The organism is Facklamia sp. P12955 (assembly GCF_050409565.1).
GTDB lineage: Bacteria > Bacillota > Bacilli > Lactobacillales > Aerococcaceae > Facklamia.
Window position 1 is genome coordinate 1 of record NZ_JBNUPF010000007.1, and the last position, 57,671, is coordinate 57,671.

Below are 57,671 nucleotides of genomic sequence, written 5' to 3' on the forward strand. Positions count from 1 at the left end.
TGCTTAAACGCCATGCTTATGGCTATAAAAACGACTCCCATTTCAAAAATAGAATTCTTTTGGCTCTTTGTCAAATAGGGTTGATGGAAGAAAAACTCTTCCTTCAATCCTATTTATTATAGAACCTAAATAGCACAAAAGAGAAGACGACTTGTCTCCTCTCGTGCTTAATTATAAGTCAACCCAATACAACTGACAAAGAACCAGTTACAATCAAACGCTATTCAAAGATTTTTTTAGATTGCCTAATTTCACACCCCGCATATTCCAAATGACTGAAATTAAAGTGATCAGTAGGATAAGTAAAGTGATAAGTCGTATCACTTGAGGTGTAAACATCACACTCAAACCTGAAAAATAGGGTATTCGCCGCAGATAAAAATTATAAATGAGTCTATCTAAACCGTAAGCTAACCCTAGACAGGTAAGAAAGACGATAAGATTTTCACATAAAATCAGCCAAGCAAGTTGACCTCTGCTATACCCTAGGCTATACAAAACAGCAAGTTCTCGATTTCTTTTTCTAAAATAACCTTTGTTCAAAAAAGTTATTACCAAGCCTAAAGTGAGTGAGATAATACATGCAATGCTCAGCATTTTTCTACTCTCATACTGATAAATCTTAGCATACTCACCTGTTTTCCAACTTAACTGACTGGTCAGTCGATATTTCGGAAAGAGTTGTTCTAAATTTTGAGAAATCGTCTCAACATCTTTTGGCGATTGCGCTTTAACAAGCAGGGTCGTGTAGCCCAACCCAACAGCTGTTTTATAGCTATCAAGCGTTTCAAATATATTTGAGAGATAGACTTCATTTTCATTTGATGAACCAATATAGGCGCTTTTATCCTCTTCATACATTTGCGCAAAATCTGTCTCTTCATCCAAAATACCCTGGCCATCCCAGCCCAAATAAATAGCGTAAGATGGTTGAAGCGTATCTTGATAGTTACTCCGATAAATACCCGACACTTGGTAACTTCTTTCAACTAAATTCGTAGCTTCTCCATATTTAAATGTAGATAAATTGACCGAACGCCCTATAAATTGGTCAAAATCCTCACTTCCAAAGTAAATCTGCGCAAAAATATCAGGTAAAATGACTTCTAAGCTTTGATCTTGAGGAAATTCTCCTGTAAGTAAAGTAATATTTTGGGTATTGTAATCTTTGGCAAAAGCTTTCGGACTACTCAAACCTAAAAATTTAAAGGTTAGCTTAGTATCTTGACTTAAAAAGCCAATATCCTTTTTTAAAATGTCTGGTAACTCTTCCACTTCATAAGTCAAATCAATTTCATAGCCGTCTTTATCCGACAGTGCCATTTGACGACCTAAGGTTAAAGCGACAGCTTCAACACCTTTAATTTGGCGCACATGTTCATAATCTGCCTGCGAAAAATATATCCGCTGACCATCTAAACTCGAAGAAATATTTTTCTCACGATTTTTGACCGTTACATCATTTTTTAGTTCTTGCGTATCAATCATGATGAGCGTATCAGAGACACCTGAAAACATGCGATTATAAGTGCCAACTACTATACTGTAATAAAAAGAAAAACCTAAAATAAACAAAGAAAAATAAGCATTATCGGAACAGCAAGCAATAACAATTCAAACTTATTAGCTCGCATGGATGATAAAATATAACGCCCCAACTTTTTCTTTTTTATCTCAGTAGGCTGGCGGAAAAGGGTCATTTCCGTCTCAGTTTTCCCACCTCACGACACATCTTTTATAGCTGCATCATCAAAATCGCCTGCATTTTTTAAATTATCAAGAACGCTCGAACCCTCCGTGAGTTTATAATCTTGAAAAACCAGCTGTAAATCCCTATTTCTTATGGTTTGCCAGTCTTTTTGCTTTAATTCTCGGACATTTCGTTCAAATAAATAATAGTCGCCCTCATAATCAAAATCTAAGCCAAAAATAATATTTAAAAGCGTTGTCTTGCCTGAACCACTCGCACCAATGACCGTATAAATCAATCCAGATTGTTCTATGGTAAAGTCTAATTGATGAAAAATTTCTCTCTTACCATACTTTTTATTGATATTACTAAGTTTTATCATAGCATCCCCCTTAAAGACCACTATAACTATAAAACAGACTAAGTTTTCTATTTAGACAAGCTAATAAATCATATTAATGTTTTAGCTATTAAACCAAGGGTCATGGACTGGACTAGAATTGATAACTTCTCCATATCTATCCAATGCTGGTTGTCCCCAACATACGTGAACATCACTCTTATTTTTTCCTATGCGAACCGTCTTGGTACCAATAATATCACCATTTGCCCCCATTACTCTTAGAGTAAAGGTCGTTACACTTGAACGGTTTACAGAACCTGTTTCGGAAACACCATTTGCATCCCACTGAATAACCGATTTCCAATGACCAGAGGCTGCAAGTACTGGAACTGCTGTTCCAATAATGCAAGAAAAAACAGCGACACTCATAAGGGCAGTTATAATTCTTTTCTTCATAATCATTTTCTCCTAAAAAATGATGAGATAGTTAAGAAAACTTAGTCCGTCCTCATCTATATCGTAGTATTTTCCCTCAGTCAAGCGTTTACATTTTTTAAACTATCGCCGAACAAAACCAAATTACAAAATTTATTATCAATTCAATGAATTTTCTTTGTTTTTTTGGACATTATAGTCTGGGGAATTTATTAATCTAGTAAGATTCTCTAAATCTCGTACTTGGTACTCATACTCATTAATAAATTTATTTAATCGTTTCTGAGTAACTTCAATATTTTTCTGCACCTGCTTCAGCTTAACACTTGCTATCAAATTCATCTTCGCATAATCATATCTTGCCAATCGTCTGCTCTCAGGGTATGAGTTATTGAGATTGAATAGGACTCAGTAACCTTGCTGAGATGAGCGACCTTATCCTGCAAATCCATGATGATCAAATCTAGTTGAGCGATACCCTTGATTAACTCGTCTTTAACTTCCTGATAAGACTGGTTAAAGTTAAATCTCCTTGTAATTCCACCATTATTCTTCTTAGAGCGGTACCAGCTTGAGAGGATTTAATACCCGCATTAGCCATCAAGCCAATCGCCAAAGCCGTATCATCTATGGTATCAGTTACAATATCTGAAGTCAGTGCTAAATCTTCGCCAGATGCAGTAGCTAAGTTCATGATCCCGTCAATACCACTAATCATGTCTTTAGTTTCCCATTAAAACACTCTCTAAATAATAGTTAGGCTGTTTTCCTTTCTAATGTTTTTGTTATTAAGTTTTTCATAGTCATTACATTCACTCATAACGATTTCAAAAAGGGTAACTACATATTTCTTCAATTTTATCGAAAAGAAAGCGATAGTTCACATCATAAAACTTTATCTATAACTTACTAAACTAAGTCTAAAAAATCATAGACATGATCTGGCAATAAGATTGCACCCTCTCTTTTATTATATAGATCTTGCAATTCTTGATTTACATTCTCTTTGTTAAAGTCTTGTCCAATACTTGGATTCCATTCGCATAACCTTTTAAATTCTTTGCTATCGGGTGTTTTTGATAACTCACGAAGATTCTCTAGTCCTCCAACACCACCACAATCTTCGGGAATATTCTCACCTTTAGAAGCAACCACCTGAGGAAAAATGCCCCCATTAGCTACATCTTCTTTCATCAAAGTAATCTTAAATTCCCAATTATCTCCAAAATCATAGGTATAATTGATTGAACTATATTCGTATAAATATGGGAGAACAAGTGTTTTTTCAGCGTCTTTTTTTATAAGGTTAGCTATTGCATCACTAAAATCATAATCACGGCTAATCTCTAAATCAATCTCTAATTGAGTACCATATTTTTGGAAACTAAATAAATGTCTATCTTCTAAACCAAAAGCACATTGAATAAAGCAATGTAACTCAAAAAAGGTCGTCCTATCTGGCACAATCATATTTCTCCAAATAGCAGGATTCTTAATCCCTACCAACTGTACTTTTAACTGAATCATCATCATCTCTCCCTTTCTTTTACTAAGTCTTTTTAAACTGTAGTTAAAATCCTGCAATTACATAGTTACTTATTTCATAGTGCATTATTATAAGATTAACTACCTTTACTAAAGAAAACGTTCTAGTGAGTCTGCTAATCTATGAAGTATCGACACAAATTTAAAAAGAAAGACTCATTTTTATGGATGTAACAAAGCGGTTCTTATAATCCAGATGTTTAATCTGCTTTCAAACCAATTATACTACAAATTCAGTCCTTTGAATATGCTCGACCTATTAAAACGGCTTTAAACACCTTTATCCGCTATAAAACTATGTCGCTAATGCTATTGAACTACCTTACTCCAACGCCAAACTGGAAGCAACTAACAAACTCATCAAAGATATTAAGCGAAATGCCTTTGGCTATAAAAACGACTCCCATTTCAAAAATAGAATTCTTTTAATATCAAGATTATATGTGTCAGGAAGAAATCGAGTAGGAGGCTAGCCATTAGTTGACTAGCCAACCTCTCACACCCCCGTACCTACGGTTCCGTATACGGCGGTTCCCTAGTTTACACACTCTTTAGTATAATAGCCGAGCATTGACAGGTAGCCTGGCTTGGCTATTTCTTCTTTGGTTAGCACTGAGTTTAGCATTAGTGCAGCTCGCCACGTGGCTTTTCTGCAATTCGCCATTTCATGCACTTTCCAAAGCGGTATCCCAAATTTCTTTATCCTCTTGTATCTTGTTCTGACTTTCTTCCACTGTTTCCAGTATATTTGCCTTACTCTTCTCCTAAGCCATTCATCCATACGTTCCAGCATGGATTTCATATCCGCCATTGAGAAATAATTTATCCATCCTGCGATAAACTTGTTCAGTTTGGATTTCCTTACTGCATTTGACCCTCCATTACTTCTAGATGTTAGCCTTTTCAGTTCACTTTTCATCTTATTTATTGACTTCTGATGAACTCTAACCCTATATTTCCCTTTTGTAATATAGGAGTTATAGCCTAGATACTTAACTTTCGTTATATGTGCTACCTTGCTTTTATTTCGATTCGCTTTTACCTTCAGCTTTCCCTCTATAAATGACAAGATATTTCTTAAGGTTCTTTCTGCACTTCGTTTACTCTTGCAAAATATCATCCAATCCTCTGCGTATCTTACAAATCTATGTCCTCTGTGTTCCAGTTCCTTGTCCAGTTCATTAAGCATGCTATTACTTAGTAGTGGACTTAGATTTCCACCTTGTGGCATTCCTACCTTCGTTTCTTCATATTTTCCCTCGTTTATTACGCCTGCGTTCAAGCATTTATGGATTAGCGCTATTACTCTACCATCTTTTATAGTTCTTGATAGTATTTCTATTAGCTTGCTTTGGCACACCGTATCAAAGAACTTTTCCAAGTCCATATATACCACCTACTTATAGCCTTCATCTACATTCTTCTTGCATGCTTTCAGGGCGTCGTGGGTACTCCTTCTTGGTCGAAAACCATAACTATTTTCGAAAAATTGTTTTTCATAGATTGGGCTTAATACTTGGGGGATCCCTTGTTGTATCAGTCTATCTATTACCGTCGGTATTCCAAACTTTCGGTATTCCCCTTTTGTTTCTTTGGGAATTTCTACCCTTAATACGGGTCGTGGCTTGTATTTGCCCGTTCTTAACTTCTCGATCAGGCTGTCTTTGTTATCTTTGAGATACGGCATAAGTATAAATCTAGCTCTAATTCTAATTGCTCAAACGAATTGTTATGCTCTAGTTGTCCTGTGCTAGAGATAGCATAAGGGTTAGTGTGCTTATTATTTGTCATTTTTAAAGCCCTCCTTTTATTGCTAGGGCTTTTTTTTGCCTCTTGGTAGTCCTCAATCGTCATGTCTTGCGTCTGTTTATTAAAGTTATCTTTAATGCTTTCTTTTATCTTATCAAAGGTTTGATTAAAGCCCTCTAAGTTGTCTATGTCTAGTAATTTCTTTTTACTTGTTCGATAGATGCTGTTAAATTTCTTTCGGTCTGTGCGTTTAATTTTATCTAGGTTAGTAAATTTAGAGATAGCGATATATATTTCTTTTTCGTTTTCTTTCGCTTCGCTCCAATCTTTTTTAGGGTTCCTCGTTGTTATATATCTAGCTAAAACCTCTGACTGCATAGCTAAGTAAGTGTAAGGTCTGCTGTCTAAAGGTGTTTCTTTGGATTTGTTGAGTATAGCTTTGCTATCTATGGCCTTACCTATCATCTCTAGTAAGTCTTGCCATGCACACAAAGTAACTAGCGACTTTATAATAAACTCATAAGATTGACCGATTGCTTCTAAATCTTCTTGCCCTGTATTTTTTAATAAATAAAAATCGTCAAACGGTTTTTCACTTGCTTTTTGCCGTTCTTCGTTTAATAGGATATTGACGAAATTATAAGCCATACGCCATGAATTAGCGTCTAAGTTTTCCCTTAATAGTTTTATAGAGTCTTGCAAATTATCTAGGCTCCCTGCGTGTTTTGAAGTCTGACGTATAATTTCATAGTCTTTGTGCAACACCTCGCTATATGCATTCATTAAAATTTCATATGTGTTTTTATGTTCTAAAAAAATGCTAGGTGTATAATTTACCGTTGTTAAACACTTTTCTATCTCATCTATGTCTAAGCCTGTTAACTCGTCTTTAAATATTAGCAAAGTATTGTATAATCTAATTTTTTCTATAAATTTTAAAATATCAATAAAGGAAAAATAAGGATAAACTAGCTGTTCTGCTTCTCTTACTAAAGAACTTTCTATCATGTGTTGCTTAGAGATAGTGATTAAAGTATTTACTCTAGTATCTGCGGGTATATCTGCATCAAAAGCTATTTCTCCTACTTCCTTAAATTTTATAATATCATCTTCAGTTATCATAGGTTAGCCTCATTTCTAAATGGTGGTATAGGTTGTTTCTCAACTTCCGCTAATACTAATTTTCAGAAGTTACTTTTTATAAATAGAATTCTTTTAATTTTTTATATTCTATAATATCTATATAAAAAATTATTTCGTCTATATTTTCATTTGAGGAACTGCAATACAGCATTTTAAATTTTGTCCCATATTTTCCAAACATATTTAATAACATTAATGATAATATATTAAAATTATCTTTAATCGTTATCATTTTAATGTCATTTCTTTCTTCAAAAGAAATAGAGTGTTGATTAATTTGCATAGATTTTAGAGTATCTCTAAAGCCTTTTATAAAGGTATCTTTTTCCATTTTTATGTTCCTTTCTTAAAAAATTTGTCATATTTTATAATGTCCTCTTGGTGTTTCAGCGTAAATTCTCTGCCTAAATCGTTCATAATATCGTTTATGCTCGTTTGTTGAATATAGGCTATCTTGCGTAAGTCCTCAAAGATAGATGGGTAAAGCAATAAGTTAGTGCGCTTGCTTTTTGTTTCTTCGGTGCTCTTAGGCCTACCTATCTTGCTTGCTGGGGCTTGCTTGTTCCGATTGCCTCTTATAAGTGCCTCTGCTGGGTTGTTTGCTGTAAAATCTTTCATTCTATCCGCTCCTTATATAAATATTTCGATTTCTCTAGTTGTCTGCCCGTTCTCATTCTCACTTATTTCTCTTTTTATAAAGCCGTTAGCCTCTAAGGCGTTTAGTGCTCGGTTGAGGGTACTATAATCAAAATTAAAGGCTTTTATAAACTCATTGTTAGTGATTCTTACCTTTTCGTTGCCCTCTGCCTTTATTTTGATATATAGCATAACTAGCTTTTGTGTGCTGTTAAGTTCTTTCGTGTTAAAAATACTGTATAGCTCGCTTGTTGGTGTCATTTGCATATATATAAGACCCCTTTTTATTGGTGTGCCTATTTTATGCCTAATTCGTCAATAAAGGCTAAATAGTCCGCTGTAACATTTGCTTTTGGTGCATAGGTTAATAAGTCATCTCTCATTGCCTGCGCTTCTTTAACGGCTATTGCTTCCCGTATTCTCGCATCAAAGACTTTTGAATTAATCATACTTGCAGTATTTTCTAGCATCTCTGTTAATTGCTGGGTTAATATGGTGCGCTTATCGTATCTAGTTATCAAAATGCCTGTTACTTCTAGCGCATCATTGGTGTATTTGCGTACCGTTTCGATCGTCTGACTAAGCTGGGCTAAGCCCTGTATGCTGTAAATATCTGCTTGTGTCGGTATGATAACCTTGTTTGCGCTCGTTAATGCGTTTATTGATAGTGTGGATAGGCTAGGGGGTGTATCTATAATAATATAGTCATACCTTGCGCTTAATGTGTCTAATGCTTCTTTTAGTCGGTACTCTTTGCCTAATTCATTTTGTAGCTCATGTTCTATCAAAGTAAGGTTAGGCGTTGACGCTAAAATATCCCCTTGTTTTGCGGTTGTGACTGCATCAAGCGCTCGTTTTCGCTTGGTTAACACCTCATATATGCCTGCATCTGGCGCATCAATACCTACGCCATAGGTTAGATTGCCTTGTGGGTCTAAATCAATAAATAAAACACTGTGCCCTTTATGTCTAATTGCGTTCCCTAATATCTGGGCTGTGGTGCTTTTAGCCACTCCGCCTTTTTGATTGATTACTGCATATATCTCTGCCATAAAATACCCCTTTATCTAAATAGTGTTATTTCTCGTATTTTCTAGTTATTTAAAGATTGCTTTACCAATTCTCGCCTCGCTGTTATTCTTTTCTCGCTCTAAATGGTGTAGGTATATCATTGTTATCCCTATGTTTTGATGCCTTAATAATTGCTGTGTTTCTTCCAATGTACCCCCGTTTAGTAAGTTTAACGTACCAGCGGTGTGTCTTAGGCTGTGTGCTGTCAATCTATCGCTATTAAAGCCTGCGTCAACTAAGGCCGTTTTTACTATTCCGCTTATGCTTCGAGTTGTCATGCGTTTGCCTGCGTTGTTGTTGCTGGTTGATGCGAACAAGGGCGCTTTAGCGTCTGCTTGCCCTCTGGCGCTTAAATAAGCCCGTATAGCTTCCTCTACCTCTGGAATAACCTTTATATACTCTGTTCTATCGTCCTTGCCTTTAGCTTGTATATATAAGGCGGTACTATCTCCCACCGCGCGCATATCTTCAATATTAGCCCTGCTAACCTCTATTGTTCTTAGTCCGCCTGTTAGCATTAAAGCTACGATAGCATAATCTCTAAGTCCTTTTAAATCGTCTGTATTGATGCGACTTAATACGCTCCCTACTTGCTTGCTGGTTAGATAGTCCTTTTTGTGGCTCTTAGATATTTTAGCCCCTTTAACACCTTTAGCTATGTTAGGGTATAAGCCTTTTGCTTCGGTAAAATTAAAAAGTTGGCGTATGGCTATGATGTAGTTTTGTATGGTTGATGCCTTTTTGCCGTCTTCTAGCAAGGTTTGCCTATACCTTAAAATATCTTCTCGTTTCGGCTGTGTTACGCCGTTATCATACATAAATTTAATGAATTGCTTGATTGCTCGTGTGTACGTTTTGATGGTGTTTTCTGATGCGTCTATATAATTAATAAACATATTGTAAAACTCGCCAAAATCGACATTATTTGCCGTTGTGATAGGGTTGTTGTTTGTGTGTATAGTTTGTATATCATGCATATTATTACCCCCTGTTTAGTATAGCTTAATTTGCTCTAACTTCCGATAACTTTTTTATTTTTTTATAAAAACGGGGCATAATACCCCGCCTAATCAATGTTATATGCTTCTTTTATTTTATTTTTTAACGTTTGATGCGTGGCTGTATCGTTTAAAATAACACCTATAAGGTCAATCGCATCAACTAAAGCCTGTTCTATTGGTTTATCTTTGTTAATGCTCTTTATAAGTTTAGAGGTTAGCAAATTACTGCGGTTATACCTCTTTAACTGGCGTTTGTATGCTTCCCTTATAAATAGCGCCTGCTTCTTGGCGTCTGTTGTCATTTTAGGCTCTTTCAAAAGGCTCTCGAAAGGGTCTGGAGGGGCTGGTGTGGTATCCCCCCAAATTTTATTAGCTTGTCATAATCAATTTTATCTGTCATTTTATGCCCTCTAATATAATTTAAGCTGTTTTCTTATTTCTTCGGTATCTGCGTGTATATCATAAGCAGCCATGAAATAATCTCTAAAATCGTCTAAGTCTTTAGCGTTTTGAGCTTCTTCCATTAATATAATTTGTTCAGCTTCATAACAGGCTATTAAAAAGTGCAGCTCTTCGATTGAGTAGTTTTTTTCTTTTAACTGCTTTATTCGTCGGCTTCGATATTTGTTTACTCTTTCTAAAAAAGTCCCTTTATTATTTTTAATTAATTTAAACATTTCAAATTTCATTTTTAATTCTCCTTTTTATCTATCCGTTTTGAGTAATATACTTTTACCTTATAATTAGTTATACTGCTGTATGGTTCTTTAAAACTTTCTAGTATCTCAAGGTTAGGTCATCTTTAATAATATTTATCAAACAGTCATTTAATCTCTGGGCTATTCGCTTAGTGGTTTTTCTTTATTTATATCTGTGTCACTCTGTGTCTGTCCTTTTTTAAAGCATTAAGATAATTCTGGTTGTTCTTCTTTTATCTGGTCTGATAAATCAAACAAAATACACGCCACCTCGTCTAAGTCTTTTAAGATGCGCTGGTTGTGGTGAAACTGCGTATCTTGAAATCTTTTCATAATGTATACTACATACTGGTAGTCCTTCTCTTTAATCATTGATAAAGCATCTATTTGCTGTTGATATAGTTCGATAACTCTCATATGGTCGCATACGTTTTGTGCCCATTGCGAAGCTTGTTCGTGTGTTAGTTTTTGTTCTTTTTCCATTGGTTTGTTTCTCCCCTTATATGTGTTATAATTGGGGTATCTAAATAGTGGTATTTAACGTACCCCTTAACCTGTGAGTAGTGCCTCTACTTGCGGGCTTTTTTATTGCGCTTTTAGCGCTTCGATTGCTTCTAATACCCTTGCTTTGCGTTCTGGTTTTAATGGTGTTCTTAGCCACAAAACAAGCGTACCTGCTGTTATCCCAATTTGCTGTGCTACCTGCCAATGCTTTAAGCCAGCGTCTTTTATCTTTTTCCTAATCGTTTTATTGGCTTTATCCATAAGTTGCTCCTTTCTTTGTAAGTTTAGTACACAAGTTATTATTCAATTACTATGTGTATAATAATAACACTGATGCTTATTTAAATCTATATAAATAGGCGAGTTTTATCTAATTATTATGTGTATAGTAAAATGTTGCATGTTAACAGCCTTATAATTACCTAACGCTGGTATATATGTAGGGTACGGGTGCTAATTACGCTTTAATAATGTTTCGTAACCTTTGTAAAATCTTGGAATGTATATTTGCATACCCCTATGTTTAAGGCTTTATTTTTTTATGCTTAAAATTTTTAAACGGCTTTATATCAACGATAGTTTGGTGTGAGAAAATATGTACAGTACGGCGTGAAGTTCGGCCGACAGACGGGAGGGTGAGGTATGCCCCGTCTTTTATATAACCGTACCTCGATGGCGGCTCTTTTATCGATCGCATCTCCTATGCTTGTTGAGATATGTTGAAACTCTTATTGTTGGAATATGTCGAACAAAACACTAAATTTCGCAACGTTTCGAACTTTTAAAAGATGCGCTTATACTCTGCCCGCCTGCCCTGTGATGCGCCTTTGTTTTTATGGAGTTATCAGGTTTTAAATATTTGCCCCCCTCTCACGCGCGCGCGTATATTTTTTCGGAGTCTTCCCCCCTCCCCGTTGTCTGGTTCCCCGTGGTAGGGGCATTTGATTTCATGGGGGGTATTGTCCACTTTATTAGCTTGGGTAGTACCGCATCATTAATTAATCATTATCGTTTTATAACTAAAATGTGCGACGTCGGTTTTTTAAAAATATATGGACATCATTTATTGGCTTATATTTGCGTTCTGTGACGTTTTAATATTTTATGTATAGAGAGTTTTTACATGTTCTTAGTTAAAGCTTCTGTAACGTTAATTATTTAACCGCACGAGTGCATCAAGGTACTTACTATTATCTATAAATATTATTGCCTTTACTTTGAGTCAATCTACCCTCATGCCTCGCTTGTTATTTATTAGTCCTATATCTCGCTTTATAGCCGTTTTAATTGCTTGGTTATATTAAAACACTAGGGCATAATAAAAAGCCCTAAAATAGGGCTTCAGACTGAAGACAAACCCTTTGTGAGTTAATCTCAAATAAAGGGGTTGTCTTCAGTCTGAACACTGTTTTATCAGTGTTTATTTTATCTGTTGCTCGTTCGTCATAAGGCGCTAATATCTGTAAGAAGTCAATAATCACTAATGGCGGTTCTTTTTCCCACTTAATATGCTGTGCTACTGCTTGCCTTATTTGTTTTGCTCCTATATCCCCTTGCCTCTCGTGTATAAAGATATGCTTAGCAAAGTTCTCGTATTCTTTAATACCCTCTGCAATGATTTCCTTTTCTTCGCTTGTGTAGTTCTTCCAAAATCTACCTACCGTTATACCCCTAACGCTCTTAGCATTTTTAATTGATGCGCCTTTAGCTATCACTTGCTCATAAGTTAAGCGTGATATTGTCTTGGCCATGATTTCGTGCCTGCTCATCTCTAAACTAAAAATAAGTACGTCTTTGCCTTGTTTAGCTACTGCATCTGCAATCTGTAAAGATAGGATAGTTTTTCCTAACGAACTGATAGCACCGATAACATAAAGCCCCTCATAAAAGCCACCATCTAAATATTTGTCTAAGTGTTTAAAGCCTGTTGATATGCCTTTCTTGTTATCCTTGATAATTCCATCAATAAAACTAGGTAAATGATGCGCTGGTGACGTTCTGGCGTATAACTCGGTTATTTGTAAGTCTCTATCCGCCTCTGTTAGTGCATCTAATATTTTTGTAGGTACATTGTTAATATCGTACTTTTCAAGGTCTATTTCGCCTGCATCGATCGCCTTTATAATGGCCTCGTTCTGGTTTCGTGGCGCTTGTTGGGCTGGTGATGTTCTATCCATAAAATCAAGTTGCCCCTTATCATTGTTATGTTTTTTATACTCTGCCTGTACTTTCGCATCATTCCTGCAAAGTTCTATCATAGCTTTTTGACTTGGTAAATCTTTGATAGCTGTATCTGTTATGCCTGCATCTAACTCTCCAAACTTATGTATCCTTACTAAATCAAAGGCGTTATTATTTCCATGTGCGGGGTCTGTGTCATGTTCAGAGTATAAATAACTAGCTTCGCCAAAATCATGATATACTCTTGCGCCGTCTGTACTGCTTCCGCCCGTCCACGAATAGCGCTCTGTCCTTGTGTTGTAAGTATATGCTTCGGGTATAAACTTGCTTATAGCATCATGGATATTATAGGTGCGGTTAAATGCGCCAATATAGCCGTATTTCTTGTGAGGGTCGGTTATATCTCCACTGGGTCTAGTTCCTGTTACGTCTACCTTTGCTTGTTCTTTAGGGTGTAGGTTCCATTCCTGCGCATAATCGGTAGTAGAGTATTGGCTTAATACTGCTTGTGTATCTATTGGCTTACCGTCTGCCCATTCGCATATATACTCGCCATTTTTAGGGGTTGTAGGGTAAAACATGGCTCTGGCTGTCTCAAACGTTGAACTGTCTAAGGCTTCCATATCCTGCGGGTTAATACCTGCTATATATCTTGCTATCGCCTCATATTCTTTAGGGCTTACCTCTTTGTCTAAAGGCATTAATAGTCTAAATGCTGGGGTGTCTGCTAAATGCGAGTGAGTAGTATATAAAATAAAAGCATAATCAGAAGCATTTAAACGGTCTGTTATATCGTTAAAATGTTCTGGTGTTCCGTTGTCAAAGTCAAAGGCTAATAACGTTCTTAGTAGTATATTTTTATTATCTCTGTTTAACCCTGCTCTTGGTTCATTGACTGATAGCCACCCCCTACAAAAGCGCCTCTTTTATTCTTATGACTTAGTTTGTATTCTCTTTGCTCTGCGTATTTTTTGCTATTTTTGTCATATTTCGCGTGATAGCTTTCTACGGTGTCTGTGGTAGCATATTTATCTTTAAAATCTTTTATAAAGTCGTTCCAATCGACTAATTTATTTTCATAACTATTAGCTATTCTTACGCTTGGGGTTGTTGCTATTTTAATTTGCATTGTTTTGCCTCTTTTGTAAATAGTTTTTTTAATACCTCTGTTTACTCTGGGTACTTTTTTGTAGGTCATTTTTGTCACTATCCATTTTTTAGGGGTGCCATTTCTGCCTATTTTATCTTTTTAGGGTGTGCGTTTTGTGGTCTTTTCCCTTTTTAGGGACTCCAATTCTTCATTTTTGTTTATGTGTGTTAGCTATCACTCCTTTTGCGCTGGCACTGGTTTTATACTTACCTTTTCATATCTCCCCTTTTACACTTTGTTTACACTCTTTACTCTTGCGCCTTTAGATTACCTTTGTTTTCGCATCAATTTGCTACACTTATTTTTAATTCGTGAACGCTGGGGCGGTGTATAGGTTATCTAGATTAATTGATGCGCCTACCTTTTTGCCCCCGCTGTCGCTGGGGCTTTTTTTCTTGCCTTTATATTAAGGCCTGCTCGCCTGCCCTAGCAAGGGCGGGCTAGGCCGTCTAAGTATACTTACATGTACTTACGTATACTTATGGTCGGTTTTTTTAAACACTGTAAATCGTTGGTGCTCTAAGGATAAGGCGTGTTTTTTAACTCGTTTAACTTGTGCTAAATGCCGTAGGTACTTGTGCTAAATGACGGGGGTGTTAAATTGCATACGCTTATTTTATTACAATGTATACAAAACCACTAAATTACTGTATGTATAATAAACAGGCCAAAAATTAGCCCGCTAAAATCAAGCGGGCTAATTTAAGGCTTTGTTAAAAGGTGTATATTGAATTATAAACCCTTCAATGGCTCTGCTACCGTCTAATTTGTAAATATCGTAGCCTTTAATAAATTTCATTTTTTTCCATTCGGTCAATATGTTTTCGGCATTATCTTTAAGAGTCCGTCTTTGGTTATAGGTAGGGTTTGTTTTGCCAACTTCTTTGCAAAGTGTATCTAGTTTTATCTTATTGCCTTTAACTTTGTTGCGGTTGTTGCGCATAGCTAATATGCGGGTAGCTAAGGCGTTCCTTAGTAAAGCATCATCAAAGCCTTTGCCATTCTCTAATAACTCGCTAGGTATAAGACTGATTAAGCCGTTATTAGGGTTTAAATGTCTAGCATACATTAATAGAGGGGGCTCGCTTTGTATTTGATAGGTATCTGTTGCTTTACCGCCGTTAAATCTAGCGTATACCCGCTTTAAAACGATCAAATTTTCATCAATAATAAAACTTTGTAAATCGCGAGGTATAGGCCGTTTGAATATTCCTGCCCATTCCGCTGTTGCGTCTATAACTATTTTCGGAAAATTGTTTTTCATAGATTGGGCTTAATACTTAGGGGATCCCTTGTTGTATCAGTCTATCTATTACCGTCGGTATTCCTAACTTTCGGTATTCCCCTTTTGTTTCTTTGGGAATTTCTACCCTTAATACGGGTCGTGGCTTGTATTTGCCCGTTCTTAACTTCTCGAGCAGGCTGTCTTTGTTATCTTTGAGATACGGCATAAGTTCATATACACTCATCTCATCGATTCCGCTAGCTCCCTTATTGGATACTACTCGCTGATAGGCTTTATTCAGATTTTGTCTATCCAGTATCTTCTCAAGTAGCCCAGCATCACTAAAGTTTGTGTCGATATGTTTTGTTTCAGTAATCCTCTGATAGGCGAATGCTCTTAGCTCCTCTTTCTGTTCCGCAGATCCCCTCCCCAAGTAGCCCTCTGTTTCTTTCTAAGGTTTTCTATTCTTGTATCTATCATTAGTTACATTCATTTTCTTCATATCTCCTAAAGTTCACTCCTTCCCCATTCGGCTTAAGCCGTCGGCTACTATGACTTCTGCTGACTTCTTACAGTTCGTTGTTACTATAGATTTCTTACTCTGTTTCCACCTACCTGTAAGACCTCCCCAGGTAAGAGCACACTCTTTCACTCCATATATCTGCCACATTTACTGTATTTATTCCCGAGTAGTTATTGGACTTTAACTTGTCTAGCAGACTTATCCATAAGTACAGCCTGATGTGATTTCTGTTCGTCAGACCGGAGTTTTGCCTACACCTTCCTTCAGATTCCACCTCACGATGGACACCCTTGGTGTTCGGCTATGTCTTTCCCACTACTAGGGCAGACTAGGGACTTTCACCCATTAGATTGTGCCCATGCTGGGCACACAAGAAAAAGCCCCCTTGACTGCTAGCTCAATGGGGCTTTACGAGATACTCCAATTTAAATCATCTTAAAATGTTTTAAAGCCTCCTTAATTGCCTCTTCTTTTTCAGGTGGACAATTAGGTGCTATAGGATTTTCCTTCTTTGAAACATTATAATTTTTACCAACTTCAAGTCCATATTTCTTCTTTACTTACGATATATAACGATTAGATACTTTCATGCCGTGTTTTTTCATAACATATTCTTTAATTTCTTCATAAGTAGCCTTACTTTCAGATGCTGTTACATCTAACTCGTCCATATCTAATTTCACCTTAATACATTGGTCGACATCTAGTTTGGACAATAACGCTACCGTCTCCACATGTGTCGTGAGTAAGCTATGTATGTAATTTATAATGTCGATTGCAAACGTTGTTTGTAAAATTAGCTAAGCTTTCCTGAATAAAATTCATCTTTTTCTATAACAAGTTTATAAAAATCTTTACTCTCATCAAACTTGTGGAAATAGAATAGTTCATTTTCTTGAGCTAATTCCAAATCACTTTCCTCCTGATAATATCTTTTCGAAACTTTTTCGATATATTCCGAATATGTCTTATCAAACTGGTCTATTATTTCAGAATCAAATATCAGACTTTGATCACTCATAATTAGAACAATTTGATCAGCGTCCTCTTTATCTAGACCATCTCCTGTAATTTGTTTATTTTCATAACCTACATAATTACTACCATAATTATCAATTCGTTTTCTTTGGTCCTGTCTATAAACTAGGATTATTTTATAGAGAGTATTCTTCTTTTTTTCAAAGTGTTCTAACAAACTAATCTCTTTATCCAAATCGATTTGTTTTTCAGACGTTTTTTTGTTAATTTATAATTCATAACTCCAGAAATTATAGTACTTAATAATGTGATTACTGATACAAAAGCAGCCACATAATTTAAAATATTATCCATTTTTAACACCTCACAATTAATCTACTCAACCTTGATAGTAAAATAAACGTTAATTTGCATCTTGATCTTATGTCTTATTTAATTTAGTAAAAAACTCATTGAACTTCTTCAATATCTTTAGCTGGATATTAGCTGTATGGTGGCAATGACTGAAAGAATTCAGAAAAATTAATTCAGTTGACAATTAATAATTTCTAACAATTGTTCATCAAATAGACTTTTTCTTACTTCAATCATAGTTTCAATATTACACCCTCCTTTATGAGCAGCAGAATTTCTTGTATTTCTAACTAATATTATGTCGTCCTCCTAATTACTGAAAACATCAAAAAAGTGCTTTTCGATAATTATTTCAATTTCTCTCAACGTAATTCCTTTCTTCCAATCTATCGACTTTATCATTAATTTTCCATCACGATAAAAATATTTTTTATTTAGTTTGTTTAGTTTAATTAAAGTTATTTATTAACTTCTTCTACACTTGGTTGAGTTAATAACATTCTTTATCTCCTTCGCCTTATCAAATTTACATTTTTAATTAGTAATATTGTACCAAACAATACCCCTTTTATCCTTATAGTTATTTGTTTTTTAAGACTTTCATTGCTATTATCACTCTACAATTAAAAACCACAACTTATCCAGAGCAAGCAGAGGGAATTGGCCCAATGAAGCTGCAGCAACCTACCTTTTGGCAAGGTGCTAAATCCAACTCGAAAGAGAAAGATGAGTCTAATCTAGTTATCTAGCACGACGAATCTCGTTGCGCTTTTTTAATTGAATAAATAACTAGGAGTGGTTGAAATGTTTGAAGTAGAAAAATTAACCTTTAAAGAATTTTTGTATGGCTTGAAATCTTTTAATATTATCCCTCACTTTCGTTTAAGAAGAAGTCAGAGCGGGGAAATAAGTGAGCAAGATTGGGTTACACGTAATCCAAATAGAGGGGCTCATATTGGACGATGCTGCACTTGTTGAGTGGGTAATGCGGATAATAATGATTTCAGTCATTTTTGCGAAGCCTATGATGAAGAAACTTACAATCATATAATAAATTTACTGTTCAATTTATCCTTTACAGACATTGAATATAAGGTTATTCAAATAAAATAATCTTTTATATATGATACATTGCAATAATTATTGCGACACTTCTCATGAGCGAGGATTACCTTGTTCTAGGTGGCTGCGTTCTATTTGCAATTTATATTCTAGTCTCTATTTTTACAGACCTTGTATTGCTTAAACATAATGTAATTGTTACAATGATAGTATCTGAATCTCATTAGCCAATCGAGTTTGAAAGCTAATAATCAATCATGTCGTATGTTTTTATGATTTAGAGATATTTAAGTGAAAGGCAGATATTGAATGTTTGTAAATGAAAACTTAATGAAATATAAATCTGGTCAAAGCGTTAAAGAACTCATATACAATGTCATTGAGCCTATTTGCGACGATCCAAACTTTAATGTTGAATTTAGTTCTAATTATAATATTGGGTACCCCAATAAAGAAAAACAATTCAAAATGGACTTTAAAGTCGTCTTTTCAGAATTCAATAATGAAACTTGGCTTATTAAAGGCACAAGTTCTGTCAGAAACGATCGCATCTATGGAAACGAGTACATGGCTCAAAATATTCGCCTTATTAATGATAATATCACAAAGATTTTTCTGGTTGTTCCTGATTCCATTTCTGAAAAAGAAATGCAAAATGCGAAACGTTATTCCGAGAAAATCAAAAGTGAGACATACGTTTCCTTCATTACGGATGTTATCACTGTGAATCAATTAGCCAGGAAAATAGTAACAAAAACAACCGAAAAGATGCCACAAGGCCAAAGAGCAAATGTTTTAGGATCTATTTCAGAAAATAGTGCTGTTTTATTTTTTAAAGACCCCAAAAATATAGAGTTATGGAATGATTACACAAATGCATCAAGAACCATAAAATCTTCAACCTATATATTATTCAAAACTGTCTTGTTAGCTATTGGTCTTACCGAGGGTGTGGACACCATCAAAAATATCGAGGCATCATCAGACATTCCTAGACTTTCTAATAACGGATTACCTAAAACTGATTTGACCGTATGCATTGAAATGAGTAATGGTCAGAAGTTGGTGCGAAACATTAGCATTAAAAATTCTACCGCCAAGGAAGTTACTATTCACGAAGGCAATATTGCTGACCTGATATCAGCATTAGACATAGATCATGAATCTTCCATAGCTAATGCACTATTGAAATTCGAGAAAGTAGGCAGTCGGAAGCGTCTTCTTGAAACACATCCAAACTCTATCAATATTTTAGATAGTAACTTATCTGAGTATAATGAACAGCTACTTAAGTTTTTCATTTTTGGAGACAACAATCCCTTAGTCAATGACCCAGTTCAGATAGCCGATATGATAATTTTCACGCACAAATTTGAAGTTTTTAAGAAAGATGAATATATATCATATTATCTCGAAAAATACAGCCATAGTGGTCAATTTGGAACCCCATTTAAATGGACATACCCAAGTAAAAAACGTGGCAAAAAATTTCAAATTAAAGGATTCACAAATAATGATTAAAAAAGTCGTTCATTTAATTACGAATGAACGACTTGATATTTATTATATTGCTAAACTCAACTGTTTTTCTGCTGGAATAGGCTCGTATTCCTGGCCTTCTATCATCACCTTTTTCATTTCATCCGCTACCGCTTTAACCATTGGGATGGCTACTGAATTTCCTAACTGACGATACATTTGAGTTCTGGATATTGGAAATAAAAAATCATCAGGGAAGCCCATGAGACGCTTACATTCCAATTCGCTCAATAGTCTAAGTCCTGTTTCACCATCTTCTACAAAAGTTCCTGTCAACCGCTGTATTTTATGATAGCTAGAAACCAATGTGTTAACCCGTATATCACTCTCAAAATGAATAATTTGTGGCTTACCATCGTCTTTCTTGAAGAGATAATTTTCTTGGAGATGTTTAGAAATTGTATATCCCTTAGGATTCCTCTCTAAAATATCTTTAACTGGAACTCGAATGTTTTCATTCCCATGAGGCAACTCAAATTCTTTTACGTTTAAGCTTGGATGGAATCCAACAATAATAACTCTCTCCCGACGTTGTGCTAATCCAAAGTTCTGAGCGTCTAGCACATCATAAAAAACGGAATAGCCTAGTTCTGTAAGTTGCTTAATTATAATATTAAAGGTGCGTCCCTTGTCATTATTCAAAAGACCTTTTACATTTTCAAGTAAAAACATCTTAGGTTGCTTTGCTTTTAATATGCGAAGCACATCAAAAAATAGCGTCCCCTGAGTCTCATGAGCAAATCCCTCACGTTTTCCGATGTTGCTAAATGGTTGACAAGGAAATCCGGCTAATAAGACATCGTGATCTGGGATATCATTCTCATCAATTTGAGTAATGTCACCATAAGGAGTCTCTCCATAATTTGCTTCATAGGTTTTAGCAGCAAATTGATCCCATTCAGAGCTAAATACACACTCATAATCATCATCTTCAAAGGCTTGTCTTGTGCCACCGATTCCAGCAAAAAGGTCGATAAATTTCATTTTGTCTGCCCTTTCCTTTTCATTTTTGATATTCTGATATTCAAAGGAATCTTCACAAATAATCGTATTTTCTTTAGTAGATGATTCTTCTAAATTTTCAATAGCATAGTAGATTAGTTCAATAACCTTTTGACTAAAGCTAGTGCATCCTTCAATAGTTATACCTTCTATCATGTTAATATCTGACTCACTAAAATAAATGCTCTTAGCTTTACGTTTTTCTGATTCAGGCAACTTACTACGTCCTGCACCTTCTCTGGCTCCCCCATGCATATTAAAACCCCTTTTTATCTTTTCTAAATTGTACCAACCTTTTTTTGAAAAATCAATGTTTTAATTCAAGTTAGACTCAGTACATTTGGCCATCCAATTGTTCAATTAGTAATCATTGTTCAATTCTCCTAACCAGTTTCCTCTCACAATTTTACTAAATACTGACAATCTATCCCTAAAACTCTATTTAAACACAGAAAAAATGCTTTAATCAGATTAATCATATGACATAAGGCTTATCGAATCAGGATTTTCTTACACTTTCTTTTCAATCAATACCACACACTCCACATGCGTTGTATGCGGAAATTGATCCACCGGCTGGACAGAGATTAATTCATAACCAAAGTCACGTAACCAAACCAAATCCTCTGCTAAACTTTTAGGAAAACAAGAGACATAAACAATCTTATCCGTACCAAATCTTCCAATGGCACGCATGACTTTTCCACCGGCCCCCGAACGAGGAGGGTCTAATAGTAATAAATCAGGTCGTCCCCACTCGGTTTCCAAGCGCTTCAAGCCATTTCTCGCATCACTGGTCATAAAGAAGGTATTGTCTAAGCCGTTATCAATCGCATTGCGAATAGCTGATTGAATCGACTGGTCCACAATCTCAATACCGGCTAAGTCTTTAGCCTTTTCAGCTAGGGGCAAACTAAAAGTTCCCACCCCGCAGAAAAGATCTAAGACGCGCATTTGATCATTGACCTGGGCGAATTCCAAGGCTAGTTGTACCAATTTCTCCGCTTGGACAGGATTGGCTTGGAAAAAGGTCTCCGGCCAGATCCGATAGCGAAAGCCATTTAATTCGTCATTAATATAATCGCGCCCATGAAGAATAAACGTTTCGTCGGCTTGAATCCGTTCCGTCGCTTCCTTGTGTAGAACCCATTGTAAACTAACTAATTGATCGAAGCGTTTGCTTAGCCGCTGACTCAAATCATCCACTGCCTCTTGCATTTGACTAGGTGCTTCAGTGGCATAAATCACTACCATCAACTCCCCGGTGACAAAGGATTGACGCAATAAGAGATTTCTCAAAAGACCTTTTTGAGTCTGTTTGTCATAATAGGATAATTGATAATCTTTTTGCCAGTCGGCGACTACTTCTTTTACTCGGACAAATAGTTTAGGAGCAAGCACCGAATCTTTCATATCGATGATTTTGGTGAAGTTACCTTGTTCATGCATACCGATAGCCCCTTCAGCTCCGAAGCTTAACTCCATTTTATTACGATAACGGGTGGGATCATCCATCCCAATAATGGGTCGAACACAAGCCGGATCGAATCCTTGGCTTGCTAAATGGTCCTTTACTTCTTGGGTTTTATAAGCTAACTGAGCTGGATAGGTCATGGAAATTAATGGCGTTCCCCCGGCATTGGCGTCTTTGAGCGGAATATCAAGATTACGATCAGGACTGGCTGCTAATAATGCATCAAACGGTACGACTGCTTGCTTTCTGCCCTTGGCATTAGGTACCGTCACCCGAACTCTATCCCCTGGAACGGCATTGGGTATAAATAATTTCAAGCCCTTTCCATTCGACCCACGGTCTGGCGCATGGACATAACGGGCATAGCCATTTCCTTTATGGTCTAACTCAGTAATTTCAACTTCCAATACTTCAGTCGGAAATATTTCTTTTTTCATTCACTCACTCTTTCTACTCATCATTTCCTTTAACAGCTTTCTGCTTTTTCTTCAACCATTGCGAATAAGAACCAGTGTATAACTTTCCTTCAATGCCTATTTCATCTAAGGCTAATAAATTGCTACAAGCGGTTACGCCCAATCCTCAAGACACCATGAGCTCTTTGTCTTTAAGGTCTTTGAAATGAGCTTATAAACTTTTCTGGGACCTCATATACCCCTTATCATCGTACACCAATTCGTAATAATATGACTTGGCATGCGGAATGTGACTCGCCTCATTATATAGTGGCTCCTCAAGTCCTAAATAGTGGTCATCTCCACTGGCTTGATCATTTCCCAGTGTTACATTTATAAAAAAAGCTTTTGGATACTGGCTAAGTTCATCAATTTCAATAAAGCGCTTCATTAAATGCCTCTTTTCTTACTACTTTAAGCTAAGTTTTGAAGATTGTTCCTATATTATATCATGAATGAATAGACATTCCTTGGCTACTTCTAAGTCTTGTAGTAGACAATTAAAATAAGACTCCTATCGATAGAAGTCTTATTTTCTATTTAAATGAAATGCTTTAATAATTAAATTTAAAAACCTAACCTTTCCTCTTCCTAAAATCCATCTTCCTCATAGCCGTTGCTATTGGGATCCATCGCATTGATACTCGCTTGTATAAGAGATTCGCTGCATTTTTTGCAGTAATATTCTTCAAACTCAGGTTCTGAACCTTCCCAGTCAATTTTAGACTTGGAAAACTCTTTCCCGCAATAAGAGCACTGATATTTCTTAGCCATAGCTTTTGCTCCTTATAATCAAAAAATTTATTTTGATTATAAAATATGCCTACTTTCTTGTCTATCAAATTTATTTGTATGACATAAATTTTGATATTTAATTTCCCTAAATAAAAATTAAGAGTCCTTTGATCATTAACAAGGACTCTTAACATAACTTTGTTATAATTTTGATTATTTGCCTATTTCTGCATCATCTAAATTAGAATCATTTCGTTCTCCAATCTCTTCTTTTGCAAAAGGAGCAACTTGTGGCATAGCAGGTAATTCACCATTCATAATATAAGCAAGCTTTACTTGTTTAATCGTAAGATTAAGGTTGGCATAATCTGGATTAGGATTTGGAACGATTACCATGCCTGAAAATATTTGAATACTTGATGGGTTTACCCCATAGTAATTACCTACAAAATTTTTCAATTGTTCCATCGAAATTTCTTTGGTAGTTTCATCTAGTGAAGAAACTTCATTTTCTGAATCTACGCCATCCTTCTGACTAGCAAGTTCTGGCAATGCCTCTTTATTTTCCATCGCTGCTCTTGCTTCAGACTCTATAATTAATACATTCTCTTCTCCAGAAGCTGGCGTCACTATATATCCAAAACCTTTTCCGTACTTAACAGACTTAGCAGCCTTACCATAGTAGTTTTTAATATATTCAATGACCGCTTGATGGCTAACTCCTTTATTAGAAGGAGTTTCTTCAACCACTTCATCCTTTTCTCCTTCAACATTTTCTTCAGTTTCTGGCAAATCATTTGAATCTGTTTCATAGACTTCTGTTACGTCAATCTCATCGATCACTAAATTAAGATCACCAACTTTGATACGACCATTAAAGATAAACATATCAGATGGCTTAACTTTATAGCGCTGAGCGACATAGACTTTCTTTTCAAAAAGTGGATCTTCTATTGTTTTTACATCTTTTAATGAGACTTGATCATATTTAATTGGTAATTCTATGTCATCTAATGGTATCTCTACTACTTTATAGAACTTCGTTAAAGCATAAATGGTAGCATCTTTACGCCAAACATCAATGTAATCCTTATTACGCGATACTTCACTCATTTTAAGCGTAATCAATTGAGTTTGATAGTCTTCTTCCGATGTGAAGTTAGACTGCTTTAATTCTGTTGGAATTTTATCCATATTCGCTGTATGTGAATGATTACCGTGCGGAATAATCACTTCGTTACCGTTGACTTCCAGATCTTCAATGGCTACACCATTTTCCAAAGAAATATAGGCCAACTTGGCTGCAATTTCTTCTGCTGTATATTTACTTTCTTCTGCTGCATTAATGTTTCGCTGATTGATAAAGTCAGCAGCTGCTTTCAATTCACTGTCGTCTAAATCACCAAAAGGAATAAAGTGAGTGTGTCCTTCATGCTCAGCTGTAAGCCCCTTTTTAGAGTAGTTCAAAATACTTTCTGGTGTGAAAACATAGCCATCATCCGTTGTATATGTTTTACCGTCCTTACCCTTAGCTGACTTCTTATAATTTTGAGCTAAGAAATCAACTTTTCCATCTGCTTTTGGTTGATCTGGTTGGCTAGGCTTTTCAGATTGACTTGCTTGGTCTAATTCAGCTGGTTTTTCATTATCTGCTTTATCAACTTGTGGGTCTTTTGGCTTCACAGCGACTGATGGACGTTTGCCTAATTTCATTTCTGCTAATTTAATTTCTAAATCTGATAGACTTGAACGTGGAATAACATGGAAGTGGTCACCATGAGGTAAGACGAAGTCTCCCTCAATCTCATCTGTTACGAGTTCCGGGTCAAAGACCAAACCATCAGATTCAGTATGACGTTGGTTGATTGGCAAAGCATAGAGTTTGGCTAATAGGCGCTGATATTCTGAATTTGTTTGGTTTTTATTACCTTGATCATTTTCAGTTGGCTTATCAGCTATCTTATCAAGGTTTTGAGAAGGTTTTTTATTACTTGGCTGATCAACTTTGTTATCTTCTTTAGCTAAACCAAATTCAGCCAATAAATTACGTTTAATTCCGAATTTCTTTTGAATATAAGCTTGTGTTTGGGCTAATTCTCCTTTGTTTAAGTGAGCAAAAGGAACAAAATGGAAGTGACTACCATGAGCAGCAATTAAACCTGTATCCGTTACCTTAGTAATGGATCCCACTGAAAAGACATAACCATCATCCGTTGTGTAAGGACCTTTATGATTAACAGCTTTGTCATGAATGATCTGATCAACCATTCCTTTATCAGCTGTTTTACTATTGCCTTGTGAAATTTTTCCACCTGATAGAACAGCGTTTGCAATCATTATTTCTTGAGGCGTTAAATCTGACTTTGGAATAAAGTGGAAGTGGTCACCATGGGGAACAATAAAGCCATTGCCTAAATCTTTTATAACGTCATAAGGGTTAAAGATATATCCATCATCCGTTACGTAAGCTCCACTGGAATTGCGGTTACCTGATCCACCCACTTCACCAGCTGCTATGGTGTTAGCTACATCTTTACGCACTCCACCTGCTTGTTTAAAGACCTTTTGACTGCTGGTTACTTGAGCTTCAATATCTTGGAAAGTTCGGATATTATCAGCTTGGGCCCGATCTTCAGGAGCTATGTAAACTTGGTACTGATCTTCTAGCTTTACAATGTATCCATTCTTAATTTCTGCGACCACATCTTCTTGGTCCAATTGATAATCTTCAGGTGTTAAGAGTCTTTCAGAGAAAACAGCCTCTGGATCAAGGTCACCATAGAAAACATGTAAATCAAAAGCGTGATTGGTTACAAACTCTTCTTCGGTTAAATAGACAACAACATGCTCTCCTTCAATCCCTTTTTGATCTGCTACTTCTTCAGGACTGCGTTCTAATTCATAAGTAATAATAGCCTCTTCGCCAAGATCATATTCTTCCATCAAATCATAAATAGCCTTTGCATCGACAGGATCCATACTGTATGACTGTAGTAACACTTCTTCTAAAGAACGAAGATTTTTAGCTTGATCTGGATTTTCTATATAAAGATAATATTGGTCACCTACTAAAATAATTTGCCCTTCATCCGTTTGACTAACAAGATCCTCTTCATTAAATTGATAATCTTCAGGGGCTAAGACTCCCTCTGAAAAAATAGCATCACTAGGAACTGCTCCATTGAAATAGTGATAATGATCACCGTGAGAAGTCACATAACCTTCCCTATTGATTTGGACAATAATTTGCTCGCCCGCAATGCCTTCTTCCATTGAAATTTCTTCCATAGTGCGGTTTTCAGTGCTTGAGACATTACTTGGCTTTTCTCCATCGCTACCCTCAATATAATTAATGAATGAATCTTTATCATCTTGAGCGTAGATTGATTTAATTGGTTCATGCCAACTTAAAAGTGTCAATAAAGCGGCGGATGACAAGAGTATTTTAGATGGTTTCATTTATTTCTCTCCTTCTTCTTGCAAAACTTTTAACAGTTTTTGTAAATTATTTTCTAAATTAGCTAGTAAACTTAAATCATTATGGGGATCCGCTTCTAAGGGATCCAAGACTTCTACCTTAGCTCCAGTCTCTTGGGCTATTAATTGTGAAGCTTTATCTGAAATATTCGGCTCGGTAAAAATGGTTTTGACTTGATATTTTTCCACAAACTTTTTCACTTCTTGCAATTGTTTCACACTGGGCTCTTGTCCAGACACACCTGCTATTCCCAACTGTGTTAAGCCAAAGCGTGTGGCTAAATAAGAAAAGGCTGTATGCTGAGTGACAAAAGTCTTTTGCTTGAGCTTTTTAAAAAGTGAGGTGTATTTATCCGTTATAACCTGAGCTTGCGTTCCAATACTTTCTGCTCTTTGCAAATAGTAATCTTTATTATCTCTATCCACTTCCCCTAAGGCTTGAGCAATCAACTTTGCTTCTTCGCCTATTTCAATGGGATCTAACCAGGTATGTGGATCATAAAGGGTTGATTCATCTTTACCCTCCATCAATTCTAGTTTTTCTAGACCCGGCACTTTCTTCATAGCTAATCCATTCGAAGCTTCAATAATAATCACATTAGATTTCTCTTGCTTTTCGACATTGTGCTTAATTTTTTGAGCCCAAGATTCTAAGATATCTGAGTGATAAACAAAGATATCAGCATCATAAATGGCCACCACATCATTAGCCGAAGGCTCAAAACCATGAATACCATTCGCTGAATTAATCATCAAAACAGGGTGTTTATCGCCAACGATTTCCTTGGTTAAGGCATACATTGGATAAAAAGAAGTGACTATTTTTCTTTCTTCTTCTGCTTCAACAGATTGAATTGAAGAAATATTCACTAAAGAGCCAATAATAAGACAAAGAACTAACCACCATTTTTTTGTTTTTGCTTGATACTTCATACGATCTCCTTTTTTTAATTTATCTGCCTAAAGATAAATAGTAATTGTTATCATTTTCAAAATGAATATTACCGTCTTTCCTTTTTCCTGTCAACAAAAATTTTTGTGTTTTTTTATTTTTCTAAATTTTTGCATAAAAAAAGCCTAATCTTAAAGGATTAAGCTGTCTTAAAATTTTTGTTTAAAGTGAACAGGCATACATAAATTCATCCCGATATCTAAAGCCCTCTTTGGTTGGTAATTTAATACGTGTCTCATTGATAAGCTCGAAATGGAGGTAATCATAAAAACGGTAATTGCAATCCGTATCGGTGATTAAATAAACATTTTCCAAGTCCTGTTCTTTAAAATAATCAAAGACTTCGGTAATTAATTGTCTATAGGCTTGACGTTCACTTTAGAAGACGCGAGTCACTCGTTCGACTTCATCCGGTTGCGCTTGGTTGGATAAGGTGATCAATTTGTCAATAAAGTCTAACTGGAACATTCTAAAAGTCGAATCTGCTTCTTTCGTTAAACAAAGAGTCATACCAACAATTTCTCCACCAAGAACGGCAACGCATCCTAATGAGCTGTTCTATAGTGCTTTGTTAAGGGAAATAGCAGATGCTGTCTTTTCAAATTTCTTCGCTTTATAAACCCCTTCGGACCATGCCTCATGGACTAAATCCACTAATTAAGTCATAGCGTCTTCTCTAATTTGTTTAATTTCTAAAGTCATAACCCCTTCCATACTTTTGTTGTGATACTAGTATTCTTATTAACTTAAATCCTTAACTTAAACACTCTAGCGGTCCTGTCAAAGAATGCTGATATTAATCGTTTTCAATCTGTTTTCATTAAAGATATCTACTCAACTATTGTTATTTTTAAAACTCTTAAAAAGCTACTAGAAGTCTAGAGTTTTTTAGTAGCTTATTATAAATGTTTATTGATTGATTAGCTTTAAGCGTGCTTGGCGGTATTCTTCCATTAATTTTTGAATAATCGCATCAACACTCTGGCTCTCAGTAATTAAGCCAATTGATTGACCACACATAAGGGATCCTTCCTCGACATCATCTTCATAAACTGCACGCCGCATAGCACCTTCTGCTAATTTCATTAGGTCTTCATCTGAAGCCCCTTCATATTCTAAACGAATATATTTTTCAGTCATTTTATTCGGTAACACACGAACAGGATGTCCTAGACGACGTCCAGTAACCACCGTGGTTGTTTCGTCGGCTTGTAGGACTAAGTTCCTGAATCCTTCTTTGATAGGGCTTTCTTTGGAACTTAGAAAGAGAGAACCCATCTGAACTCCACTAGCCCCTAAGGCTTCCACAGCTAACATACCCGCACCATCAAAAATACCACCGGCTGCCACAATAGGTACATCAACTGAACGAATCACTTGGCGAACTAGAGGCAGGGTTGAAACTTGTCCGATATGACCTCCTGCTTCTTGTCCTTCTGCTATAATTGCATCAACACCTAGCGCTTCCATTTTTTTAGCGATTTTAACATTAGGTATAACTGGCAGTACTTTCACATTAGCTTGATGCAAAGCTGATATAAAATTCTTAGGAGTTCCTGCACCAGTGGTAACCACCGGTACTCCTTCTTCAATAATTACTTCAACCAATTCCTCGATATTCTTCATTTGCAACATTAAGTTAACCGCAAAGGGCTTACGAGTCATTTTTTTAACTTCTTGAATCTGTCTTCTTAACTCATCAGCTGACATACCACCAGATGCTATCACACCTAAGCCTCCTGCTTCAGAGACCGCTCCTACTAATTGATAGCGCGACACATTGGCCATTGCTCCTTGAATAATGGGGTATTCAATCCCCAATAATTGGCAAATTCTATCCATATTTCCACCTCCATAATTATGGCTCTCCCCTTGTGACTAGTTAGATAAAAGTAACTAGAGCCGACAAAATGAGGGGGTCAAATTGTTAGCTCTAGTTTAACAGAAGTAAACTTTTTAGTTATAGCAATTCCTAATAGTCATAGAAGCCTTTGCCAGATTTTTGACCATAATATCCCGCTTCAACCATTCGTTTAAGCAATGGTGCCGGACGGTATTTAGGATCATTGAATCCGTTATAAAGAACGGTCATCACTGATAATAAAGTATCCAAACCAATTAAATCACATAATTGAAGTGGGCCCATAGGATGACCTGCTCCTAATTTCATCCCTGTATCAATGGACTCTTTGCTGGCAATTCCTTCACCCAATACAAAGATGGCCTCATTAAGCATTGGAACTAAGATTCGGTTAACTGCAAATCCTGGTGAGTCATCTGCGATAATCATGGTCTTATTAAAGGCATCGATCACTTCTTGAACGGTTTGAATCGTCTCTTCGCTGCTTTGTAAAGCTGTCACAATTTCAACCAATTTCATAACTGGTACTGGATTAAAGAAGTGCATACCAACTACTTTATCCGGCTTATTAGTTACTGAAGCAATATCTGTTAGTGACAGAGAAGAAGTATTAGTGGCTAAAATAGCTTCCTCAGGTGTGACTTTATCTAACTCTTTAAAAATCTCCAATTTAATTTGACGATTTTCAGTGGCTGCTTCAATCACTAGTTGAACATCTTTAGCATCATCATAAGAAAGAGACTTATGGATTCTTCCTTTAATTCTTTCGACTTCTTCAGCCGTCATTCTTTCTTTTTCAACATTTCTTTGCAAGTTTTTATGAATCTTTTCTAATCCGCGATCAATAAATTCTTCTTTAATATCATTTAAGTAAACTTCATAACCAGCCTGGGCAAGGACTTGGGCAATACCATTGCCCATAATACCTGATCCAATGACCATTGTTTTTTGAATTTTCATTTAATCTTCTCCTAATCTCTTTAGACTTAGTCCTTGTAATAGCCGTTTTCTAATAAGATAGATATTCCCATTCCGCCGCCGATACAAGCTGATGCAATCGCATAGCGTGCTTCTGGACGGTTCTTGAACTCATAACAAATACTTGTAATCATTCGCGCCCCTGTACATCCTAATGGGTGTCCTAATGCAACAGCCCCTCCGTTTGGATTTAAGCGTTCATATAGCTCTGTTTCAGGGCCATTACCCAATTCTTTCAAGCAGGCTAGAGTTTGGGCTGCAAAAGCTTCGTTAATCTCAAGAATATCGATATCTTCTAAAGTAAAATCATTACGCTCCAAAATTTCTTTAATCGAATTAACTGGTCCTAACCCCATTAAATCTGGCTCACAGCCAGTAACAGAATAATCCATTACTTTAGCCATGATTTCTAAGTTATTAGCCGCGGCATTTTCTTTAGTCGTAAAAATTTCGAAAGCTGCCCCATCATTTAGTCCAGAAGAGTTTCCGGCTGTGACGCTTCCACCCTTAACAAAAGCTGGTCTTAGCTTAGCTAATTTTTCCATACTAGTATCCGGACGTGGGTGACTATCTTTATCAATCACAGTCACATTTCCCTTACGATCAGTTATTTCAACTGGCACAATTTCTTGAGCGAGGCGTCCTGATTCCATGGCTTTTTTGGCCTTAGCTTGACTGTTTAAAGCAAATTCATCTTGCTCTTCACGCGAAATCTTATACATCTTTGCTAAAGTTTCTGCTGTTTGTCCCATATGAATCAAGTCTGGGTACCCATCACCGACTGACCCTGTATGAATCATAGTATTCGCATCAATTAATCGCTGATCACCAGTTTTAAATCCTTGGAAACGCACTTCTTCTGGTAAGAAATAAGGTGCTCTAGATAGGGACTCTGCTCCCCCTGCCGCCACATATTTCTTTTCAGAAGCTTGTAAAAGCTGTACAGCTGAAACAGCTGATTGGATACCAGAACCACACAAACGGTTGACTGTATAACCAGTAGATTCAATCGGTAAACCTGCATTAATGCCGACTACACGACCAATATTACTTGAAGTAGGTGAACCAACCACATGGCCACAGATAACTTCTTCAATTTCTTCTAGGCTGACACCTGCTCTTTTAGCTGCTTCTTTTAAAGCAGTTGTTCCCAAGTCTTGAACACGAACCGTTTTTAAATCGCCCAAGAAGGCTCCTACAGGTGTTCTGGCTGCCCCAACAATAACTACTTCATCTAAATTTTTCTTCATAATTCGCTCCTTATCTCTTGCTTCAGCTTGGTATTTCTAAACAAAGGCCCCTTTACCTGTTAAGTGACGACCGATAATTAATGAGTTGACTTCGTGGGTTCCTTCATAAGAATATGCTGCTTCAGCATCCACGAAGAAGCGTGCCACATCGTGTTCAACAATAATACCGTTACCACCTAATAGCTCACGTCCTAGGGCTACTGTTTCACGCAGACGGTAAGCGTTATTCATTTTAGCAAGTGAAGATTGAACTTCTGCATACTTACCTTTTTCTTGTAGAACAGCTAAACGGTGAGATAGTCCTAATGAAGTCACACAGTTTGCTTGCATTCTGGCTAGTTTTTCTTGAACTAGTTGGAATTCAGAAATTTTCTTACCGAATTGCTCACGCTCTTTAACGTATTTCAAGGTATTAGCTAAAGCTCCAGCATGTAAACCTGTTGCTAAGTGAGCCACATCTGCACGAGTAGTGTATAAGATCTTAGCGACATCTTTAAAGCCATTAATATTTTCTAAACGCGCTTCAGCGTCCACTTCAACATTATTTAATTTAATATGTCCATTTTGGACCATTCTTAAGGCAATCTTTCCATCAATCTTATCGACTGTTAAGCCTTTAGTTCCGCCTGCTACCATGAAACATTTAATCTTGCCATCTTCAACGTCGCGTGCAAAAATTGGTAAAACATCGGCAGTTGCTGCCCCGCCAATCCATTTCTTCTCACCGTTTAAGACCCATTTATTACCTTGTTTCTCAGCAGTTGTTGATAGACCACCGGCAATATCTGATCCGTGAAGAGGTTCAGTTAAACCGAAACATGAATGCCATTCATAAGAGGCCAATTTAGGTGCATAGTAATTAACTTGTTCTTCAGATCCTCCGATTAAAACAGTTGAGTAAGCAAGTCCTCCGTGGACGATAGTGAATGCACCAATTGAAGAATCCATACGGTTTAATTCATAAAGACGGAAAAGATTAAAAATTTCTGAAGTTTTACGTTTATTTTCCCGTCCCTCGAAAAGAGTTGGATGAGTCATCAAACCTAAATCAGTAATTTTCTTAAAAGCTTCCATCGGGAAAAGCTCTTTCTTCCAGTGCTCATCAATAACTGGATAAAGTTCTTTTTCAAGTACTTCACGCAGCTTCATTAGAAAGTTTACTTCATTTTCTGAAAGATCATGCGAGTAACCATAGATATCTTCTGGATATAAATACTGTAATTTTTCAATCTTTGTAGTCATTTTAAAATCAATCCTTTTCTTTTATTTTAATTTTTTATTTTCTAAATAACCAAGCTTGATGGCTTCTTCTCTTAAACCATCACGGAACTTCGGATGCGCCACTTCAATTAAAGCTTGTACTCTTTCTTGAATACTCTTACCTTTAAGGTGGGCTACCCCATATTCTGTAACAACAATTTCAATATCATTTTTTGAGGTTGAAACAGGTGAACCACTATGTAAATGTGGAACAATTCGAGAAATGGTATCATCTTTAGCTGTTGAATATAGACAAACAATTCCCACACCATTGGCAGCAATTCTTGCCCCCACAGCAAAGTCTGATTGACCACCGGTACCAGAATAGTAGAAATCTTCTAATTGTTCAGAGTTACATTGACCCAAGAAGTCAATTTCTAAAGTTGTATTGACTGAGACCAGGTTTTCAATTTTTGCAAGTTCAACAATATTGTTTATGAAGTTAACCGGAAGAATTTCGACATCCTCATTATTATCAATAAAATCATACAAGCGACGATTTCCTAAAGCTAGAGTTGTTGAGAAACGGTGTTTACCGACCGGTTTCTCTTCATTAGTAATAACTTTATTGTTATAAAGATCTACTATTGATGATGGCAACATTTCGGTATGAATCCCTAAGTTTTTCTTATGGCTTAAAGCATTCATAACAGCATTTGGAATTGTTCCAAAGCCGATTTGAATAGTTGAACCGTCCTCAATAATGTCCCCAACATACTCACCAATTTTGCGGTCCTTATCTGATAATTCGATATCCGGTAATTCTACAACATCTTCAGAAGATTCTACAAAAGCAGTTACTTCTGAGATATGAATTCTCATCCCCTCTCCATGTGTATGCGGCATATTTTCATTTACTTCAAGAAACACTTTTTTTGCAAACTCAACCGTGCACGGTGTATAAGCAGCTGTTAAGCCAAATGAAAAGTATCCATCTTCATCCATTGGTGAAGCTTGACTAATCATTACAGGTTCTGGTTCTCTTTGTTTAATAATGGCGGGTATTTCTGAGAAATGAGAAGGAATTAAATCGACATCTGTATTTCTCATAGCCTTACGATCCAAGCCTGATAAGAAAAAAGTAAACTGTTTTAATTGATCTTTAGCTAGATTAACTACCGGTGACATTGATAACATCCGATACAATCGATTCCCTTTAAGTTGCTTAGCATTGTTTAAAGCTTGGGTAATCAATAATGGCTCACTTCCAGCCGCTGCTAGAACGATCCCTTCACCCGGTTCAATCATTGCGACTAACTCTTCAACTGAACGACGTTTTTCATCATAGATCGCTTGATATTGACTCATACTATTCCTCCTAACTTATTTGGCTTTAAAATTAGCTTTTCGCTTTTCAACAAAGGCATTCATACCCTCGATACGATCTTGACTATTAAATAATCCAATCACAATTTCATTTTCTAATAAGAGTCCTTCTTGTAAGCTTGATTGGGAACCTCGATTAATAGCCAGTTTGGCTTTTTTTAAAGCAAGTGGGGCTTGCTGCATTAGTTTGTCAGCTAATTTATCAGCTTCTTCTAATAAGTCTGCTGAAGGAACTAAATAGTCAATCAAACCTAATCGATAAGCTTCTTTACCATCTATCAATTCTCCAGTGAAAACTAATCGTTTTGTTGCACCTAATCCGATTAAACGGACAGCTCTTTGAGTGCCTCCATAGCCTGGCATAATTCCTAAGCCGACTTCAGGAAAACCGATTGTATTTTCAGAACTTCCTATTCTTAAGTCACAAGTTAAAGCGAGTTCCAAACCACCACCTAAGGCATAACCATTAATAGCCCCAATCATTATTTGCTTAAGGCCTGCTAAGCGATTCATTGTATAATTTCCATATTCAATGAATTTCTTAGCCACTTGGTCATCCATCTTCATCATTTCTTTAATATCTCCACCGGCCATAAAGGCTTTACCTTCACCCGTCAAGATAATTACTCGAATACTCTCGTCCTGCTCCATTGCATCCATAAAAGTATTTAGGTCATCCAACATTGCTGAATTAATAGCATTCAGGCTCTTGGGTTGATTGAGGACAAGCTTGGCTATGCCTTTATCAACCGTATAACTTAAAGTCTTTAACTGAGTCATTATTCTCTCCTTCAATCAAAATCACAAAGTAAAACTTGTTAGATAAAAATAATTCACAAACTCAAAATTGACTTTGATCGATCAAATTTAAATACTTACTCCATAAATTATGCAACACAAAATTTGATAAGCGCTTACAAATTGAGTATAGGCAATCATTTAGAGGCTTGCAACTTAGAAAAAGAAATCGATTCCATTACATTTACTAATCAGGTAGGATTTTAATTGTGATTTCTCCCACTATTTTTCACAAATTCAACAGTTTTTTTATAAAAATTTTTCACAAAGAGGTCATAAGTGCGATAGCTTTTGATTTAATATGAATTCGTATTAAATTTTATCTATTAAATACTTTGTGTAATCGCCAACTATTTAAATAAAGTTTTGCCTAATTTTTTTCAAAGCAGTTTTGTTAAATTTAAAAAATTATTTAAAAAAAGAGTGGACAGCACAAAAAAAGCATATTTCTAAAATTTAGAAATATGCTTGAAAGATATTTGACTCTTACCCACTAATTACTTGCTGGTCTATATAGTTTTTAATCCAGTCATAAAGTAAGTTATGGCTGGTCGGGTAAGCTTCATATTTTTTTCTTGATAAATAGATATTAAAAGGTAAATCTTTTTTGAATTCGCGATAAATTATTTGATCCGAATTCATTAAATGATAAGTAGATAGAGGAAGAATCGTAATTATTTCATTCCCTTTTACAAGATCAATAAGGTATTCCCAAGAAGAAGAGTGAACGAAAATTTCAGGTTTCATCTGTCTTTGAGCAAATTGATCCATTACCAAACGATTAGTAGAAAATGATTCATTAAAAATGGCAATAGGCATTTGGTTCACTTCATCCCAGGTCACTTTTTTCTTCTTGCCTAAAGGATTGTTAGGATCCATAAAGACAACAAATTTATCGTGAATCAGAACCTGGTCTTGAAATTCCCCTGTCCGTCGAATGGGATCCATCAGAATAGCCAAATCCACATCGCCTTCATCTAACCTTTCATATAAGAACTGACAACCGCCCTCAATAATTTCTAGGTTTACATCCGGATAAGTTTTTCGTAAATCTAAGACGACATTAGTTAGTCTAGTTCTCAATACAATAGAAGGTAGACCGATGCGTACCACATTATTAAGCTTGCGCGACTCATTGTGAATGGTCGTCATCATTCGATCATGAAGACCAATCATTTCTAAAGCATACTTATAATACTTATGACCAATCGGCGTCAGTCCTACCAAGCGACCTCTTTCGCGATAAAAAAGGTCTAAATTATGAGCTTCTTCAAATGAAGAAATTATTTGACTAAGTGCAGATTGGCTAACAAAAAGGTGCTTAGCTGCTCTAGTCATATTGCAATCTGACTGAACAATTTCAACGAAATACTTTAGTTGTCTAATATCCATTCTTTTACCTTTCTCCAGATTCTAATTATTTCTCTTCAATTATATCAGATATTCAATATTCTAAAAGGAAAACGCTTTATTTTCTGCACAAAAACCTCCTGTTTATTGCAGATGGTTTTTATCCTATTTTGCATTATTTTTTTGGAATTAAGCCAAATACTATTCTTTTTAAAGAGTGAGTCAATTTATAATAAAGCGGGAACGGACGATAGAAGAAAACGCCCGTTTTTTCAAGAATAAAACCATTGAAATTTTGTTTAAAACGCATAACGCCATCACTTCCATCAAATTCCCCCTCAATTCCATAAAAATTATAATAAGGAATCCCTTTTTTAATTGTTCGCATCATGGCTTCATATTGTAATAGAAATGGAGCTGAAAAGTTTTGATAAGATTCTAGCGATCCCCCCAGAAAATAAGTTGCTTCTTGATCTAAATAAACTATTAACATATTTGCTAAAGGAATAATTTCTTTTTTCTCTTCATCTTGAATGGCTTGAACCATTTCTATATCTTTCTCTAATGACTTGATTCGGTCTTGATCTTGAACTTTTTTGGGGTTTAATTCATTGATTTGTCTTTTTAGTTTTTCAATGGCTTTAGGAAGATTGATCTCAGCTACTAAAAACTCAACTTGATCCTTAAAGTTTTTATACATTGCTTGATAATAATCTAGTGATTTATCTCCAAAGTCCTGTCTTTGAGCGGTTTCCCTAGTTATTCTGCAGAAATCTTCCATTTCTTCATAGTCCATTGTTCGTATCGAAAGACCAAACTGCTTAGCCTTTTTAATCTTTCTTTGACTATTTTTATTAAAAGATTTTAAAAGCAATTTTTCATCTTCTGATGTAAAAGCACTTAAATCTTTTAAATATTGGAAAGTCGGCATTCCTTGCATATTGTAGACATTTGACTTTTCTCTAGTATAACCTAATTCATCAAAATAGCTTGGTATTGCTTCTAAATCCTTAATGGTTGTTGCTTCACTATTATAGAGATGATCCTTGTGATTAGGTTGAATAATCACCTCCGTGATTTTCATGCGTTTGGCATATAACTTTAGATGCTGGTAGAAAAGTGATTCATACTGTTCTTCTGCTGCAAAAGTCCCTGCCATTAATTCCATTCTTTTACCGGCGAAGACCTTTTGGCTATAAGCCAATCCCACAGCTTTTATAACTCCTGCATTTTCTAAAGCTAAACGTTTTTCCTGAAAACCGCGAGCAACTAAAACTTTAGCCATTTGAGCTGTTTGTAAAAAAGAAAAGCCACTTTTATTAGCTAAAAAATGTGCAAGTTCATCATAAGAAATTTCAATAATCTTCATGGCTACCTCCAAGGTATTTAAGAATGTCAGTGTTTATACTCGCCTATTTTTAAGTTTTTAACCTGCCGCAGTTTCTTCAAAATAAAAAAACAAGCATCAGCATATGTGAACAATCACATATGCTGATGCTTGTATTTAAAAAAATTGCATAAATTAGAAAACAATGACAGGCGTACCAACTTCTAAAGCGTTATAAACTTGTTGCATAACTGCTGGTGGAGTATTGATACATCCCATTGATCCATTAGAACGATAGATATCTCCACCATAGGCCGGTCTACTAGCAGTATCATGAATACCTTGACCAACAGTATCAAACGGCATCCAATAATCCACATGTACTTTATAGTCTTTTTCGTTTACCCAGTCATATCCTTCTAAATACCGATCTCTTTCCTTGCTCCAAATTGCATAAGCGCCTGGAACTGTTTCAGCCCCATCTTTTCCTGAAACAATCGGTGTTTGTGTGAAAAGTTGACCATTAATATAGATAAACATTGTTTGGTTAGCTAAGTCTACTTCAACATAAGTTGAACCAATATCATCGCCACCACTTCCATAACCGCTTCCTACTACTACTGGATCGCGACGTACGTCCTCGCCTTTTTGCAAATCTTCTACAATTTGACTCGCTTCAGCTTGTCGATCAATTGACCATCCTAAAGTACCAGGTTGTACTGTAACTTGACCTCGTAAAGTAGAATTAAAGGAACGAGGATTTAAGTAAGATGAATACTTATCATTGTATGTTTTTAAGAATTCCATAATCATATTTTCATCGAAAACGATTTGATTGTTCTCATCAAAATGCAGCCACTTTTCAATTTCTTTCTTAGGAATGACTTCTTCGTTGCCATCAATCTCTAAAGTTATCTCTGTATCTACAACATCTTGAATTTGTTCCAAAAACTCTTCAATTTTGCTATCTTGACTGGTCATTGTAGGCTTTTTGTAATATTGATTTAATTCTACGTTAGAATTACCCGCTTGAATCTGAGCCATCATACCATTTTTTAAAGCTTCCTCATCAATCTGAGTTCCCTGTTTTTCTTCAACAACATGGTAGCCTTCTGCTTCTGAATAGTCGATAAAGGCATCTTGTGAAGCGGAACGCTTATTATTATCTAAGCCTTGGGCCTCTAATTTATCCTGTAATACTTGGTAATCGATCTCTATGTCAGTTAAAGAGGTGTCCTCAAAACTTTGACCTTTAAAGTAATAATTTAACCAAGCATTTGGATTTTGATTATTATAAAGCTCTTCCAATTTAGCAGATTGGTCAATTTGAGGCTGTAAATCCTTCATTTTAATACTTGCTACTGACCGATCATTTTCAAAAAATTCAATTTGTTGATCTAGTACATATTTTTCTATTTTTTCCTCTGCTTGAGGGAGTGTCAAGTTACTTACATCAATTTGTCCCACTTTAGTATTTGCTTGAAAACGATTAGAATAATAGCCGATTCCACCTGCATATACTAAACCAAAGATTAGGCTTACTATCATTATTGTTACCAGTGAGCGTTTTAAAAATTTCACAAAATTACCTCCCTTTCGAGATTCTAGTATATCATGTATTTATGAATATTCTAGTAATAATCTATTACAATTTGTCAGTTATCGTTCTTTACGACTATTATTTTCAATTCTTTTGCCAATTAAAGTAAATTTGGCGCAACTTAAATAATTGACGATATAAGATTGAAATAAAATGCGATAATTCATAATCAAACTCACCAATTCGAGCACTTTTAACGGCACCCCAACGTTTCTTAAAATTATACAGTCCGGGTGCATCATCTTCATGCTTATCTTCTAAGCCAGAAATTGCTCCCAAGTCAAATGAATGGCATCCCCGCTTTTTCGCTTGACGCATCATTTCCCAAACCATAAAGTCATTCGGTAGTAATTCACGTAGTTGATTAGATGAGGCACCATATAAATAATAGCCTTTCCCACCTGATTGAACGAAAATGGCTCCTGATAAGTAATAGCCGGCTGGATTTTCTTGAGCAATTTGCTCAAGAGTTTTTTTCTGATGAGCAGATTTTTCAATCGCTTCTTCTAAATGTTTGATTTGTTGTTCAAATTCTGGAGTTGGTTTTTTCTTTTTGAGACTTTTCAATTCTTTTTGACGATTCTTATCATTAGCATCTAATCCTTCTATGGCTGCTTTTGGATCTAACCTCACTAAGTAAAATTGTGCTTCTCCTTTTGGATTCATTTCATTATAAATTTGCTCGAAATAACTTATATCTCGAATCCAGAACTTCCCTCTTGCACCTGTTTCTTTCATAAGATTGTAAAAAATAGCCATTTTACTTATAGGCGCCTCTTCTAGAATAAAGCCATATTTATTAGCTCTTCGAATATTAGTACGAGTCAATCCTTGAAATGAATCCAGTATTTCTTTTTCACTTTTATTTAAATCTGTAATCATATGGAAACGGGGCTGAATCGCCTCTTTAAAACCAAAGGTAAACCCTTGATGATTAAATCCATAGCTTTCAATCTGTTCTAATAAATGAGGGGTGGACTCTTCTAGAACTGGATCAATTTTGATTAAAAAAGCATTATGTTGTTTTGCATCTTCTTTAACCACTTCTAGAAGGGCTTTAACTGATTCGTTATCGAACCAATCGACCACGAATCCCCTAGACACATAACAAATAGAACGTTTGATAATAGGAATTTCTTTATATAATAAGGATGCAACTCCTGTCACTCGGTCTTCATGGCCCACACTAACTCTCGACCACTTCCAACCTAAAGATTGCTTTATTTTGGCCCAAGAAGACAATTGACACATATCGCCATTGGGGTGGTCTTTTACAAATTGATCATGTTCAGTATCACTAATTATAATATTTCGAATCATTGTGGAACTCCTTCTCCATCTTTCTTTGATATTATAGCATAGGTGAAAAATCTTCCAATTGATCCGCTCTTACATTCTAATTAAATGAAATTAAGTGAATCTTAGAAATAAAAATATAAGTTGGGCTATTATATATTACTAGCCATAAAATAATAAGGAAGAATTTAATTCAATATTTCTACTTCAGGTGTTCGAATAGTATTTTAAATATAATCTTAATTTCATATGTAACTCACTTAAAATTTGAACCCCTAGAAGTAGCTTGCTAATATCCATTTTAACTTTCGTTAAAATAAAGCCGTTACCGATTTCTAAGCTGAATCAATCGCGCTCTTAAAGAAAAGGCAAAGCGATATAATTTAGTAAGTATTGGCGAAAGTACGTAATCAAACTCACCGATTCGAGCTCTTTTATTAGCTCCCCATCGCTTTTTAAATTCAAACAAACCAGGTGCGTCATCCTCTGGATGCCCCTCCATACCCGACACCCCTCCAAAATCATACGATAAACACCCCTGTTCTTGAGCATAACGCATCATTTCCCATTGCATAAAGTAATTAGGTAATAAATCACGGAATTGGTTAGAAGATGCACCATATAAATAATAGGCCTTGCGTCCACATTGAACGTAGATTGCTCCTGATAAATAGATGGTTTCTTCACTTTCGTTTTCTGCCTGCTTTAAGGATTCTATTAAATCGTAAGTATTTGCAATCGACTGTTCGATTTGTTCTAACTGTTGCAGAATTCCTTCACTGATTTCTTTCTTCGACAAATTCTTCTGTTCTTTTTGGCGGTTTTTAACATCTTGTTCGAGCCCTTTGATTGCTTGGTCTGGATTCAATTTTACTAAAAAGAGCTTGGCTTCATGAGGAGGATTCATTTCTTGATAAATGCGTTTAAAATATGAAAGATCACGAATTAAAAAGCCATCTCGATCACCAGTAACTTTCATGATGTCATAGAAAATAGACATCTTACTCTCAGGAGCATCTTCTAAATCAAAGCCATACTTATTGGCTTTTCTGACATTAGTTCGCGTTCGACCTTGAAAAGATTTTAAGAGTTCTTTTTCATTCTTATTAATATCAGTTACCATATGAAAGCGCGGTTGAGCCGCCTCTTTAAAGCCAAAAGTGAACCCTTGATGCTTAAAGCCAAAGGATTCAATTTGTTCTAATAGACCAGCTGTTGATTCTTCTATATCAGGATCTATTTTTATTAGAAAAGCGCGGTGTTTTTTAGCATCTTCTTTTACCGCTTCTAACAATGCTTTGACCGATTCATCATCGAACCAATCGACCACGAATCCCCTTGAAACATAACAGATAGACCGTTTGATCAATGGGATTTCTTTATATAATAAGGAAGCGGCGCCTGTCACTTGGGCATCAGTTCCCACACTAACTCTTGACCACTTCCAACCAAAAGCTTGTTTTACTTTTCCCCAAGAGGATAGTTGGCACATATCGCCATTAGAATGTTCTTTTACAAATTGATCATGTTCTTTGTCACTAATTTTAATATTTTGAATCATTGTGGCACTCCTTCTCCGTCCATTCTCAAACATTATAGCATAAGTAGCTATTCTACTGATATTAATTCAAACATATTCAAACTCCGTTGGTAGAAACAAAGGGGGCAATTTTCTGGTAATATAGACAGCAAAGTTATAGGATTGTAGTTGAATACTTTTTTTACAAAGTTAAATAAAGGATGATTTAAAATGAACAAAAAATATTATTTAACAGCCTTAAAAATGGCTTGGCCTTCGGTCTTGGAGTCTTTTTTTATTGCCTTAGCGGGGATGATAGATACCATGATGGTAGGAAGTTTAGGAAGCTATGCCATTGCAGCCGTTGGTTTAACCACTCAACCAAAATTTATTGCCTTAGCAATTTTTATTTCGATTAATATAGCCGTTTCGTCTTTAGTTGCTAGACGTCGAGGTCAAAAAGATAAAATGGGTGCTAATAGCGTTTTTCTTACCGCCATGATTCTAACTCTTATATTATGTTTACTTTTTAGTTTGATCACTGTTTTCTTTGCCAGTGATATTATCCACTTAGCAGGTAGTCAACCAGATACTCACCCTTCTGCAGTTCTTTATTATCAAATTATTATGGGTGGCATGGTCTTTAACTTAATTGCTATGACGATCAATGCCGCTCAAAGAGGAAGTGGTAATACCAAAATAGCTTTTGTCACTAACCTGACTTCTTCTGTCTTGAACGTCTTCTTTAACTACCTATTAATTGGTGGTAAGTTTGGCTTCCCGGCTTTAGGTATTAAAGGAGCGGCTATTGCGACTGTACTCGGTTCAGTCGTAGCAATGTTTATGAGTGTACGCTCATTATTTAAACCTCATAGTTTGATTCAAGTTAGGTATCTCTTGAAAAACAAAGTTCATTTTGATTTCAATGTTGCTAAAACGATTGGGAAGCTCTCATCATCTATGTATATCGAAAACTTAGCGATGCGGATTGGTTTCTTAGCCACTGCATTAACTGCTGCTAGCTTAGGAACAAACACTTTCGCAATCCATAATGCTGGTATGAATATTTTGGGTTTAGGATTTTCTTTTGCGGATGGAATGCAGGTAGCGGCTGTTGCTCTTGCAGGTAAGGCCTTAGGTGAAGAAAAACCTAAAGTAGCGATTGAATTTGGTCAAATTTGCCAACGAATAGGACTTGTTATTTCTATAATACTCTCAGCCTTTTTATTCTTCTTCGGACGCGATTTAATGGGTATTTACTTCAGGGACCCTCAGTTGATTGACCAATCTATTATTGTTATTCAATTCACTATGGTCATTGTTCTATTACAGATCTCACAAATCATTTATGCAGGTTGTCTTAGATCAGGTGGTGATGTTAAATATACCTTATTCGTAGGAATTATTTCAGCATCCATTATTCGTACCGCAGTTACTCTTATTTTGGTCAATATTTTTAAGCTCGGACTCGCTGGCATTTGGATCGGTGTACTATCTGATCAATTTTCACGCTTTCTTCTTATGCGCCACCGATTTAAGGCAGGAAAATGGACTCAAATTCGTATTTAATATAAAAACCATCTTGTTGTTTTTAGAACTGACCCCAAATAGTGAGACCAACATAAAAACACCTACGGATAAAATCCATAGGTGCATAAAATTTACTTTTTTACCTATCTACTTAACAAGGAGCCGTTCAGAATTCGTGTGAAAGGTGTTTTTATTCTGTCCCATTTATGGGGTGCAGTGTCTTTTAGCAACAAGATGGTTTTCACTGGATTAAATATTCAATAAACGACTAGCTACTTCAAAATATACTAGTAAGGATGCAGTATCAACAATCGTCGTAATTAAAGGACCTGCCATAACAGTAGGGTCGATCTTTAATTTGTCTGCCAAAATTGGTAATAAACCACCGATTACTTTGGATAACATGACGGTCATTAATAAAGTGATCGATACGACCAGATTCACTTGGAATGAAACAGAATCTAAAATTAAAATTCTTAACATATTGACCACAACCAAGGCAAGTCCAACAATAAAACCTATCCTAAGTTCTTTTAGTAAAATTTTCACAAAAGAAACACCTTGTAATTCTCCTAAATATAGGGCTCTTATAATAGTAGTCGAGGACTGACTTCCTGCATTCCCCCCACTATCCATTAACATCGGTATATACATGGCTAAAGCTACGTTGGTAGCTAAAGTCACTTCATAGCGTTGAATTATAAAACCCGTGACAGATGCAGTAATTAAACAAATGATTAACCAGGTAATTCGACTGCGGGCTATCGACAAATCAGATTGTTTTAAATAATGCGTTTCTTCCACGTCATTGATCCCGTGAATGTTTCCGAAGTCTTCATGGTACTCTTCTGCTAAGATATCAATGGCCCATTCAACAGGAACAGTACCTACTAAACGATTTTCTGAATCGACAACCGGTATTTCTGACAAGTCATATTTTTGAGCCAATTTAGCTACCACTTCTTGATCATCTTTAGCTGATACTGTGCGTGTTAAGCCCTTTAATAAGTCAGATACTTCAGCTTGAGGATAACGAATTAAATCACCCAAATGAATAAATCCTAACAAGCGTAGCGATCCATCTGTAATCCAGATTTGTTCTAATTTATTGGCATCTAGATCTGATTGGAGTACCAGATTATATATTTCTTTAAGGGTCAAGCGTTCTTTTGCAGCTAAAAAGTTAACGGTCATCACTGATCCGACGCTTTCTTCTGGATAACCCAACAATTGATTAATAATTGGTCGCCGATCTTCGGTGACAAAGTATTGCATGATTTTTTTTACCATATTGGCTGGTAATTCTTGCAAAGTGTCAACTAGTTCATTTTCATCAAGTTCTTTGATCAATTCACCAGTATCTTCATCAGATAGAATCTCAATGATTTCCATTTTCTTTTCTTTACTCAGCTCGGCAAAAGTATCCGCTAATAGATCTTTACTCAACAATTTAATCCTTAAAGCAATTTCATAGGCCGTTAAGTTATCAAATTGTTCAGCAATATCAATTGGGTCCATGCGATTGATTTTTTCTTGTAAATGATTAATTTGATCGATTTGGTATTTCTTCATTTGTTTCCCTCCTAAATGAAAATTCTTTCATTTATATGTGATTTTACAAATCACTGTCATTTTTATAGTTAAACAATTAAAGAACACCCACTAAAAGCAAGGCGAGTAAGCGATGCTGATAGTGAATGTCTTTTTTTATAATTCTTGTTACTCCAGACTCGAACATCTTCTCCAGCATCCATCTTACTCACCCCTTGAAATTATTTATATTCATTATATCATAGCAATTTATTTAATCGAATGCTAGCTGAAAAAGCAATCTATTAAATGGATTGCTCTTCTTTTCTAAAACAATGTTGCTTACTATTAGCAAAGCGAACTAACATTAACATAACAGGCACCTCTACTAAGACACCGACAACAGTCGTTAAAGTAGCTCCAGAAGAAAGTCCAAAAAGTGAAATAGCTACCGCTACCGCTAATTCAAAAAAGTTAGAAGCACCAATCATGCCGCAAGGTGCTGCTATTGAGTATGGCAAGTTGACTTTATATGCTATAGCAAAAGTAATTCCAAAGATTAGTAAAGTTTGAATAATCAAAGGAATAGAAATCAATAGAATATTAAGCGGCTGATTCATAATATGGTTACCTTGGAAAGAGAAAATAATAATCAAAGTCAATAATAGGCCTAAAGAAGTGTAACGATCAAAAGATGGAATAAAGGTATTCTCTAAGTAATCATTGCCTTTATTTGAGATAATAATGCGACGTGTAACCATACTCATTAAAAGCGGAATAACAATAAAAAGTACAATAGATAATAATAGCGTCTCCCAAGGAATAGCAATATTCCCCATCTTTAATAAGAAACTAACAATTGGCACATAAGCTACTAAAAGGATCAAATCATTGGTTGCCACTTGAACCAAAGTATAAGCACTGTTTCCTCGAGTCAATTTCGACCAAACAAAGACCATAGCAGTACATGGAGCTGCTCCTAAGAGAACGGCACCCGCTACATATTCAGAAGCTAATTCAGCTGATAAGAAACGACCATAAATAATATTAAAGAATAAATAAGCGATTAAATACATGGTAAGTGGTTTGATCACCCAGTTGACCATCCAAGTAATATATAAGCCCTTAGGATTTTTTCCAATATTCTTAACACTATTAAAATCTATTTTCAACATCATAGGGTAAATCATAATCCATAGGAGAATAGTTGTAGGAATGGAAACATTATAGAATTCAAATTGCCCGAGAAAGACTGGTATTTGCGGAATGAATTTTCCAATTAACACACCCATCATCATACAAACCAACACCCATAATGTTAAGTTTTTTTCAAACGATTTCATTTCAACTTGATTCATAAAAAACCTCCTATAATTGACTAATTTCGGCAACTAATTCTTTGACTTTTTGATCAATCGAAGCAATCACTTCTTTAAATGCTTCATCTGATTTACCACTGGGATCTTCTAAGCCCCAATCCTCTTTGCGATCATTAAAAGGAAGAAACGGACAATTCACATTACAGCCCATAGTGATCAAATAGTCGATTTCAGCTAGTTCAGTGATTAATTTAGGCTGCTGGTTAGCTTCCATATCTATCTGGTAGATATCTTTCATTAAACGCACAGCCTCTTGATTAATTTGATCTTTTTCTTCCGTTCCAGCTGAATATGCCTCAATTACACCTTGACCATAACGTTTGGCAAGCGCTTCTGCTATTTGGCTTCGACATGAGTTATGAACACAGACAAATGCTACTTTTTTCATTTTACAACTCCTTTAAATAGCTAACTGCTTAAAACTTGTTGATTTCTTTATCAGTAGGCTTAGTTAAAACATTGAGATTTGACATAAAGCGATTTCGCCCTTGATTAGAAATACGACCGTAAACCCATTTCCCTTCCTGACGCTCTTTAACAATGCCTGATCCAACTATTTTTTTCATGTGGTAAGACAATCCCGATGGAGAATGGTCAAGTTGCTCAAGTAATACACAAGCACACTGTTCCCCCTTCTTCAAAAGCTGCAAAATAACTAAACGATTCTCATCACTTAACGCTTTGTCTTAATCAACCATCACCTTTAAATCTTCCATTTTATCACCTCACATCAAATCTTATTGATGTTTCAGCATATAACAAATGTACCCTTATACCAATTTGTTTTGATATGAGGCTTGGCTTTAATCTTCTTTATAAGTGAGGTATTGAGGTCTATCGGATAAGGCTATTTCTCCATCATTAACTTTTATCCATCTATCCTCTAATAGATGACGATATGCTCCATCAGCAAGTGGTATTTTAATCGAACCATGTTTTTCTTTATTTAAAGCAAAGATCCCCATCAAACATTCTTCATGGTTTTGATACTTAACCCAAACAGCTTCTAAGTCATCATCACCACCCACTTCAAAACTTCCTTCACAAGGAATATACTCCTTTTTAATTTGGATTAAGTCCGCTAAATACTCTGAAAAAGTCGACTCATTAGACCAGTCGATTGGATCTTTTTCAAAAAGATTAGGTAGATGATTAGCTTGAATCTCTTGTCCATTATAGATTAAATGCGCACCACGTAAAAAGAGGTTAAAGGCTGTTATTTGTTCTAACGAGTGCTTATCCTTAATTCTTGCTGCAATACGTTTTTGATCATGATTTTCTAAAAAACGTAATTTAGTGAAGTTGGCAGGATAAATCCAATTTTGTCGATTTAAACTAGTAAGGTAAGCAGATAAAGGTTGATTTTCTTCTAAATAAGCAACCCAATCATTAAAAATATCATAATCATAGGTCAAATCAAAAGCTTGATAGACTTCGGAGTCTGACAGTCCGGTCATAGCTTGTTTTCTTGTTTCGAGAATAAATGAAGGCTCAACACTCTCTGCTAACCACACTAAGTCAGGATTAACTTCTTTAACTGCTTCACGAGCAGCCAACCAAAAATCTAAAGGAATTAAAGAAGCTACATCACAGCGAAAACCATCAACGATTTTGGCATAGTCCATTAAAGTCTCAATTTGATAATCCCATAAGTCAAAATTGTCATTATAATCCAAATCGATAATATCTGTCCAATCACCAATCTGATTACTAAAACTGCCGTCTGGTTTTTGATAAAACCATTGAGATTTTTGATTGCTTAAAAGACTGTCTGGAGAGGTATGATTATAAACGATATCAATCATCACTTTCATACCCGCTTGATGAATTTGATCCACTAAATGAATAAAATCCTCGCGACTACCTAACTCTGAGTGAATGCCGCGATAGTCTTTTATGGCATAGGGTGATCCTTTTGTGCCCTTTCGTTTAATCTTTCCGATCGGATAATGAGGCAAAAACCAAACCATATCAACCCCCAACTTTTTTAAACGTGGAATTTCAGCTTCCACCTCTTTAAAACTACCTTCTTTTGAAAAGTTACGGGTAAATATACTGTAAATTACCAGCTTCCTTAACTCTAATGCACTTTCTTTAGCCATCCTAGTCCTCCTGTTTGTAACTTTTTTTATTAATTTTGCAAACGATTGCAAACCTTTATTCTTAAAGCTATAATTATTATAACAAAAGTTAAAATTATAGGAGGAATACCATGACAATTCTATCAAAAATTTCTAAGGCTAGCTTGATTTTAGCGGCTAGTTCTCTCATATCTCTGCCGAGCGCTTCAGCTGCGTCCGACAGTCCTGATGCTTTTACGCTCTATTCTAACAAAAGTGAAACTCAAGAGGCTTTAACTAACTATGCTAAAACATGGGGTGAGGCTAATGGAGTGGATGTTACAGTTAAAGTCTGTTCAGGTTCCTGTACTCTAGGTGACCAATTGAAATCAGATTTCACAGCGGGTGACGGTCCTGATGTCTTTGTTATTGAAGGGCAAGGAGGCTACGATATCTGGGCTGATTTCCTCACTCCTCTTGAAGGTGATTGGATTGATCAAACTGAATTTGAATTTAAACAAGGCGATGAAGTCTATGGTTTCCCTGTTTCAGTTGAAGGCTATGGTTTAGCTTATAATGCAGACCTTTTAGAAAAAGCAGGCATTGATCCAGCTAGTTTAGATTCTTTTGAAGCAGTCAAAGCTGCTTTTGAAGATTTAGAAAATCGTAAAGAAGAATTAGGACTGACTTCAGTTGTAGCAAATGCTACTAAAGAAGGCGAAACATGGATTATGGGTAATCATGACTTCAACGCTTATCTTGGATCCGGTTTAGAAAATGGTGACCGTACTGTTACAGAAATGACCCTAAAAGGCGAAGTCGATGAAGACCGTATGGCAAACTATGCGGATTGGGTAGAGCTTCTCTTCCAACATACTGACAAGCAAATGTTAACAGTAGGTACACAAGAAGACATGGATATTGCTTTTGCTACAGGGCAAGCAGCTTTCCTTCATCAAGGAAACTGGAAAGATCCCAACTTAGCAGAATTAGAGGCTGATTTCAAAATGGGCTTCATTCCTTATCAAACACTAGGAACTGATGCAAATGCTGATGGTCTCTTTATTGGTGCTCCATCATATTATGTTGTGAATAAAGAATCTGGCGCAATGGAATCTATCAATAAATTCTTCCAAGACATGGTGGATACTCCTGAAGGTCAAGACTATATTGTAAACCAAGCCAATATGATCTCACCTTTCTCAACCACTGAAGAAACACCACAAGCGCCAATGTCTGCATTCTTAGCACAATGGATTGTTGATGAAAAGCCAGTTTACTCCTTTGATTCGACTTATTTTATGCCTGATGGTTTCGGTATGAATAACCTAGGCCCTATCTATGGTCAATTTGCTCAAGGTAACATTGACAAAGATGAATTCATTCAACTAATGTCTGAAGAAATTTCACAACTTTCAAAATAAAAGGTTAATTTAGCAGTGTTCTTAAAGGGACTAGAGGGTTTCTTCTAGTTCCTTCATTTATAAGGAGGGTTCTTATGGCATCTGCCTCTCATAAAAAATCTCGTAGTAAACGGCAGCGTCGCAATTTTATTTTTTTAGTGGCCCCTGCTTTTATTGCACTTACTTTAGTGATTTTCATTCCCTTCGTGATGGGCATTTATTATTCATTTACGAATTGGGGCGGGATTATTAAGCCTGTTGCAGATTTTATTGGTTTGGGTAATTATAAAGAAAGTTTTGCCGATTCTCGTTTTCGTTATTCTCTGATGGTTACCTTTATTTTTGCTTTTTTTAATATAATTATTATTAATTTAGTCGCTTTTACTTTAGCTATGATTGTTTCTAGTCAAGTTAAAGGTAGAGATATTTATCGTGCGGGCTTCTTTGTTCCTAATCTAATTGGTGGAATTGTCTTGGGTTATATTTGGCAATTTATCTATAATAATGTTTTTCCTCAAGTTGGAGAATTGTTGGCTTTCGATTGGCTGGTTGAAAATCTCTTCTTAGGTTCTCCGCGTCTAGCTGTTTCTGCCTTGGTTTTAACTTCAACTTGGCAATATGCCGGTTATATTATGATGATTTATTACGCGGGCTTGCAAAACGTTCCTCGTTCATTGTATGAATCTGCTTCCTTAGATGGAGCCAATTGGTGGGGAAAGCTACGCCACATTACTTTGCCAATGATTATGCCATCATTTACTGTTTCTTTATTTTTAACCATTAATAATTCCTTTAAAATATTCGATGTCAATTACTCCTTGACGGGTGGTGGCCCTTCTATGATGTGGAATAGTGAAGCCATCAAGTCTACTGAGTTTATCACTATGAATATTTATAATACTGCTTCTGTTGAAAATAATTTAGCTTATGGTCAAGCTCGAGCAGTAATTCTTTTTGTTATTCTAGTCATTATTAGTCTTAGTCAGACTTATATTACAAAACGTCAGGAGGTCGAAATGTAATGTCAATTATCAAATGGAAAAAGTTTTTCTTAGAGTTGTTCGCCCTCTTAGTTTTTGTCTTATTTATCAGCCCCTTACTGTTAATATTTATTAACTCAGCCAAGTCCTCTCGCGAAATATTAGTCAATCCACTCTCACTGCCTGAAAATTGGGGACAAATATGGGAAAACTTCCTTACTATTTGGAACAACCCCTCTATTGATTATCCTAGTTCTTTTTTATCATCAGTAATTATTACTGTCACTTCCTTGGCTCTAATTAGTCTGGTCAGTTCATTAGCTGCTTGGGGATTAGTGAGATACAAATCAAAAACTTCTTCACTCATTTTTTATATGTTTGTGGCTTCAATGGTTATCCCTTTCCAAGTCGTCATGTATCCACTGATTACTTGGTTTAGAATCCTATCCATGAATGTAACTGAACCCCTAATGAATTTCTCACTCTTGAGATCTTATCCTGGGATAATCTTGGCCTACATTGGCTTTGGAATGGGCATGTCTGTCTTTATGTTTCATGGTTTTTTAAAGGGTGTCCCACTTGAGATTGAAGAAGCTGCCGAAATAGATGGTGCTAACAAACTACAAACTTTCTTTTATGTAGTCATGCCCATTATGAAACCAATCTATGTTACGATTATTATTTTAAATGGCATTTGGATCTGGAATGATTTCTTACTGCCGATGCAATTGTTAGGTGTCGGTAATGACATTCAAACATTACCGATTGCTATTTCAAACTTTGCCGGTTCCTACACTAAACAGTGGGATATGATTTTATCTTCATCCTTAATGATTATGATTCCAATCATTATTGTTTTCCTCTTTGCTCAAAAACAAATCCTTAAAGGCATGGTTGATGGAGCAATTAAATAAAACAAACTAAATAGAGATCCTGCCAGACAAATCAAAGAAGGATCTCTATTTTTATTAGATTTTGAGGAAACTATAACAATATTCAAGCTCTCATAAAATCAATCATAATGCAAAAAACAAAACAATCTATTAAACAAAAATTAGCTTTATTAGTAGAAATAGCCGTCATTTGATATAATGAATTTAAAAATCTAAAAGGAGGTGTCTATCTTGGATATACGTCAGATTAAATATTTTATTGCTGTAGCAGAAACAAAAAACATTTCTCACGCTGCTAAAAGTCTTTTTATTACTCAACCTACACTTTCCCAAGCAATTAAAAAAATTGAACTGGAACTAGATACACAACTTTTTACTTATTCAGAAAAAGAAATGACGCTTACTCATACCGGTAAAATTCTTTATGACAGGGGGAAAAACTTGACCGAAGCTTTCGATGAACTAGTTCTTGAAATTCAAGGCTATAATCATAATCCAGCTGAAATAATGAAAGTCGGATTAACTTCTCTCTTTGCCATTCAATTCATGCCTCAAATATCAAAATTTATTGCTACCCATTCCAACTTGGAATTGGTCCTAGTTCAAGATGGGTCTCGTCATCTTCAACAATTGCTTGCTGAGGGTACAATTGACATTGGCCTCGTTTCTTTTCCTAAGATTGAAGAAGGCATTCATATTGAACCTTTAAACACGACCACTCAAGGATATAAGGTCAGTGTTGTTCTACCTAAAAGCAACCCACTCTCTAGTCGTGCTTCGCTTGAATTTAAAGATTTAAGAGACGAAAATTTCTGTAATCTAACTGATAATTTTATGCTAGGTGAAATGTTACCTAAACGCTGTCGCAAGGTTGGGTTCGATCCAAATATTGTTCTAGTCAACAATGATTGGGAAGTGCTTACTCATAGCTTAAAAAGCTTAAACTCAATCTGCATTTTACCGAGTGAGTTTAAGCCTTTAAGCAAATTAGAAGAACTCGCTTGGGTTCCCTTGGAAGATCGCAATAACTATTATCCGATTGGTATTGCTTTGCGAAATAATTATACATTGACACCAGCGATGAATGAATTTATATCCATCATAAAATCAAATTAACCCATTTCTGCTAAACGATGTGCGGTCTCTTCTTGATTTAAGACGCGGTTACCACCTTTTGCTAAGGCAATCATTTCAAATTCTCCTGGGAATGGAATAAACGGACCAATAAATGCTGTTCTTTTCTTGACTTCATTTCTTAAAAATTCCGAATGAGCCATTCCGCCTGTCATTGAAACGGCATCAACTGGACCGCCTATCGTAGCTGCCAAACAAGCGATTGTTTTCGCAATCCCTAAAGCCATAGCTTCAAGTACTAACTTAGCTTCTTCATCTCCATCAACAGCTCGTTGCTCGATCAATCTTAAATCCTTTGTTTGAAAATAAGAGTATAAGCCCGCTTCGTTTCTAGCAAATTTATAAAACGCATCGACTCCCCTTTCTTTGATTAGAGGGATTAAATTTTTAATAGCAATTCCACCAGAGCGTTCTGCTGAGAACATTACCTCATCGTCTGAAATAAAATCAACAATTTCACCACCTTGATGAGCACTAGCTGAACAGCCTCCTCCCATATGAACCACTATAATTTTAGCCTCTTGATAACTTTTCCCCATATCACTCGCTACTCGTCTAGCAACCGCCCGCATATTCAAATGATGTCCAATACTTTTACGACTCACTCCTTTTATGCCAGTCAGTCTAGCTACGTCTGACATTGAGTCGACTGTAATTGGATCATATATATATGCGTTGGTACCCGGTTTCCCAAAGTGATTGATTACGGCTTGTGCTAATTTGGCACCTAGGTTTGAAGCATGTTCAATAACTGGATGGAATTCTAGACGATCTAATAGCTCGTTATCAACTAGAATAGCCCCTGACTTCACTGGACCAATGCCCCCTCCACGGCCTACGGCAGTGTCAAGGTCTTTGGTTAAATGATGCTCTTCTAATAATGATAAAACATCTTGGGAACGCATTTCAAACTGATCAAAAACATGTGGAAAATGACTGATTTCCTCATTAGTATAGAGAATTTCATCTTTCCAGATTTCTTGATCGTTTTCAAAATAAGCTATCTTAGTTGATGTAGCTCCCGGATTAATGACAATAATTTTGTTCATTTTATTCCCCCTTATCCATCATTAACTGAGCTAATAGAATAGAGGCATATTTTTCACTAGCCGAAGCACTTCTCGAAGTTAAGATAATCGGTACGCGCGCTCCCATTATAATACCAGCCATCTCGCCGTCACCAAATAGCAAGAGTGACTTGGATAGACTATTACCAGCGACAATATCTGAAGCAATGATTAAATCAGCATCTCCTCTAATTGCTCCAGACCAATTTTTTTCTGCTGCACTTGTCGGTGATAAACTGATATCTAAAGATAAGGGGCCTTCTATAATTGCCTGCGAATTATCTGACTCCTCAGCGATTTCAGCAAAGTTAACAGAAGATGGCAATTTAGGAATTAAGGTTTCAGCTGCAGATAACAAAGCTACTTTAGGCTTTTCTACACCTAATTTGTGAAATACTTCCACTCCATGTTGGATAATTGTTTTATACTCTTCTTTATTCGGTTGCAAAACCATGCCACCATCACTTATGCCTAACAAACGATCAAGTTTGGGAATGGATAAAACGGCCATGTGGGTTAATAAGCCACTTTTGACAATTCCTGTCTCTTTAGCAACGACTTGTTTCAATAACTTTCCGGTGGAAAGCTTCCCTTTCATAATCGCACCAGCTTTACCTTCACGAACTAAACGAACTGCTTCAAAAGCTGCCTGTGAGTCGTTGGATTCGTCAATGATTTCGTAATCTTCTGCTGATAGTTGATAATTTGCAATGATTTTTTCTAATTGCTCCTTATCATCAATAAAGATCATCTTCAAGCCTTCTTCTTGAATGGCTTTTTTTGCACTTTTCATTACCTCATCGTCTGCAGCTTTTACTACAGCTAGGACGAATTTGTTTTTGCTAGATCTTTCTTTTTGTTTGAAGGACTTAATTTGTGAAATGAACGACATAACTTTCCTTCTTTCTTACTTTGTTTTTATAATTCTAAACGATAATCTTCCTCGGTTACTAATGGCACCGCTTGGGTAAAAACGTATTTAAAGACGAAGCCTAAACTAACAGGAACTACCACAAAAGCAACAAAAGTAATTAGGAGGTTTATCAATGAGAAACCACCACTTACTAAGTTCAGATGATTTATCGGACCAACCAGTCCACTAAAACCAAATCCTGCACTCATCGGTGTTCCTTGAATATTGAACAAAGCAGCCATCATCCCACAGACTGCAGCATTACATATAATCGGAATCATTGTCTTAGGATTTTTAACCACAATGGGCATTGACATCTTAGGTGAACCAATAAAGTGGGCCAAGGCTGTTCCTGAACCATTTACATTCCATCCCATAATAGCTAATCCAAAACCACAAGCACAAATACCAAGGTTTCCAGCTCCCGAGCCTATACCTGAAAGTCCTACAGCTAAAGCAATTCCTACCGTTGTAATTGGAGAGACTATCAAGATCGAAAAAACAATAGCAATTAAAATACACATTATAATCGGTTGAAGTGTTAATAAGCTAGCCACGCCTTGTCCAATTAGCACAGTAATACCTTTGACATAAGGCAAAATCCAATGGCCTATACTCCCTACTAAAGCTAACATTAAAGTGGGAATTACAATAATTGTGTATGATTTTAGCTTGTTTCCAATTAATAATATCACAAAAGCAGCTAATGCAGATGTTAAGCCGACATTAATGACGTCCCCTGTTCCATTCAGGGTAAGGGCGCCACCAACGAATTGAACCGCACCCCCTCCATACATTGCAGCTAGACCAATTGAGGCAGCTTGGATTGGATTAAATTTAAAATTCAATCCAATCATGACACCACTGACTAATCCTAGCATAGAGTTTGACATGGCCAGAACACCTAATAAAGGTGATCCCGGCGCGATAGCTCTAACCAGTTCTGTTAAGAGGGCGCCAGGAATTAATACGATTACCGTACCTAGAGCTAAACCATTAAGAATATTCATTGCAAATTGTTTACCGGTCATTTTATTTTCCATCATATAAATCTCCTTTTAATTTGCTATTGGTGAATTCCTTGATCTAAAAGTATTTCAGCAGCATCCATTATGGTTTCTGTTAGGCTTGGGTGGTTATGAATTGTTAATACCAAATCTTCAGCTGTCATTAAATTTTCAATTGCCAAGGTGATTTCTCCAATTAATTCACTTACTTCTGGACCAACCATTTGAGCCCCTATCAAACGATTTGTTTCTTTATCGGAGATTAAACGAACAAATCCTTCTTTTTCATTCATTGATAGAGCACGACCATTGCTTTGGAACATGAATTTTGCTTTTTTGACATTGATTCCTTGATCCTTAGCTTGTTTTTCAGTTAATCCGACTGTCGCAATTTCTGGATAAGTATAGCAGACTGTTGGAATAACTGAATAATCAACTGCTACTCCTGCATGACCAGCAATTGCTTCAGCTGCAACTTTTGCTTCATAACTCGCTTTATGAGCTAAAGCCGGTCCTGCGACAATATCGCCAATCGCGTATATGTTATTTTTATTGGTTTGTCCTTTCTCATTAACTGGAATTAAACCTTTATCATCAACCTTAACTCCGGCCAACTCTAAACTTAAGAGATCCGTATTAGGAACTCTTCCTACTAAAACCGCTACTTTATCAGCTGAAAGGTCTTCTTTTTTCTCTTTAACAGAATATGAAACGGTCACTTTTCCTTCTTTGTCTACTGCTGATTCAACGGTTGCTTTAGTAATTATGTCAATACCCTTGTTTTTCATCTGTTTAATAACTGGCTTGGTCAAATCACTTTCAAAACCATTAAGAATTCGATCACTTGCTTCAATGACTGTTACCTTAGTACCTAAATTAGCATAGGCTCCGGCCAATTCCATTCCGATATAGCCGCCACCAATTATAATTAAGGATGCTGGAAGTTCTGTTAAATTAAGTAGTCCTGTCGAATCAATAATGTTTTCACTAAATGGTAGACCTGAAAGTTCAATTGGACGACTACCAGTAGCTATAATCACATTCTTAAACTGATAGGTCTCGCCCATTTCTCCTTCTTTTACAACATGAACAGTCTGGTCAGAAGTAAACATTGCTTCGCCATGGATTATTTCCACTTTATTCTTTTTCAATAAGGCTTGAACGCCAGCTGTTAATTTTTTGACTACTTCATTATTCTTCCAATCTTGTAGAGCCGTAAAATCCAGACTTGCGTCTCCATATTCTAATCCATAAGGCGTTTTGTTTTTAGTCTTAACGTATTCATTTC

At 36.0% G+C, this 57,671-nt stretch carries 55 protein-coding genes, 4 pseudogenes and 1 riboswitch (1 of these 60 running past the window's edge); of the genes and pseudogenes, 8 read left to right on the forward strand and 51 right to left on the reverse strand.

Going from position 1 to position 57,671, the window contains the following annotated elements; translation table 11 throughout:
* Positions 1-213 precede the first annotated feature (213 nt).
* From ACQV2G_RS02785 to ACQV2G_RS02810, 6 genes are all read right to left on the reverse strand, one after another.
* A complete protein-coding gene (locus ACQV2G_RS02785) occupies positions 214-1,575 on the reverse strand; it encodes an ABC transporter permease (RefSeq protein ID WP_428876089.1) in 1,362 nt (453 codons plus the stop codon).
* Positions 1,576-1,721: 146 nt separating this feature from the next.
* Positions 1,722-2,072 (reverse strand): ATP-binding cassette domain-containing protein, encoded by a 351-nt coding sequence (locus tag ACQV2G_RS02790; RefSeq protein WP_428876090.1) that lies wholly within the window; start codon positions 2,070-2,072, stop codon positions 1,722-1,724.
* A gap of 81 nt (positions 2,073-2,153) precedes the next feature.
* Positions 2,154-2,489, reverse strand: a complete 336-nt coding sequence (locus tag ACQV2G_RS02795) for a hypothetical protein (protein ID WP_428876091.1) — start codon at positions 2,487-2,489, stop codon at positions 2,154-2,156.
* Positions 2,490-2,627: 138 nt separating this feature from the next.
* Positions 2,628-2,834: a helical hairpin domain-containing protein gene (locus ACQV2G_RS02800; protein WP_428876092.1), complete on the reverse strand. Its 207-nt coding sequence runs from the start codon at positions 2,832-2,834 to the stop codon at positions 2,628-2,630.
* Between the two features lie 118 nt (positions 2,835-2,952).
* The gene (locus tag ACQV2G_RS02805; RefSeq protein ID WP_428873545.1) at positions 2,953-3,186 is read right to left on the reverse strand and encodes a hypothetical protein; all 234 of its coding nucleotides are present in this window, start codon (positions 3,184-3,186) and stop codon (positions 2,953-2,955) included.
* Positions 3,187-3,377: 191 nt separating this feature from the next.
* Complete coding sequence (locus ACQV2G_RS02810) at positions 3,378-3,995, reverse strand: plasmid pRiA4b ORF-3 family protein (RefSeq protein ID WP_428873544.1); 618 nt, start codon at positions 3,993-3,995, stop codon at positions 3,378-3,380.
* A 279-nt stretch (positions 3,996-4,274) separates the two neighbouring features.
* On the opposite strand from ACQV2G_RS02810, the pseudogene ACQV2G_RS02815 reads away from it, so the two are divergent.
* Positions 4,275-4,486 (forward strand): annotated as a pseudogene (locus ACQV2G_RS02815) (transposase); the annotation flags it as partial.
* A 62-nt stretch (positions 4,487-4,548) separates the two neighbouring features.
* Here the strand turns inward: ACQV2G_RS02815 and ACQV2G_RS02820 are convergent.
* From ACQV2G_RS02820 to ACQV2G_RS02905, 18 genes and pseudogenes are all read right to left on the reverse strand, one after another.
* The gene (locus ACQV2G_RS02820) at positions 4,549-4,932 is read right to left on the reverse strand and encodes a group II intron maturase-specific domain-containing protein (RefSeq protein ID WP_428876120.1); all 384 of its coding nucleotides are present in this window, start codon (positions 4,930-4,932) and stop codon (positions 4,549-4,551) included.
* 69 nt (positions 4,933-5,001) lie between these two features.
* Positions 5,002-5,700 (reverse strand): annotated as a pseudogene (locus ACQV2G_RS02825) (reverse transcriptase domain-containing protein); the annotation flags it as partial.
* Entirely contained in the window at positions 5,667-6,884 is a 1,218-nt protein-coding gene (locus tag ACQV2G_RS02830; RefSeq protein WP_428876093.1) for a hypothetical protein, read from the reverse strand. The pseudogene ACQV2G_RS02825 and the gene ACQV2G_RS02830, both read right to left, overlap by 34 nt.
* Before the next feature lie 76 nt (positions 6,885-6,960).
* The gene (locus ACQV2G_RS02835) at positions 6,961-7,236 is read right to left on the reverse strand and encodes a hypothetical protein (protein WP_428873541.1); all 276 of its coding nucleotides are present in this window, start codon (positions 7,234-7,236) and stop codon (positions 6,961-6,963) included.
* Between the two features lie 2 nt (positions 7,237-7,238).
* Complete coding sequence (locus ACQV2G_RS02840; protein ID WP_428875044.1) at positions 7,239-7,523, reverse strand: hypothetical protein; 285 nt, start codon at positions 7,521-7,523, stop codon at positions 7,239-7,241.
* A gap of 12 nt (positions 7,524-7,535) precedes the next feature.
* Entirely contained in the window at positions 7,536-7,808 is a 273-nt protein-coding gene (locus ACQV2G_RS02845; protein ID WP_428873539.1) for a hypothetical protein, read from the reverse strand.
* 29 nt (positions 7,809-7,837) lie between these two features.
* Positions 7,838-8,593, reverse strand: a complete 756-nt coding sequence (locus ACQV2G_RS02850) for a ParA family protein (RefSeq protein ID WP_428876094.1) — start codon at positions 8,591-8,593, stop codon at positions 7,838-7,840.
* Between the two features lie 45 nt (positions 8,594-8,638).
* Positions 8,639-9,589, reverse strand: a complete 951-nt coding sequence (locus ACQV2G_RS02855) for a tyrosine-type recombinase/integrase (protein ID WP_428876095.1) — start codon at positions 9,587-9,589, stop codon at positions 8,639-8,641.
* A gap of 89 nt (positions 9,590-9,678) precedes the next feature.
* Entirely contained in the window at positions 9,679-9,915 is a 237-nt protein-coding gene (locus tag ACQV2G_RS02860) for a hypothetical protein (RefSeq protein ID WP_428875039.1), read from the reverse strand.
* Positions 9,916-10,023: 108 nt separating this feature from the next.
* Positions 10,024-10,302 (reverse strand): hypothetical protein, encoded by a 279-nt coding sequence (locus ACQV2G_RS02865; protein WP_428875038.1) that lies wholly within the window; start codon positions 10,300-10,302, stop codon positions 10,024-10,026.
* Positions 10,303-10,518: 216 nt separating this feature from the next.
* Positions 10,519-10,794 (reverse strand): hypothetical protein, encoded by a 276-nt coding sequence (locus ACQV2G_RS02870; protein ID WP_428876097.1) that lies wholly within the window; start codon positions 10,792-10,794, stop codon positions 10,519-10,521.
* Between the two features lie 102 nt (positions 10,795-10,896).
* Positions 10,897-11,076 carry a hypothetical protein gene (locus ACQV2G_RS02875; RefSeq protein WP_428873532.1) on the reverse strand — a complete coding sequence of 60 codons (180 nt, stop codon included), beginning with the start codon at positions 11,074-11,076 and terminating at the stop codon, positions 10,897-10,899.
* Between the two features lie 1,067 nt (positions 11,077-12,143).
* Entirely contained in the window at positions 12,144-13,697 is a 1,554-nt protein-coding gene (locus ACQV2G_RS02880) for a DnaB-like helicase C-terminal domain-containing protein (RefSeq protein WP_428876099.1), read from the reverse strand.
* A gap of 170 nt (positions 13,698-13,867) precedes the next feature.
* The gene (locus ACQV2G_RS02885) at positions 13,868-14,125 is read right to left on the reverse strand and encodes a hypothetical protein (protein WP_428873530.1); all 258 of its coding nucleotides are present in this window, start codon (positions 14,123-14,125) and stop codon (positions 13,868-13,870) included.
* A 718-nt stretch (positions 14,126-14,843) separates the two neighbouring features.
* Positions 14,844-15,410 (reverse strand): hypothetical protein, encoded by a 567-nt coding sequence (locus ACQV2G_RS02890; protein ID WP_428875036.1) that lies wholly within the window; start codon positions 15,408-15,410, stop codon positions 14,844-14,846.
* Between the two features lie 16 nt (positions 15,411-15,426).
* Complete coding sequence (locus tag ACQV2G_RS02895; RefSeq protein ID WP_428876101.1) at positions 15,427-15,804, reverse strand: hypothetical protein; 378 nt, start codon at positions 15,802-15,804, stop codon at positions 15,427-15,429.
* Between the two features lie 515 nt (positions 15,805-16,319).
* Positions 16,320-16,637 (reverse strand): annotated as a pseudogene (locus ACQV2G_RS02900) (23S rRNA (uracil(1939)-C(5))-methyltransferase RlmD); the annotation flags it as partial.
* Positions 16,638-16,690: 53 nt separating this feature from the next.
* Positions 16,691-17,089, reverse strand: coding sequence for a hypothetical protein (locus tag ACQV2G_RS02905; RefSeq protein ID WP_428876102.1), 399 nt, complete (start codon positions 17,087-17,089; stop codon positions 16,691-16,693).
* A 771-nt stretch (positions 17,090-17,860) separates the two neighbouring features.
* A riboswitch (SAM riboswitch) is annotated at positions 17,861-17,959 on the forward strand.
* Between the two features lie 71 nt (positions 17,960-18,030).
* Here ACQV2G_RS02905 and ACQV2G_RS02910 point away from each other — a divergent pair.
* Together ACQV2G_RS02910 and ACQV2G_RS02915 are read left to right on the forward strand one after the other, a co-directional pair.
* A complete protein-coding gene (locus ACQV2G_RS02910; protein WP_428875033.1) occupies positions 18,031-18,204 on the forward strand; it encodes a hypothetical protein in 174 nt (57 codons plus the stop codon).
* Between the two features lie 393 nt (positions 18,205-18,597).
* Positions 18,598-19,809 (forward strand): MspI family type II restriction endonuclease, encoded by a 1,212-nt coding sequence (locus ACQV2G_RS02915; protein WP_428875032.1) that lies wholly within the window; start codon positions 18,598-18,600, stop codon positions 19,807-19,809.
* Between the two features lie 42 nt (positions 19,810-19,851).
* Here ACQV2G_RS02915 and ACQV2G_RS02920 read toward each other — a convergent pair whose 3' ends face one another.
* The 18 genes from ACQV2G_RS02920 to ACQV2G_RS03005 all read right to left on the reverse strand — a co-directional run bounded on the left by ACQV2G_RS02920 (position 19,852) and on the right by ACQV2G_RS03005 (position 42,529).
* The gene (locus tag ACQV2G_RS02920; RefSeq protein ID WP_428876103.1) at positions 19,852-21,045 is read right to left on the reverse strand and encodes a DNA cytosine methyltransferase; all 1,194 of its coding nucleotides are present in this window, start codon (positions 21,043-21,045) and stop codon (positions 19,852-19,854) included.
* Between the two features lie 294 nt (positions 21,046-21,339).
* On the reverse strand, positions 21,340-22,740 hold the full coding sequence (gene rlmD / locus ACQV2G_RS02925) for a 23S rRNA (uracil(1939)-C(5))-methyltransferase RlmD (RefSeq protein ID WP_428876104.1): 1,401 nt from the start codon (positions 22,738-22,740) through the stop codon (positions 21,340-21,342).
* 190 nt (positions 22,741-22,930) lie between these two features.
* Positions 22,931-23,149, reverse strand: coding sequence for a hypothetical protein (locus ACQV2G_RS02930; RefSeq protein ID WP_428876105.1), 219 nt, complete (start codon positions 23,147-23,149; stop codon positions 22,931-22,933).
* 200 nt (positions 23,150-23,349) lie between these two features.
* Positions 23,350-23,532, reverse strand: a complete 183-nt coding sequence (locus ACQV2G_RS02935) for a hypothetical protein (protein WP_428873527.1) — start codon at positions 23,530-23,532, stop codon at positions 23,350-23,352.
* 174 nt (positions 23,533-23,706) lie between these two features.
* Positions 23,707-26,952 carry a pneumococcal-type histidine triad protein gene (locus ACQV2G_RS02940; RefSeq protein WP_428876107.1) on the reverse strand — a complete coding sequence of 1,082 codons (3,246 nt, stop codon included), beginning with the start codon at positions 26,950-26,952 and terminating at the stop codon, positions 23,707-23,709.
* Positions 26,953-27,903: a metal ABC transporter solute-binding protein, Zn/Mn family gene (locus ACQV2G_RS02945; protein WP_428876108.1), complete on the reverse strand. Its 951-nt coding sequence runs from the start codon at positions 27,901-27,903 to the stop codon at positions 26,953-26,955.
* Positions 27,904-28,300: 397 nt separating this feature from the next.
* Positions 28,301-28,432 carry a hypothetical protein gene (locus tag ACQV2G_RS02950; RefSeq protein ID WP_428873523.1) on the reverse strand — a complete coding sequence of 44 codons (132 nt, stop codon included), beginning with the start codon at positions 28,430-28,432 and terminating at the stop codon, positions 28,301-28,303.
* A 399-nt stretch (positions 28,433-28,831) separates the two neighbouring features.
* The gene (locus ACQV2G_RS02955; protein ID WP_428873522.1) at positions 28,832-29,764 is read right to left on the reverse strand and encodes an NAD(P)H-dependent flavin oxidoreductase; all 933 of its coding nucleotides are present in this window, start codon (positions 29,762-29,764) and stop codon (positions 28,832-28,834) included.
* Positions 29,765-29,894: 130 nt separating this feature from the next.
* Positions 29,895-30,743: a 3-hydroxybutyryl-CoA dehydrogenase gene (locus tag ACQV2G_RS02960; protein WP_428873521.1), complete on the reverse strand. Its 849-nt coding sequence runs from the start codon at positions 30,741-30,743 to the stop codon at positions 29,895-29,897.
* A 26-nt stretch (positions 30,744-30,769) separates the two neighbouring features.
* On the reverse strand, positions 30,770-32,014 hold the full coding sequence (locus ACQV2G_RS02965; RefSeq protein WP_428876121.1) for a thiolase family protein: 1,245 nt from the start codon (positions 32,012-32,014) through the stop codon (positions 30,770-30,772).
* Positions 32,015-32,047: 33 nt separating this feature from the next.
* Positions 32,048-33,253 carry an acyl-CoA dehydrogenase family protein gene (locus ACQV2G_RS02970; RefSeq protein WP_428873520.1) on the reverse strand — a complete coding sequence of 402 codons (1,206 nt, stop codon included), beginning with the start codon at positions 33,251-33,253 and terminating at the stop codon, positions 32,048-32,050.
* Between the two features lie 21 nt (positions 33,254-33,274).
* A complete protein-coding gene (locus ACQV2G_RS02975; protein WP_428873519.1) occupies positions 33,275-34,579 on the reverse strand; it encodes an acetyl-CoA hydrolase/transferase family protein in 1,305 nt (434 codons plus the stop codon).
* 15 nt (positions 34,580-34,594) lie between these two features.
* Entirely contained in the window at positions 34,595-35,377 is a 783-nt protein-coding gene (locus ACQV2G_RS02980; protein ID WP_428873518.1) for an enoyl-CoA hydratase/isomerase family protein, read from the reverse strand.
* 504 nt (positions 35,378-35,881) lie between these two features.
* Positions 35,882-36,787: a LysR family transcriptional regulator gene (locus ACQV2G_RS02985; protein WP_428876109.1), complete on the reverse strand. Its 906-nt coding sequence runs from the start codon at positions 36,785-36,787 to the stop codon at positions 35,882-35,884.
* A gap of 133 nt (positions 36,788-36,920) precedes the next feature.
* Positions 36,921-38,114, reverse strand: coding sequence for a peptidoglycan bridge formation glycyltransferase FemA/FemB family protein (locus ACQV2G_RS02990; protein ID WP_428876110.1), 1,194 nt, complete (start codon positions 38,112-38,114; stop codon positions 36,921-36,923).
* Between the two features lie 153 nt (positions 38,115-38,267).
* Positions 38,268-39,653, reverse strand: a complete 1,386-nt coding sequence (locus ACQV2G_RS02995) for a L,D-transpeptidase family protein (protein WP_428875025.1) — start codon at positions 39,651-39,653, stop codon at positions 38,268-38,270.
* Between the two features lie 103 nt (positions 39,654-39,756).
* Complete coding sequence (locus ACQV2G_RS03000) at positions 39,757-40,992, reverse strand: lipid II:glycine glycyltransferase FemX (RefSeq protein ID WP_428873515.1); 1,236 nt, start codon at positions 40,990-40,992, stop codon at positions 39,757-39,759.
* A gap of 301 nt (positions 40,993-41,293) precedes the next feature.
* On the reverse strand, positions 41,294-42,529 hold the full coding sequence (locus ACQV2G_RS03005; protein WP_428873514.1) for a lipid II:glycine glycyltransferase FemX: 1,236 nt from the start codon (positions 42,527-42,529) through the stop codon (positions 41,294-41,296).
* Between the two features lie 189 nt (positions 42,530-42,718).
* Between ACQV2G_RS03005 and ACQV2G_RS03010 the strand changes: the two genes are divergently transcribed.
* Positions 42,719-44,056 carry an MATE family efflux transporter gene (locus tag ACQV2G_RS03010; RefSeq protein ID WP_428876111.1) on the forward strand — a complete coding sequence of 446 codons (1,338 nt, stop codon included), beginning with the start codon at positions 42,719-42,721 and terminating at the stop codon, positions 44,054-44,056.
* A gap of 210 nt (positions 44,057-44,266) precedes the next feature.
* Here the strand turns inward: ACQV2G_RS03010 and mgtE are convergent, their stop codons facing one another.
* The 5 genes and pseudogenes from mgtE to ACQV2G_RS03035 all read right to left on the reverse strand — a co-directional run bounded on the left by mgtE (position 44,267) and on the right by ACQV2G_RS03035 (position 49,028).
* Positions 44,267-45,589: a magnesium transporter gene (gene mgtE / locus ACQV2G_RS03015; RefSeq protein ID WP_428873512.1), complete on the reverse strand. Its 1,323-nt coding sequence runs from the start codon at positions 45,587-45,589 to the stop codon at positions 44,267-44,269.
* Between the two features lie 263 nt (positions 45,590-45,852).
* Positions 45,853-46,905: an ACR3 family arsenite efflux transporter gene (arsB, locus tag ACQV2G_RS03020; RefSeq protein ID WP_428875023.1), complete on the reverse strand. Its 1,053-nt coding sequence runs from the start codon at positions 46,903-46,905 to the stop codon at positions 45,853-45,855.
* A 10-nt stretch (positions 46,906-46,915) separates the two neighbouring features.
* The gene (locus ACQV2G_RS03025; RefSeq protein WP_428873510.1) at positions 46,916-47,314 is read right to left on the reverse strand and encodes an arsenate reductase ArsC; all 399 of its coding nucleotides are present in this window, start codon (positions 47,312-47,314) and stop codon (positions 46,916-46,918) included.
* A gap of 28 nt (positions 47,315-47,342) precedes the next feature.
* A pseudogene (locus ACQV2G_RS03030) lies at positions 47,343-47,597 on the reverse strand (ArsR/SmtB family transcription factor); the annotation flags it as partial.
* Positions 47,598-47,729: 132 nt separating this feature from the next.
* Positions 47,730-49,028: an alpha-amylase family glycosyl hydrolase gene (locus ACQV2G_RS03035; RefSeq protein ID WP_428873509.1), complete on the reverse strand. Its 1,299-nt coding sequence runs from the start codon at positions 49,026-49,028 to the stop codon at positions 47,730-47,732.
* 110 nt (positions 49,029-49,138) lie between these two features.
* Between ACQV2G_RS03035 and ACQV2G_RS03040 the strand changes: the two genes are divergently transcribed.
* The 4 genes from ACQV2G_RS03040 (at position 49,139) to ACQV2G_RS03055 (ending at position 53,378) form a co-directional block, all read left to right on the forward strand.
* Positions 49,139-50,410: an ABC transporter substrate-binding protein gene (locus tag ACQV2G_RS03040; protein ID WP_428875021.1), complete on the forward strand. Its 1,272-nt coding sequence runs from the start codon at positions 49,139-49,141 to the stop codon at positions 50,408-50,410.
* Between the two features lie 74 nt (positions 50,411-50,484).
* Positions 50,485-51,411, forward strand: coding sequence for a carbohydrate ABC transporter permease (locus tag ACQV2G_RS03045; protein WP_428873506.1), 927 nt, complete (start codon positions 50,485-50,487; stop codon positions 51,409-51,411).
* On the forward strand, positions 51,411-52,283 hold the full coding sequence (locus ACQV2G_RS03050) for a carbohydrate ABC transporter permease (protein ID WP_428873504.1): 873 nt from the start codon (positions 51,411-51,413) through the stop codon (positions 52,281-52,283). The genes ACQV2G_RS03045 and ACQV2G_RS03050 overlap by 1 nt, the downstream gene beginning before the upstream one ends.
* A 210-nt stretch (positions 52,284-52,493) precedes the next feature.
* Entirely contained in the window at positions 52,494-53,378 is an 885-nt protein-coding gene (locus ACQV2G_RS03055; RefSeq protein WP_428873502.1) for a LysR family transcriptional regulator, read from the forward strand.
* Here ACQV2G_RS03055 and buk read toward each other — a convergent pair.
* The 4 genes in view from buk to lpdA are tightly spaced (at most 26 nt apart) and all read right to left on the reverse strand, a layout consistent with a single transcriptional unit that may run on beyond the window.
* Positions 53,375-54,445 carry a butyrate kinase gene (gene buk, locus ACQV2G_RS03060; RefSeq protein ID WP_428873500.1) on the reverse strand — a complete coding sequence of 357 codons (1,071 nt, stop codon included), beginning with the start codon at positions 54,443-54,445 and terminating at the stop codon, positions 53,375-53,377. The genes ACQV2G_RS03055 and buk overlap by 4 nt on opposite strands.
* Position 54,446: 1 nt before the next feature.
* A complete protein-coding gene (locus tag ACQV2G_RS03065) occupies positions 54,447-55,355 on the reverse strand; it encodes a phosphate acyltransferase (protein ID WP_428873499.1) in 909 nt (302 codons plus the stop codon).
* A 26-nt stretch (positions 55,356-55,381) separates the two neighbouring features.
* Entirely contained in the window at positions 55,382-56,419 is a 1,038-nt protein-coding gene (locus ACQV2G_RS03070) for a PTS transporter subunit IIC (protein WP_428873552.1), read from the reverse strand.
* Between the two features lie 23 nt (positions 56,420-56,442).
* Positions 56,443-57,671 carry the 3' portion of a dihydrolipoyl dehydrogenase gene (lpdA, locus tag ACQV2G_RS03075; RefSeq protein WP_428873498.1) on the reverse strand. 184 nt of this gene lie beyond the right edge of the window, so 1,229 of the gene's 1,413 nt are visible here — the last part of the coding sequence; the start codon falls outside the window, past its right edge; the stop codon is at positions 56,443-56,445.

Excerpts from the sequence above, each read along its gene's own strand:
- ACQV2G_RS02955 (WP_428873522.1), bottom strand. The coding sequence starts at position 29,764 with ATGGATAGAATTTGCCAATTATTGGGGATTGAATACCCCATTATTCAA.
- ACQV2G_RS02935 (WP_428873527.1), bottom strand. The coding sequence starts at position 23,532 with ATGGCTAAGAAATATCAGTGCTCTTATTGCGGGAAAGAGTTTTCCAAG.
- ACQV2G_RS02980 (WP_428873518.1), bottom strand. The coding sequence starts at position 35,377 with ATGACTCAGTTAAAGACTTTAAGTTATACGGTTGATAAAGGCATAGCC.
- ACQV2G_RS03070 (WP_428873552.1), bottom strand. The coding sequence starts at position 56,419 with ATGGAAAATAAAATGACCGGTAAACAATTTGCAATGAATATTCTTAAT.
- ACQV2G_RS02820 (WP_428876120.1), bottom strand. The coding sequence starts at position 4,932 with ATGAAAAGTGAACTGAAAAGGCTAACATCTAGAAGTAATGGAGGGTCA.
- ACQV2G_RS02990 (WP_428876110.1), bottom strand. The coding sequence starts at position 38,114 with ATGAAGATTATTGAAATTTCTTATGATGAACTTGCACATTTTTTAGCT.
- rlmD (WP_428876104.1), bottom strand. The coding sequence starts at position 22,740 with ATGAAAAAAGAAATATTTCCGACTGAAGTATTGGAAGTTGAAATTACT.
- ACQV2G_RS02945 (WP_428876108.1), bottom strand. The coding sequence starts at position 27,903 with ATGAAGTATCAAGCAAAAACAAAAAAATGGTGGTTAGTTCTTTGTCTT.
- ACQV2G_RS03025 (WP_428873510.1), bottom strand. The coding sequence starts at position 47,314 with ATGAAAAAAGTAGCATTTGTCTGTGTTCATAACTCATGTCGAAGCCAA.
- ACQV2G_RS02835 (WP_428873541.1), bottom strand. The coding sequence starts at position 7,236 with ATGGAAAAAGATACCTTTATAAAAGGCTTTAGAGATACTCTAAAATCT.
- ACQV2G_RS02795 (WP_428876091.1), bottom strand. The coding sequence starts at position 2,489 with ATGAAGAAAAGAATTATAACTGCCCTTATGAGTGTCGCTGTTTTTTCT.
- ACQV2G_RS02850 (WP_428876094.1), bottom strand. The coding sequence starts at position 8,593 with ATGGCAGAGATATATGCAGTAATCAATCAAAAAGGCGGAGTGGCTAAA.
- ACQV2G_RS02940 (WP_428876107.1), bottom strand. The coding sequence starts at position 26,952 with ATGAAACCATCTAAAATACTCTTGTCATCCGCCGCTTTATTGACACTT.
- ACQV2G_RS02885 (WP_428873530.1), bottom strand. The coding sequence starts at position 14,125 with ATGCAAATTAAAATAGCAACAACCCCAAGCGTAAGAATAGCTAATAGT.
- ACQV2G_RS02975 (WP_428873519.1), bottom strand. The coding sequence starts at position 34,579 with ATGAGTCAATATCAAGCGATCTATGATGAAAAACGTCGTTCAGTTGAA.
- ACQV2G_RS02960 (WP_428873521.1), bottom strand. The coding sequence starts at position 30,743 with ATGAAAATTCAAAAAACAATGGTCATTGGATCAGGTATTATGGGCAAT.
- buk (WP_428873500.1), bottom strand. The coding sequence starts at position 54,445 with ATGAACAAAATTATTGTCATTAATCCGGGAGCTACATCAACTAAGATA.
- ACQV2G_RS02830 (WP_428876093.1), bottom strand. The coding sequence starts at position 6,884 with ATGATAACTGAAGATGATATTATAAAATTTAAGGAAGTAGGAGAAATA.
- ACQV2G_RS03005 (WP_428873514.1), bottom strand. The coding sequence starts at position 42,529 with ATGATTCAAAATATTAAAATTAGTGACAAAGAACATGATCAATTTGTA.
- ACQV2G_RS02845 (WP_428873539.1), bottom strand. The coding sequence starts at position 7,808 with ATGCAAATGACACCAACAAGCGAGCTATACAGTATTTTTAACACGAAA.
- ACQV2G_RS02970 (WP_428873520.1), bottom strand. The coding sequence starts at position 33,253 with ATGACTACAAAGATTGAAAAATTACAGTATTTATATCCAGAAGATATC.
- ACQV2G_RS02950 (WP_428873523.1), bottom strand. The coding sequence starts at position 28,432 with ATGACTCTTTGTTTAACGAAAGAAGCAGATTCGACTTTTAGAATGTTC.
- ACQV2G_RS03050 (WP_428873504.1), top strand. The coding sequence starts at position 51,411 with ATGTCAATTATCAAATGGAAAAAGTTTTTCTTAGAGTTGTTCGCCCTC.
- arsB (WP_428875023.1), bottom strand. The coding sequence starts at position 46,905 with ATGAATCAAGTTGAAATGAAATCGTTTGAAAAAAACTTAACATTATGG.
- mgtE (WP_428873512.1), bottom strand. The coding sequence starts at position 45,589 with ATGAAGAAATACCAAATCGATCAAATTAATCATTTACAAGAAAAAATC.
- ACQV2G_RS02870 (WP_428876097.1), bottom strand. The coding sequence starts at position 10,794 with ATGGAAAAAGAACAAAAACTAACACACGAACAAGCTTCGCAATGGGCA.
- ACQV2G_RS03040 (WP_428875021.1), top strand. The coding sequence starts at position 49,139 with ATGACAATTCTATCAAAAATTTCTAAGGCTAGCTTGATTTTAGCGGCT.
- ACQV2G_RS02910 (WP_428875033.1), top strand. The coding sequence starts at position 18,031 with ATGTTTGAAGTAGAAAAATTAACCTTTAAAGAATTTTTGTATGGCTTG.
- ACQV2G_RS02855 (WP_428876095.1), bottom strand. The coding sequence starts at position 9,589 with ATGCATGATATACAAACTATACACACAAACAACAACCCTATCACAACG.
- ACQV2G_RS03035 (WP_428873509.1), bottom strand. The coding sequence starts at position 49,028 with ATGGCTAAAGAAAGTGCATTAGAGTTAAGGAAGCTGGTAATTTACAGT.
- ACQV2G_RS02930 (WP_428876105.1), bottom strand. The coding sequence starts at position 23,149 with ATGAAGCGCTTTATTGAAATTGATGAACTTAGCCAGTATCCAAAAGCT.
- ACQV2G_RS02985 (WP_428876109.1), bottom strand. The coding sequence starts at position 36,787 with ATGGATATTAGACAACTAAAGTATTTCGTTGAAATTGTTCAGTCAGAT.
- ACQV2G_RS02915 (WP_428875032.1), top strand. The coding sequence starts at position 18,598 with ATGTTTGTAAATGAAAACTTAATGAAATATAAATCTGGTCAAAGCGTT.
- ACQV2G_RS02805 (WP_428873545.1), bottom strand. The coding sequence starts at position 3,186 with ATGATTAGTGGTATTGACGGGATCATGAACTTAGCTACTGCATCTGGC.
- ACQV2G_RS03010 (WP_428876111.1), top strand. The coding sequence starts at position 42,719 with ATGAACAAAAAATATTATTTAACAGCCTTAAAAATGGCTTGGCCTTCG.
- ACQV2G_RS03045 (WP_428873506.1), top strand. The coding sequence starts at position 50,485 with ATGGCATCTGCCTCTCATAAAAAATCTCGTAGTAAACGGCAGCGTCGC.
- ACQV2G_RS02880 (WP_428876099.1), bottom strand. The coding sequence starts at position 13,697 with ATGCCTTTAGACAAAGAGGTAAGCCCTAAAGAATATGAGGCGATAGCA.
- ACQV2G_RS02860 (WP_428875039.1), bottom strand. The coding sequence starts at position 9,915 with ATGACAACAGACGCCAAGAAGCAGGCGCTATTTATAAGGGAAGCATAC.
- ACQV2G_RS02840 (WP_428875044.1), bottom strand. The coding sequence starts at position 7,523 with ATGAAAGATTTTACAGCAAACAACCCAGCAGAGGCACTTATAAGAGGC.
- ACQV2G_RS02890 (WP_428875036.1), bottom strand. The coding sequence starts at position 15,410 with ATGAAAAACAATTTTCCGAAAATAGTTATAGACGCAACAGCGGAATGG.
- ACQV2G_RS02865 (WP_428875038.1), bottom strand. The coding sequence starts at position 10,302 with ATGAAATTTGAAATGTTTAAATTAATTAAAAATAATAAAGGGACTTTT.
- ACQV2G_RS03000 (WP_428873515.1), bottom strand. The coding sequence starts at position 40,992 with ATGATTCGAAATATTATAATTAGTGATACTGAACATGATCAATTTGTA.
- ACQV2G_RS02790 (WP_428876090.1), bottom strand. The coding sequence starts at position 2,072 with ATGATAAAACTTAGTAATATCAATAAAAAGTATGGTAAGAGAGAAATT.
- ACQV2G_RS02875 (WP_428873532.1), bottom strand. The coding sequence starts at position 11,076 with ATGGATAAAGCCAATAAAACGATTAGGAAAAAGATAAAAGACGCTGGC.
- ACQV2G_RS03065 (WP_428873499.1), bottom strand. The coding sequence starts at position 55,355 with ATGTCGTTCATTTCACAAATTAAGTCCTTCAAACAAAAAGAAAGATCT.
- ACQV2G_RS02810 (WP_428873544.1), bottom strand. The coding sequence starts at position 3,995 with ATGATTCAGTTAAAAGTACAGTTGGTAGGGATTAAGAATCCTGCTATT.